The following is a 57671-nucleotide window of genomic DNA, read 5'->3' as shown; positions in this document are numbered from 1 at the left end:
TGGGAAGAATTTTAAAACAAAAAAGCGGAAAAGTATATTTGCAAGGGCAAGATTTACATACAATTTCAACGAAAGAAATTGCGAAGCAGTTAGCTTTACTCCCGCAAACTCCAATTGCACCAGGTGAACTTAAAGTGGAAGAATTAATTTCTTATGGACGCTATCCACATCGAAATAACGTAAATAAGTTAACGACAAAAGATAAAGAAATGATTGATTGGGCATTAAATATAACGAAAACTTCTGAATTTCGAACGAGACAAATTGCAAATTTATCAGGTGGTCAAAGACAAAAGGTATGGCTAGCGATGGCATTAGCACAAGAGACAGAAGTGTTGCTATTAGATGAGCCAACTACATACCTTGATATGTCTCATCAATTAGATGTATTACAAATTGTGGAGAAGTTAAATAAAGAACATAATTGTACGGTTGTTATGGTATTACATGATATCAACCATGCAGCAAGATTTTCAGATGAAATTATTGCAATGAAGGAAGGAGAAATTGTTACAACTGGTAGCCCAGAAGAAATCATTACAAATGAAGTATTAAAAGAAGTATTTCATATTGATGCACGTGTCATGATTGATCCGTATAACGGGGCTCCTGTTTGTTTCGGTTATGATAGCGTTGTATCTCAAGAAGAAAAAATCGAAATATATGTAACAAGTTAAAAAGGGGGGATAGGGTGAATACTACAGTTGAAAAACAGCAGATTATAATATCTAATACAGAACAATGGAAAATGTATTCAAAATTAGAAGGTAAGGAATATCAAATTCATATTTCAAAGCCGAGGCAACCAGCACCGGATTCAGGATATCCTGTCATTTACGTATTAGATGGCAATGCCTTTTTTCAAACATTTCATGAAGCAGTTAAAATACAATCAGTAAGAGCGGAAAAAACTGGTGTTTCACCAGCTGTTATAGTAGGAGTGGGTTATCCAATTGAAGGCGCATTTTCAGGGGAAGAAAGATGTTATGATTTTACGCCTAGCGTAATTTCAAAAGATGCCCCTTTAAAACCAGACGGTAAACCGTGGCCTAAAACAGGAGGAGCACATAATTTCTTTACTTTTATTGAAGAAGAACTGAAACCACAAATTGAAAAGAATTTTGAGATTGATAAAGGTAAGCAAACGTTATTTGGGCATTCTTTAGGTGGATTATTTGCTCTCCATATACTATTTACAAACTTAAATGCTTTTCAAAATTATTTTATTAGTAGTCCATCTATATGGTGGAATAATAAATCCGTACTTGAAAAAGAAGAGAACCTTATAAATGAATTAAACAATGCTAAGTTTGAAACAGGAGTGTTCCTTACAGTTGGGTCACTAGAACGAGAGCATATGGTTGTAGGTGCAAATGAATTATCAGAGCGCCTTCTCCAAGTAAACCACGATAAACTTAAATTTAAGTTTTATGAAGCTGAAGGGGAGAATCATGCATCTGTTGTGCCGACGTCTTTAAGTAAAGGGTTGAGATTTATTAGTTACATATAGGAAAAAAGGTTATGGATGAAACATTCCATAACCTTTTTTGATATGTAGAATTGTCCTTTTTGAAAGTTTTGTTTCAACTTTTCGTCTAAAGAGACAAAAAGTTGTCACAAAACGGTCACAATTAGCATAAACATAAAATAGACGAAATGAACTTATTTCCAAAAAGGCTCGGTTTATTCCGATCATGATTTGTAGAGCTGAAAAAGTATGGATTAAAAGTTCACTATATTCCCAAGGAGGTAGATCGTATGAAAACTATTCTTGCTATCGCTGGACTTATTTGGGTTCTATCGCATGGCATCCCAATTTATGAAGGAGAACAAATTCGCAGTGCTCTGAATAAAAATTTTAATGAATATCATATCATTGACCGGCAAGATAATGTTGTAACAGTTCGAGTAAATGACTGTTTTCATACGGTAACCGTTGAAGGAACTTCAGTAGTGAATGATACAAAAGTATGTGATCAACAATAATTATATATGGAAAGAAAAAATTCTTGGATTAAATATCTGAAAATTAAGATTTTAATATTATAGATGAAGAATAAGCGGGGGCGGGTAATCCCCGCTTATTCTTGTTTCACTTTATTGAATTTTGATGAGAGATATAATGATTTTTTTGACAAAAAGGAAAGGGTATACTAAAAATTGAGATTAAGAAGCTAATGCATTGTTAAGAATAATCATAAAGCGTAAATATACTCTTATGGGGTATCGTGCGTAGATATTTAATGCTATAATTGGTATACTCATAAAAACAATTGTTTTATTGGGTGAAGAGAAACTTTAAGAAGGTGATAATATGGATCATAAAGAGCATGAAGCAGTAACACATAGATCAGAAAAAGAAAAAGAACAGATTATAAATAGATTAAAGAGAATTGAAGGACAGGTCCGCGGTATTCAAAATATGATTGAAAATGATCGTTATTGCGTGGATATTTTAGTGCAAATTTCAGCGATTAATGCAGCGATGAAAAAAGTAGGAATGGGTGTATTAAAAAACCATACAAGTCATTGTGTTTCAGGTGCTATTAAAGATGGCAATGGTGACGAAGCAATTGAAGAATTAATGACTGTATTTGAACGTTTTTCAAAAGCGTAAAAACAAGCTAGTATGTCACTGGCTTGTTTTTTTTTGTTTACCTTCATAATAAGATCTCGGCGTATTGATGTGAAAAAGTGTGTGTAAAATAAACTTTTAGAAAATAATTGAAAAATCATGATATAAAACCATTGATTACCTTAGGGGGGTATGGTAAGATGTAATTATGATTAACAAACAATGAATAAACAAGAGGAGGATTTTAAATGGAACAGTTAACATTACAGGTTGAAGGTATGTCTTGTGGACATTGTGTAAATGCTATCGAAAGCAGTGTGAAAGAGCTAAACGGTGTTGAACAAGTGAAGGTTCAATTAGCAGAAGGAACTGTTGAAGTTACTATCGACTCGTCTGCCGTAACATTAAAAGATATCGTTGCTGTAATCGAAGACCAAGGATACGATGTTCAATAATTATTTTTAGATATGGAAATAAATCGTACTTTAAATGAAGTACGATTTCTTTTGCTAATAATTATACCTCATAAGGGTATATAGAGGTGAGAGACATGAATGAAAAAAAAGAGGCCAATCTTCAAATATCAGGAATGACATGTGCGGCATGTGCAAATAGAATTGAAAAAGGTCTAAAAAAAGTAGAAGGTGTTCATGAGGCGAATGTAAATTTTGCACTTGAAAAAACAAAAATAATGTACGATCCAACTAAAACAAATCCGCAACAGTTTAAAGAAAAAGTTGAATCGTTAGGATATGGAATTGTAAGTGATAAAGCTGAATTTACTGTTTCAGGAATGACATGTGCAGCATGTGCAAATAGAGTTGAAAAGCGTTTAAATAAGTTAGATGGTGTGAACAAAGCGACAGTAAATTTTGCTTTAGAATCAGCTACAGTAGACTTTAATCCTGATGAAGTTAATGTAAATGAAATGAAGAGTGCGATTACGAAGCTAGGATATAAATTAGAAGTGAAACCAGATGATCAAGATGCATCAACTGATCATCGATTACAAGAAATTGAAAGACAAAAGAAGAAGTTTATTATTTCGTTTATTTTATCTTTCCCATTATTGTGGGCAATGGTTAGTCATTTCTCATTTACGTCGTTTATTTATTTACCGGATATGTTAATGAACCCTTGGGTGCAACTAGCACTTGCAACCCCTGTTCAATTTATCATTGGTGGACAGTTTTATGTTGGAGCTTATAAAGCGTTACGTAATAAAAGTGCGAATATGGATGTTCTCGTGGCGCTTGGAACGTCGGCCGCGTATTTCTATAGTGTATATTTAAGTATTCAATCTATTGGTTCTTCGAAACATATGACAGATTTATATTTTGAAACGAGTGCGGTACTTATTACATTAATTATTTTAGGTAAATTATTTGAAGCGAAAGCAAAAGGGCGCTCATCAGAAGCAATTAAAAAATTGATGGGTTTACAAGCGAAGACAGCTACAGTTGTGCGAGATGGAACAGAAATAAAAATTTTGATTGAAGAAGTAGTAGCTGGTGATATCGTCTATGTAAAGCCTGGTGAAAAAATACCAGTAGATGGTGAGATTGTAGAAGGAAAGTCAGCAATTGATGAATCGATGTTAACGGGTGAAAGTATTCCTGTTGATAAGTCAATTGGGGATGTAGTAATAGGTTCGACAATAAATAAAAATGGATTTTTAAAAGTGAAAGCAACTAAAGTAGGAAGAGATACTGCATTAGCTCAAATTATTAAAGTAGTAGAAGAGGCACAAGGTTCAAAAGCTCCTATTCAAAGGGTAGCAGATCAAATTTCAGGTATTTTCGTACCGGTTGTAGTTGTGATTGCGATTATCACATTTGCAGTATGGATGATATTTGTTACACCTGGTGATTTTGGCGGAGCACTTGAGAAAATGATAGCAGTACTTGTTATCGCTTGTCCATGTGCATTAGGTCTTGCAACGCCTACATCTATTATGGCAGGATCAGGAAGATCAGCAGAGTATGGTATTTTATTTAAAGGTGGAGAGCATTTAGAAGCAACGCACCGATTAGATACGGTTATTTTAGATAAAACGGGTACAGTGACAAATGGGAAGCCGGTGTTAACAGATGTAATTGTAGCAGATGGATTCAATGAAAATGAACTGCTTAGATTAGTAGGGGCAGCAGAAAGAAATTCTGAACATCCACTTGCAGAAGCGATTGTAGAAGGAATTAAAGAAAAGAAAATTGATATCCCAAGTTCAGAAACGTTTGAAGCGATTCCGGGATTTGGTATCGAATCAGTTGTAGAAGGAAAACACTTATTAATTGGTACACGTCGATTAATGAAGAAATTCAATATTGATATTGAAGAAGTTTCTAAATCAATGGAAGCGCTAGAACGAGAAGGAAAAACAGCAATGCTTATTGCAATCGATAAAGAATATGCTGGTATAGTTGCCGTTGCAGATACTGTAAAAGATACTTCAAAAGCAGCTATCGCAAGACTGAAAAAAATGGGTCTAGACGTTGTGATGATTACAGGAGATAATACACAAACTGCTCAGGCAATTGCAAAGCAAGTTGGTATTGATCACGTAATTGCAGAAGTATTGCCAGAAGGAAAAGCAGAAGAAGTGAAAAAACTGCAAGCAAATGGTAAGAAAGTAGCGATGGTTGGAGACGGGATAAATGATGCTCCTGCTCTTGCTACAGCGAACATTGGTATGGCAATTGGAACGGGAACGGATGTAGCGATGGAAGCAGCGGATATAACGTTAATCCGCGGTGACTTAAATAGTATTGCTGATGCGATCTTTATGAGTAAAATGACGATAAGAAATATTAAACAAAATTTATTCTGGGCATTAGCTTATAACGCGTTAGGAATTCCAATTGCGGCATTAGGTTTCTTAGCCCCTTGGGTTGCTGGAGCAGCGATGGCATTTAGTTCTGTATCCGTTGTATTAAATGCATTACGATTACAAAGAGTTAAATTAAAATCTTAAAGAGCTACATTAAGTAATTGAATAGAATTAAAAAACAATACTTTGAATAAGTATTGTTTTTTTGTTCGTATAGAAATTAAAACGATATAATAAAGCAGAAATATAGAATCGTATGTAGTAGAAAAGTTAAGAGGTAGTTTCGTAAGGAGACTTATATATGTTAAAAGATATTATAATTAGAACATTCCAGAAAGAAGATTTAGATCAAGTATTACAATTGTTCTATGAAACAGTTCATACGGTTAATGCAAAAGATTATAATGAGTTACAGCTACAGGCGTGGGCACCGGAGCGACTAGATAGAGAAAATTGGTTACAGTCTTTAGAAAAGAATATTAGCTATGTAGCGGATCATAAAGGTGTGATTGTGGGGTTTGGGGATTATAACGATGATCGTTACGTAGATCGTTTATTTACGCATAAAGATTATCAAGGGAAAAGAGTCGCTTCATACATACTACAGAAGTTAGAAAAAGAAGCAGTGAACCTAGGGCATAGGGAGATATATACAGAGGCGAGCATTACCGCAAAACCTTTTTTTGAAAGTAAAGGTTTTATTTGCATAAAAGAACAAAAGAAACAACATAATGGTCAGATTTTTATTAATTATGTTATGAAAAAAATATCCTTCTCATAAATGAGAAGGATATTTTTCATTATTTTACAGCTTCTTTTAGTTCTTTACCAGCTTTGAAAGCAGGTACTTTAGAAGCTGCGATTTGCATTTCTTCACCAGTTTGTGGGTTACGGCCTGTACGAGCAGCTCTTTCACGAACTTCGAATGTACCGAATCCGATAAGTTGTACTTTTTCACCAGCAGCTAAAGTGTTAGTGATTGATTCTACTACAGTTTGTACAACTACAGTAGCTTCTTTTTGAGAAATCTCAGCATTTTGTGCTACGTTTTTAATTAATTCTGTTTTGTTCATGTTTTTCACCTCATATGTAAATAATGCTATTTAAGTTGTTATTATAACGTATAAAACATTCGAGAACAAGTGTACGTACATATATTCGCAAAAAAAATGAAATTTGTAATATTTTTTAGGGCACTTTATAGACATTCCATTTAAGCGGACAGAGATTTGTTCTTCATTTCAGTCTTCTCTTGATGAGCAGGTAGTTTCTTATTATAAGATATGAAGTAAGGTAGTGCTACAAATAACATACCTCCTACTAAATTTCCAAAGAAAACAAAAATAAAGTTTGGAAAATATTCAGCCCAAGTGAAATGACCGGCAAAAATGGCGGCTGGGATGACAAACATATTGGCTACAACGTGTTGAAATCCAATCGCAACAAAAGTCATAACCGGGAACCAAATACCGATAATCTTTCCGATAAATTCTTTACTTCCCATACTGAGCCAAACAGCTAAACAAACGAGCCAATTACATCCGATTGCAGAAATAAATGCTTGCAATGGTGTATCTTGTAGTTTCGCTTGAGCGATAGAAATAGTTTTTGCTAAAAAAGCTCCTTCAGTTAAGCCAACGATATGACCGAAAAAGTAGGCTACAAATACAGCCCCTATGAAATTGCTAAATGTAACAATAACTAAATTTCGTATGAAATAAAATAAAGTAATTTTCTTTTGAAGCCAGGCCATAGAAACTGTCATCATGTTACCAGTTACTAGTTCACCGCCTGCAAGAATAACGAGAATAAGGCCAATAGGGAATACAGCAGCGCCTAGAAAACTAGTAAATGATCCCCAAGCCTTTGGCATTGTTCCAATAACATGAATATCGAGTAAATACCCTAATGCTATAAAAGCACCGCCAAAAAAACCGAGAATTAACATAGGGAGTAATGATAAATGAGCTTTTTTTCTTCCGGAATTAGCAGCAAGTTCCGTAATTTCTTCTGGTGTAAATACAGACATGAATAACCCCTCCGTAATAAAATGATGGAATGAATAGAAAAAATTTCGAAAATCTATGTATTATAAAAATATGTTATGACTTCTGTATAAAATTGTCAAAGTGAATAGAGAGGGAATTACATATTGATAACATTGTTCATGTTGTCACATGAATGTAACAATAAGGATTTAAAGTGTTTCTAGAGGTGAAAACATGAATACGAATCATGTAAAAAAAGAACGAAAAAAATCAATCGTAAAGATATTTATTATTAGTTTTATAAGTATATTAATGATACCAGTAAGTTTGTATTATTATGCGACAGAAATAGAACGAAAACTAGTAACAGTTACGTGGAATGAAATAGAAGCTTCTACAATTCCTAAAGAGTTTAATAATAAAAAAATATTGCAGTTTTCAGATGTACATTTAGGACCAGAGTTTACACTGAAACAACTTGAACATTTAGTGGAGAAGATGAATGAATTACATCCAGATATAGTAGTTTTTACCGGAGATTTAATAGATAAATTTGGGTCTTATAGTGCGGAAAGAGAAGAAGCGAAGGTTATTTTGCAGAAAATTTACGCTCCCTTAGGGAAATATGCTGTGTTTGGGAATCATGATAGGGGCGGGGGCGGTAGTTTATTTTACAAAAAATATATGGAAGAAGCTGGTTTTTCTGTATTAGTAAATGAAGTGCAGAAAATTAAAGTGGAAAACGGCAAATATATTATAATATCAGGTTTGGATGATTTTCTATTAGGGAAGCCGCAAATAGATTCAACTTTAAAAAACTTGAAACAAAATGATTTCAACATGTTATTAGTACATGAGCCGGATGTTGTAACCAAAATAAATCGTTACCCAGTTGATCTTCAACTGTCAGGACATAGTCACGGAGGACAAGTCCAAATTCCTTTTGTAGGTCCGTTAATTACTACCAAACTAGCTGAGCACTACGTTGAAGGTATGTATGAAGTAGAGGGGAAGAGTAAGCCGTTATATTTATATGTAAATCGTGGCATTGGGACTACTAGGATGCCTGTTAGATTTTGTAGTGTACCTGAACTTTCAATTTTTGTGTTGAAGCAAAATAGTAACTAGAATATTTAACAATATGATTCCAAGGAACGTGCGATGTTGGTCGATGGAAAAGAGTTTCTTAAAACTTTAGATGTGACAAAGTAATTTTCATAAGTAAAAAACAACAATAGGACCTATAAAGGGACCTATTGTTGTTTTTATCCTGCATTGATTGCCCATAAATGTCCGATTGATGAGGGCTAATTATAGTTTTACTTTGTTATTTTTGCAAGGAAAGACCATCAAAATATGTTCTATAGTTACTAGAGAATTCAAAGTTGTTTTTTGCATCCCAATTAATAGACCAAGACATTAGGCCGCGGAATGCAGGATGGCCACTCTGGTTAGAAAGTTTATACTTTCCTCCGAATGGAACTCCTTTAATGATATAATTTAAAGCTTTTTTCATTTCAGTTGGCGAAATGTATCCACCACTTGGAGCTGCCGCTGGTGCTGCTGGAAGCCCAATCATGACTTGATCTGAACGAAGAGCTGGGAAAATGTTATTTGCATTACCACCTACAGGAAAACCATGTAAGAGCATATCTGCCATAGCGACCTCGTAGTCTGCAGTACCTTGATTGTAGTTATTACCGTCCATTCCAATCCCGCTACCAGCGTTGTAGTGTTGAACGTGAATGTATGTTAGTTTATCTTTCACTCCGTAAATAATTGGTAAATATGCACCCCATATGCTTCCATATGCGCTATATCCGCCTTGAACATAAGCTGTTTCAGGGGCCATGCTTAATAGAAAATCTGGACCATAATGATCTGAGATTGTTCGAATAGCTGAAATAAGATTTACGATTTGAGGGGTAGTTGGGTTTTTGAAGTTAGTGTCATTTCCGTTTAAGTAAATACCTGATTCAAGGTCAATATCTATTCCGTCAAAACCGTATTTATCGATCAGAGATTGTATGGAATTAATAAAACGATCCTTAGCGGCATTGTCAGGAAGTAAAACGACCCCATTTTGTCCACCTATTGAAAGAACTACTTTCTTTCCTTTACTTTTTAAATAAGAAATATCTGATTTGAATTCTGCATCTGTACCATACACAGGAGAAAATTCAACAGTGGAACGATCACCACCAGTTTCACCAAAAGATACATTGATTACATCCCATTTTGGTGAAACGTCTTTTAATTTAATAATGCCAGTACCGTTATCAAAATTATGCCAGTATCCAACGAGTAATTTTGAACCTAAATTGTTTGCTGCTTGTGCTTGGAAAGGGGATAACGGTAGAAGTAAGAACATTACTAAAATACAACAAAAAAATTTGAACTTGTTTAACATATCAACACTCCTATACAAAAAGTTGTCTAGATGTATAATCTTGTTTATTTAATAATATCTGAAAATTCTTTCTTTTGTAAAGGGACTATAATTTTCTCAACAATTGTGTATGGGAAAGTATTAAACCTAATGTAATAATTTTTGAAGGAGGTTGAATTTTAATTGTTGAATTCAGAATATTTTGATATATTTTAAAGTATAGGACAAAATCTTTCGCACAGTACTCTTACATAAATTTCAAAATTTAGTTTGGAAGGGGATGTACAAGATTTGGATAAAAATCTAAAGAAAGACCTCAAAATACGCCACATTACAATGATTTCAATTGGCGGTGTAATAGGGGCTGGTTTGTTTGTTGGAAGTGGTGCAGTTGTACATTCGGCAGGACCAGGTTCTATCGTTTCATATGCATTAGCAGGACTTCTAGTCATTTTCGTCATGAGAATGCTAGGAGAAATGGCAGCTGTTAATCCGACAAGTGGTTCATTTGCAACGTATGCAAGAGAAGCGATTGGTCCTTGGGCGGGTTATACAATAGGCTGGTTATACTGGTTTTTTTGGGTAATTGTTATTGCAATAGAAGCCACAGCAGGTGCTGGTATTATCCAATATTGGATTCCACAAATACCGCTTTGGTTATTAAGTTTAATATTAACAATTTTATTAACGCTGACGAACGTTTTTTCGGTGAAATCATTTGGAGAGTTTGAATATTGGTTTTCTTTTATTAAAGTAATAAGTATTGTTTTGTTCCTTTGTCTAGGTCTTGCTGTTATTTTAGGATTTGTTCCAGGAACAGAAGCACCCGGCACTTCGAATTTAATTGGACAAGGTGGATTTATGCCAAACGGTATAAGTTCGGTACTGCTTGGAATTACTGTCGTTATATTTTCATTTATGGGATCAGAAATTGTAGCGGTAGCCGCAGGTGAATCTGCAGAACCTGTAAAAGCAGTAAAAACAGCAACAAACAGTGTGATTTGGCGTATTCTTGTATTTTTTATTGGGTCTATAGCGGTAGTTGTTACGCTACTGCCATGGAATTCAGCAAACATATTAAAAAGTCCATTTGTAGCTGTATTGGAACATATAGGAATACCAGCTGCGGCACAAATTATGAATTTTATCGTTTTAACAGCTGTACTCTCTTGTTTAAATTCGGGTTTATATACAAACTCAAGAATGCTTTTTTCGATGGCAGAAAGAGGAGATGCTCCAAAGGCGTTTTTGAAATTGAACAGTAGTGGTGTTCCAGTTCGGGCCGTTTTATTTGGAACTTTCTTCGCTTATATTGGCGTTGTGTTTAGTTACATTTCTCCAGATAAAGTCTTTTTGTTTTTAGTGAATGCATCTGGCGGGATTGCGTTACTAGTTTATCTCGTTATTGCAGTTTCGCATTTAAAGATGCGTAAAAAAATGGGGAAAGTGGAACAACAAAATTTGAAAGTGAAAATGTGGCTTTTTCCGTATGTAACGTATGTTACAATTGTTGCTATTATAGCAGTTTTAGTTGCGATGTTCGCAATTGATACTTTACGTTCACAAGCACTTTTAACAATGTTTGTTACTGTTCTTATCATACTTTCTTATTTTATTTTTAATAGAAATAAAAATAGCACAGTTTTGAATCCTAAAAGTAAGAATGAGGAATCTGTTCGATTCTAATTTTCTAATTTTCGAAGAGAGTTACACCCAGTCATTGCTATAAAAGAATCATATATAATCATAGAAACAAGTAATTACTATTGTCATAGTGGATATAAACTTTTTTCTTGACTTTTTATACGAAGGCGAGCAAAATGGTAAAAAAGGAAGGGGGGGATGATAATGGAAGAGTACGTATTAGAGCTGTATAACCTGTTATATACGACAGAATGGCAAGATATTGTTTCGTTTCTAGGAATCGTATTTTGCATGAAAATTGTAATTGTATATATGGAAGAGCAAGGTATGTTCTATTCCTTCTCATCCCCGTTCGATATGCAGCGCGAGCCGTTGCTAAACTATGCCAATGTGAATTACGAACAAATTCCTTTTGTTATTTTCTTTATGATTCGATTTATTACAGCAATTGTAAGGAAAAAGGAAAGTGACGATGAAGAGTGCCACTCAACTTGTAATATAGCGAATGTTTTTTAAGCTAAATACAAGGAGGAGATTTATATGTGGTTTCGATTTCTTATGATTGGTTTCTTTTCATTAACAGCAATTTCTTTAATGGGATATCAAGTGTCTGAAATTTTTCAAGCATATAGCGATACATTTTTTAACAAAAACTAATCGCGTTGCTATTTGAATAATAAAGCGATAAAATCCTTCTTAAGAAGTTTTATTAAGAAGGATTTTTTCTTTGTCTTATCTTGCTGTGTCAAACTATTGTCACATTTACACTGTGAATAGTATGTTAAAATAGTGAGGTTACGTATACATATTTGAAGGAAGAGGGAGTGACCATTTTGGTGGATCAATCAACAAATCAGAAAAGCTATGCTCCTATTGTGATAACGCTTTCTGTAATTGTAAATGCGATTATTTTATTTTTGTTCTTTGGACCTGTTGGCTATGAAGGAGAATTACATTTTGATGTAACAATTTTACCAATGTTAAATGCAATTTTTAATAGCTTTACGTTCGTATTCTTATTAGCAGCTCTATACTCTATTATTAAGAAGAATGTGAAAATGCACCGTGGTTTCATCCTGGCAGCATTTACAACGACGTTGCTATTTTGTGTTTCTTATTTATCTTATCATTACTTAGCGCCAGCAACACATTTTGGCGGAGAAGGATTCATTAAATATGTGTATTTCATCATTTTAATTACACATATTATCCTGGCGGCAATTATTGTACCGCTTGCATTGTTTGCACTTGTATTTGGTTTTACAAATCAATTAACACGTCATCGTAAAATTGTACGTTGGACGATGCCGATTTGGTTATATGTAAGTTTATCTGGTGTTATTGTTTACTTAATGATCTCACCTTATTACCAATAAAAAATCTCAGCCTGTAGGCTGGGGTTTTTTTATTAAGCAAATATTTTTGTGAAATGAAAAAAATATGGTATACAAAAGTATAGTTGCTTTTCATATAGAAGGGATGGTAAAGGAATATGCAAAATTTTGTATTTCGTAATCCAACGAAACTTATTTTCGGTAAAGGTCAATTAGAGCAGTTAAAAACTGAAATTCCACAGTTCGGTAAAAAAGTTCTTCTCGTATACGGGGGAGGCAGCATTAAAAGAAACGGTATTTATGATAATGTAATTTCTATTTTAAAGGATATAAATGCAGAAGTATTTGAATTGACAGGTGTTGAACCGAATCCACGTGTATCAACTGTAAAGAAAGGGATTCAAATTTGTAAAGAAAATGGTGTTGAATTTATTTTAGCAGTTGGTGGAGGAAGTGTGATCGACTGTACGAAGGCAATTGCAGCTGGTAGTAAGTACGATGGAGATGTATGGGATATTGTAACGAAAAAAACATTTGCTAATGAGGCATTACCATTTGGTACTGTACTTACTCTTGCAGCAACAGGATCTGAAATGAATGCAGGCTCGGTAATTACAAACTGGGAAACGAATGAAAAGTATGGATGGGGTAGCCCAGTTACTTTCCCGCAGTTTTCAATTTTAGATCCAGTTCATACTACTTCTGTACCGAAAGATCAAACCATTTACGGTATGGTAGATATTATGTCGCACGTATTAGAACAATATTTCCATCATGGAACGAATACAGAACTACAAAATCGTTATTGTGAAGCTGTTTTAAAAACAGTAATTGAGACAGCACCTAAGCTTTTAAGTGATTTAGAAAATTATGAGCATAGAGAAACTATTTTATATTGTGGTACTATGGCGTTAAACGGCATTTTAGCGATGGGAGTAAAAGGAGATTGGGCGACTCATAATATTGAGCATGCAGTTTCTGCTGTTCATGATATACCACACGGGGGTGGCCTTGCGATTTTATTCCCGAACTGGATGAAACATGTTGTAGAGGAAAATGTAAGTCGTTTTAAACAGTTCGCTATTCGTGTATTTGATATAGAAACAGATGGCAAAACAGATAAAGAAGTGGCTTTAGAAGGAATTAAGGCACTGCGTCAATTTTGGACTTCAATTGAAGCGCCAGCAACATTAGCTGATTACGGTATTGGAGAAAATGAAATTGATATAATGGCTAATAAAGCGATGGCGTATGGTGAATTTGGTAACTTTAAAAAATTAAATAAAGATGATGTTTTAAGTATATATAAAGCTTCTTTATAAGTGAATTTAGAAAAGAAACCTATTTGATTGTTTAATCGAATAGGTTTCTTTTTGCTGTTTATAAATGTTTATGGGTGTTTTTGATTATTTTTGATTGTTTGTGGTTGATTTTTGTGACCGTTTTCATTATACTGTAATCAAAGAAGAGGTGAATAAAATGTTAACTCCTGAACGTCATCAAATGATATTGCAACTTGTAAAAGAACAGAAAGTTGTAAAATTACAGCAATTAGTTGAAAGAACAGAAAGCTCTGAGTCGACAATTCGCCGTGATTTAGCACAATTGGAAAAGCAAAGGTTATTAAAAAGAGTTCATGGTGGTGCCGCTGTTTTAACAGGAAAAGGGCAAGAACCAACGATGGTTGAAAAATCATCCAAAAACATTCAAATAAAACAACAAATTGCTAATTATGCGGCTAGCGTTATTGAACAAGGTGATTGTATTTATTTAGATGCAGGAAGTACAACATTTGAAATGATTCCATTTTTAATAAATAAAGATGTGACTGTCGTTACGAATGGACTTATGCATATTGAAGCTTTAGTTGAAAATAATATTCGTGCGTATTTACTAGGTGGAATGATGAAGAGTAGGACGAAAGCTTTAATCGGTGCTATGGCACAGGAAAGTATGCAGAAGTATCGTTTTGATAAATGTTTTTTAGGTGCAAATGGTGTACATGAACAGCTTGGCTTTACAACGCCAGATCCAGAAGAAGCGCTCTTAAAACAAATGGCATTAACATTAGCAAACGAAGGATATTTCTTAATTGATGAAAGTAAGTTTTCAGAAGTTGCATTTGCGAAAATTGCAAATGTTGAAGAAGCAAATATTATTACAAACCATTTAGAAATTGATTTAGAAAAATATAAAAGACAAACCAATGTAATTGAGGCTGATAAACAATGATCTATACAGTTACTTTAAACCCATCTATTGATTATGTAGTACAAGTTAATTCCTTTGATTTAGGCGCAGTCAATCGAGCAGAGAAAGATATGAAGTTTCCTGGAGGAAAAGGGATTAATGTTTCTCGCGTTCTCCATCGTTTAGGTGTGGAAAATATAGCACTTGGATTTACTGGTGGATTCACCGGTCAATTTATTAAAGGTGTATTACAGGCGGAAGGCGTAATGACAAACTTCATCCAAGTAGACGGAGATTCCCGAATTAATGTGAAAATAAAAGGGCAAGAAGAGACAGAATTAAATGGGCAAGGTCCTAATGTGACAAATGAGCAATTTGAACAATTAATGAAACAAATCGAAAGTATGAAGCAGGGAGATTGCGTTGTGCTAGCTGGAAGTGTACCTGCATCTATCCCAACTACCTTTTATGAATCAATCGCAGCGCTCGGAGCTGAAAAAGGTATTCGAGTAGTAGTCGATGCGAGTGGAAGTGCACTGCAGCATGTAATTAAAAATAAGCCATTTTTAATTAAGCCAAACCATCATGAACTTGGTGAGTTGTTTGGAGTGGAGCTTTCAACAGTAGAGGACGTTTTACCTTATGGAAGAAAATTAATTGAACAAGGTATAAAACACGTTATCGTATCGATGGCTGGAGAGGGAGCTTTATTATTTACGGCAGAAGGTATATATGAAGCGACTGTTCCAAAAGGTGTTGTAATTAATTCAGTTGGGGCCGGAGATTCTCTTGTTGCAGGGTTTGTAGGCAAATATGAACAGACAAAAGATATTGAAAAGGCATTTCAATACGGCGTTGCAACAGGGAGTGCAACAGCATTTTCAGCTGATTTATGTAAGAAGGAAAAAGTAGAAGAATTATTGTCGCAAGTAATTGTAGCTAAGCGATAGGGGGAAGCAACATATGAAAATTACAGAACTATTAAAAAGAGATACAGTCATTATGGATTTGACAGCTTCAAATAAAGAAGCTGTCATAGATGAATTAGTTGAGAAATTAAATGGGGCAAATCGTTTAAATAGTAAAATGGAATTTAAAGAAGCTATTTTAAAGCGGGAGTCCCAAAGTACGACTGGAATAGGGGAAGGTATTGCAATACCTCATGCGAAGACAAAGGCTGTTAAACAACCATCGATTTGTTTTGGTAGAAGTGTAAGCGGTATCAATTATGAGTCGCTTGACGGACAGCCAGCACACTTATTCTTTATGATTGCTGCAAGTGAAGGAGCGAATAATACTCATTTAGAAACGTTGTCTCGTTTATCGACATTATTAATGGATGAAGGGTTTCGCAAGCAACTATTAGAAGCAAAGGATGAAAGTGAGCTTCTTCAACTATTTGATGAAAAAGAGAATGAAAAAGAAGAAGAGATTGAAGTCGCAAAACCAGAAGTAAATGAACCGTACGTACTTGCTGTTACAGCTTGTCCAACTGGAATCGCTCACACATATATGGCAGCGGATAGCTTAAAAGCAAAAGCGACAGAGTTAGGAATAGCGATTAAAGTTGAAACAAACGGATCGACAGGTATTAAAAACGGTTTAACGAAAGAGGATATTGAACGTGCAACAGCTATTATTGTTGCGGCGGATAAACAAGTAGAAATGAATCGTTTTGCTGGTAAACATGTCATTCAAGTACCAGTCGCTGATGGGATTAGAAAAACGGAAACACTTCTTAATCGAGCTGTAAAGCAAGATGCACCAATCTTTAAAGGTGTAAAAGAAGATGGAAAGGCAGAAAGTACGGAAAAAGAAAAAGGATTAGGAATTTATAAGCATTTAATGAATGGCGTAAGTAATATGCTTCCGTTCGTTGTTGGCGGCGGGATTTTAATAGCGCTAGCGTTTTCGTTTGGTGGTATAAAGGCGGAAGGTCCTTTAGCTGAATTGTTCATGTCAATTGGTGGAGGAAAAACAGGTGCGTTTTTATTCCTTGTACCAATTTTAGCTGGATTTATTGCAAGTTCTATTGCTGATCGTCCTGGTTTTATGCCTGGTGTTGTAGGTGGATTTTTAGCGGCGAATGCGAATGCTGGCTTTTTAGGTGGATTAATTGCTGGTTTCTTAGCTGGATATGTTGTTTTAGGGTTGAAAAGATTATTTTCAGGACTACCAGTACAATTAGAAGGAATTAAACCTGTTTTGTTATATCCAGTCTTTGGATTATTGATTACAGGAGTTGTAATGCAAAAAGCAGTGATTCCGCCTGTAGTAGCATTAAATGAAATGTTGACAGGGTGGTTAAATGGTTTAAACGGTACGAATGCTATATTACTAGGTCTTATTTTAGGTGGTATGATGGCAATTGATATGGGTGGTCCAATTAATAAAGCGGCGTTTACGTTTGGTATTGCTGCAATAGAAGCACAGAATTTTGGAGTGCACTCAGCAGTTATGGCTGGTGGTATGGTACCGCCACTTGCGATTGCATTTGCAACTACATTCTTTAAATCAAAGTTTACAGAAGCGGAACGTAAATCTGGTTTAACAAATTATATTATGGGAGCATCGTTCATTACAGAAGGTGCGATTCCGTTTGCAGCTGCAGATCCGGTTCGAGTAATCGTAAGTTGTGTTGTTGGTTCAAGTATTGCAGGTGCGTTATCTATGTTATTCCAAATTACATTACCAGCACCGCATGGTGGATTATTTGTAATAGCGTTAGTAAATAAACCGTTACTATATATTTTCTCTATATTAATTGGAACGATTGTCTCGGCTATTATGCTAGGTGTTTGGAAAAAGAAAGTTCAATAACAAATGAAAAGAGAGCAGCTTTTAGTAGCTGCTCTCTTTTTATTACAAAAAAATAGGTTAACAATTAAATATTGATGTTTTTTGGTAAAAGATGTAACGAAGTGTTACTTTTTTGTAACAAAAAAGTAACACTGTAATTTTTTCTGGAAAAAAGTTCTTGTGCTCGTATATGAAAAATATATGAAAACCACTGGAGATTGTATGAGAAATACATTTTATTAATATGGAAATTTATGTTACAACTCGTTAATCGTATATTACGAATGCTTTGTAATTGTGTGATTTCTAAAAATTCTAAAAATCTGTTGCTATAATGAAAATACGAAAACAAAGCAAATGGAGGCTATTCATGAAAAAATTATTAGGTATAGCAACAGCAGCAGTTTTTGGTCTTGGGATTTTTGCGGGTTCTGCTAAAGCGGAAACAATTGTAACAACAGACGTATTAAATGTTAGAGAAAACCCAAATGTAGAGTCAAAGCTTGTAGGTAAAGTGTTAAGTGGGAATACACTAGATGTTATAAATACAGAAAATGGATGGACAAAAATTAAGTTGAACGGTAAGGAAGCGTTTGTAAGTGCCGATTTTACAAAGAGCACATATTATGTAACGGCGGGCGTATTAAATGTTCGTGCTGGAGCGAATACTGATTCTGAAATTTTAGGTAAACTTAATAAAAATGATGTGATTGAAACGACGAATCAAGTTCAAAATGAATGGTTACAATTCGACTACAATGGAAAAGTTGGATATGTTCACGTGCCATTTTTAACAGGAACAGCCCCTGTAATCGAAAAGAAAGAGGTTGTAGCTCAAGAAGAAGCGCCAGCTAGAACAAATACGCCGGTTAAAAATAATACAGTAGTTAAGAATAAAGAGTCTGTTAAGAGTAACGATTCTATTAAGAATGTAGAATCAAGTAAACCTGTGGTAAAAGAAAAACCGGCTGCAAAACCAGTTGCAAAATCTACTGAAACAAGTGCGCCTACTGGTGGTCGTGAAATTACAGTAGAAGCGACGGCATATACAGCAGATCCGAGTGAGAATGGTTCGTATGGTGGTCGTGTATTAACTGCAATGGGGCATGATTTAACAGCAAATCCAAATATGAAAGTAATTGCTGTTGATCCGAAAGTAATTCCGCTTGGATCAAAAGTATGGGTAGAAGGATATGGAGAAGCGATTGCTGGAGACACTGGTGGTGCGATTAAAGGAAATCGTATTGATGTATTAGTCGGTTCAGATGGTAGTGCTAATAGCTGGGGGCGCAAATCTGTAAAAGTGAAAGTTATACAATAGGTTATCGATATTAATATAAAAAGCGGTTGCTTGAAATTATGTAAGCAGCCGCTTTTTATGGATTATTGAAATGGATAAATAGTTTTACCTGTAATAATTTTATATGCACTGCAAAATTGCGTTTGTATATATTCTGTATTTTTATTTTCTGGATGTAATGTTGTTTCATGGAGGGTAGAATGAAAAGCCCGTAGTAAACAATTTAGGGCGAAGTATAATTCCTCTTGTGAACAATTTTGTTCTTTTATAGAAGTAGCTAAAATGAGGTCTTTTGTCAAAGATGAAAAATTGATGGTGGATTGTTTCATAGTTAACTCATCCTCTCGAAACTATTTTTATCATGTATATGCAGAATTGGACAAACTATGTTCTTTTTTCTGTATAATTTCATGTACCGAAATGAAAGAACTTGCAATCATGCCGTTAAAATTGGTAAGATTGGGTATAATCAATAGATGGAGTATATTACATAAAGAGAGTTGAATGATATGGGAGAAGTGCAACGTGAAAAAGTTGCTGTCATCATTGGACCAACTGCTGTTGGAAAGACGAAGTTAAGTATCAATCTTGCCAAAGCGTTGAACGGTGAAATTATTAGTGGTGATTCCATGCAGATCTATCGAACGATGGATATTGGAACTGCAAAGGTAACAAAAGCAGAGATGGACGGAATTCCACATTATATGATCGATATAAAAAATCCGGAAGATTCATTTTCTGTCGCGGAATTTCAAGAACGTGTTCGCAAGCATATTCGAGAAATTACAGAACGTGGTAAATTACCAATTATAGTTGGTGGGACCGGTCTTTATATACAATCTGTTTTATTCGATTATCAGTTTACAGATGATGCTGGTGATGTGATATACCGAGAGCAAATGGAAAAGTTAGCTTTAGAACGCGGTGTGGAATATGTACATAAAAAATTGCAAGAAGTAGATCCAGAAAGTGCGGAGCGTATTCACGCAAATAATGTACGACGTGTCATTCGGGCGTTAGAAATTTTCCACACGTCGGGTGAAAAAATGAGTGAACAAATTGAGAAACAAGAAAAAGAGTTACTCTATGATGTTTCATTAATTGGCTTGACAATGGATCGAGAAATGCTATACGATCGCATTAACTTACGAGTGGATTTGATGATGGAACAAGGCCTATTAGAGGAAGTAGAAGGGCTGTATAATAGAGGGATACGAGATTGTCAATCTATTCAAGCGATTGGATATAAAGAAATCTATGATTATTTTGAGAATCGAGTTTCTTTAGAAGATGCGGTATCACAATTAAAGACGAATTCGCGTCGTTATGCAAAGCGTCAATTAACGTGGTTCCGTAATAAAATGGATGTCACGTGGTTTGATGTTACAAACGGTGAAAAAACGTCAGAAATTTTACGATACATAGAAGGAAAGTTACAAGTAAAGTCGAATAATAGTAAGTAGAGAAAAAGAGGAGGATTCGACATGAAGCAATCAATCAATATTCAAGATCAGTTTTTAAATCAACTCCGTAAAGAAAATACGTTTGTTACGCTGTACTTATTAAATGGTTTCCAGCTTCGTGGACTAATTAAAGGATTTGATAATTTTACAGTCCTGCTGGAAACAGAAGGTAAGCAACAGCTTATTTATAAACATGCAATTTCTACATTTGTACCACAAAAAAATGTTTCAATTGAATTAGAATAGTAATGAATTATTGTACATAACAAAAAAGAGCGAGTTTCCTCGCTCTTTTTTTATTTGTCATAAACAATATATAGTGAAATTTAAGCGATTCTAAATACAGTAAGGCGGATGTTAGTATTTCCTGTTGCAGGGATCGTAATCTCATTAAGTGTAGATTGGACAGAGATTCTTGCACCAGCTGCTAATGTTTCTATTGTAGTAAATGAAAGTGAGTCGCCTATTAAATTTGAAGAGAAATTATCAGTTGCGACTGCTCCATTAATTGAAATTCCTACTCCGAGTGGAGCGCATCCTGGCGCAGTTGTAGAAATGGATACGCTAATTACATAAATACCACCGTTAATAACAGTAACTGTATCTGTGCCGTTGAAGATAATATTGTTTACGTTAATTGCAGTACTAAAAATAAAATTATTAAATTGCAGTACTGTTTGCTGAATATTGTTTGTTACAACAATTGTTGCTATAGGGAAGCTAGGTCCAGTAGGCCCAGTAGGTCCGGTAGGTCCACCAGAAGGTCCAGTAGGTCCAGTAACTCCTATGCCAGTAGCGCCGGTAGCACCCGTTGGTCCTTGAATGCCTTGAGGCCCGGTAGCGCCTGTGTTACCTTGAACACCTTGAGGTCCAGTGGCACCGGTAGCGCCAGTAGCACCCGTGTTACCTTGAACACCCTGAGGTCCAGTAGCGCCTGTGTTACCTTGAGCACCTTGAGGTCCAGTAGCGCCAGTAGCACCTGTGTTACCTTGAACACCTTGAGGTCCAGTGGCACCAGTAGCACCCGTGTTACCTTGAGCACCTTGAGGTCCAGTGGCACCAGTAGCACCCGTGTTACCTTGAACACCTTGAGGTCCAGTGGCACCAGTAGCGCCCGTGTTACCTTGAGCACCTTGAGGTCCAGTGGCACCAGTAGCGCCTGTGTTACCTTGAACGCCTTGAGGTCCAGTAGCACCAGTAGCACCCGTGTTACCTTGAGGTCCCTGAGGTCCAGTAGCGCCAGTAGCACCAGTAGCACCTGTGTTACCTTGAGCACCTTGAGGTCCAGTGGCACCAGTAGCACCTGTGTTACCTTGAGCGCCTTGAGGTCCAGTAGCGCCAGTAGCGCCAGTAGCACCTGTGTTACCTTGAACACCTTGAGGTCCAGTAGCACCAGTAGCGCCGGTAGCACCTGTGTTACCTTGAACACCTTGAGGTCCAGTGGCACCAGTAGCACCCGTGTTACCTTGAGGCCCAGTGGCACCGGTAGCGCCAGTAGCGCCCGTGTTACCTTGAGGCCCAGTGGCACCGGTAGCGCCAGTAGCGCCCGTGTTACCTCGAGGCCCAGTGGCACCGGTAGCGCCCGTGTTACCTCGAGGCCCAGTGGCACCGGTAGCGCCCGTGTTACCTTGAGGTCCAGTGGCACCAGTAGCGCCCGTGTTACCTTGAGGCCCAGTAGCGCCCGTAGCGCCCGTATTACCTCGAGGCCCAGTGGCACCGGTAGCGCCTGTGTTACCTCGAGGCCCAGTGGCACCGGTAGCGCCAGTAGCGCCCGTGTTACCTTGAGGTCCAGTGGCACCGGTAGCGCCCGTGTTACCTCGAGGCCCAGTGGCACCGGTAGCGCCAGTAGCGCCCGTGTTACCTTGAGGTCCAGTGGCACCGGTAGCGCCAGTAGCGCCCGTGTTACCTTGAGGTCCAGTAGCGCCGGTAGCGCCCGTGTTACCTCGAGGTCCAGTGGCACCGGTAGCGCCAGTAGCGCCCGTGTTACCTCGAGGCCCAGTAGCGCCGGTAGCGCCCGTGTTACCTCGAGGCCCAGTGGCACCAGTAGCGCCTGCTGGTCCAGTAGGTCCGGTAGGTCCTTGAATGAACGAAGCAGAATTAACTAGAGCAGTTTGTAATGCTGCTATTAATTTAAGGAGCTCTTGAAGTGTGCAAGGGTCAATTCGGAATAATTTTGTAATGTATAGTAAATAGTTAATGAGATTTTGAAGCTCAATAAATACAGCGCTTGCTACAAAGGTTGGATTTCTTAATATAGTTATTAAGTTTTTAATAATAGCTAACCCTTGTGCTTTCAGGGAGGAAGTAGCGTCTAGTGAACAAATAAATTTACTCAGTAGGTTCAATGTATCGATTAGGTCTTCAATATTTTGGGGAGATGGATTTGCGAAAAGTTTTGGGATTATTTTTGTTAAATCAATAATAATCGCACGAAATGTTCTAAGTTGAGCTTTAGTAATTGGGATTGATGGAGTATTCGGGATTCGTCCGGCGCTACTTGGAAAGCATGGTTTGGAGAATTTGTTTTGATTGTCGTTATAACGAGACATTAAATCTCTCCTTTCTCACGAAAATGTGAACGAAACTCATCATAGTAGATGCAGAAATTAGTTAAATGGTCATAGTAAAATCGTTTGTTTAAAGAAAAAATAGAAAAAACGCCTTACAATAAGGCGTTTTTTCTATTTTCTGCGTATTGATAATATCGCTTTAAGGAAATTTTTGATTTGAATCCAGCGAGTTTTATAATTTCTGATTCAGGAGTTTCTTTTTTTATTAAGTTTAAAATATAGGTGTTACGAAAATGTTGTCCTGAAATTCCTTTACGTAAATTGGCTCTAGCCACTTCGAGGCGAATCATTTTTTGTATAGCAATTTCCGTTAATGCCTTTGGTGCATCATTTTCATATACCCACCTGTATGTTCCACGGTTAAAATCGAATGCGACAAATAATGGATCATCACTATGGTATTTAGGACGAACTGGTTCTGGGATGCTTTTGTAATAATTATATAGTTGTTTTTTGTCTTCTTTTGCTAATGTAATTGTTCTTTCTACACCTGCGGTTGCTGGGATTGATAATGTATTAGTTTCAAAGTGAACGTGATGCATTGTTAATGCTGTAAGTTCCTGTAAGGATAAACCGTAGTCAATCAATAGATTTAAAATAGCAATATTGCGATCCATTAATAAGGGGCGCACAGGAAGTTGTTTTTCTGAAAGTCCTTCTAATGAAGTGACTATATACTTTAACCTTTTTTCTTCATCAGGTGAAATGAAATCTTCGTTACGAAGTGTACGGTCTGGTTGAATAGATATTTCCATATTCTTCAATGGATTAGGAATGTTTAGAAAATGATGCATTCTATTTAGTACAATAAATACACGATGCATCGTTTTTTCTGAGTAATGTCGATTCGTTTTTAAATCGGAAAAGTAATCTTCGTAGTCTTTTGTACAAAGTGTAGCCCATATATTACTGGAAGGGAGCTTTTTGTTTTTTTCTAACCAATGTCCGAAGTCTTCAATGTCATAAACATAACGTTTAATAGTTGAGGGTTTTCGGCCTTTATTCAATAAAAAAATAGAAAAGGCTTGTATTGTATCATGGAATTCCGTTGTCTCCATAGTCCCACCACCTTAATTATTTCTTATATTATAGCAAACTTTTCTGAAAATAGGCATTTACAAGGGGGACAGGAATAATAATATTTGGTGAGTGGATAAAATGAGGTGATTGTATGGAACAATCGATGCGAAAGAAAAACAACAATCAAATTAATATTGTGTTAAACCATCGAAAGAAAATTTCTTTGCCAGCCGCAGAAAATAAAACGGTAATTTCAAATGAAACTGCAATTAAACATGAAATGCTGCAGAGAATTGAAGAAGAGATGGGGAAGCTTGTTGGGATGGAGGATATAAAAAAGATAATAAAAGAAATATATGCTTGGATTTATGTGAATAAAAAAAGACAAGAAAAGGGATTGAAGTCAGAGAAGCAAGTACTTCATATGCTGTTTAAAGGGAATCCAGGTACAGGGAAGACAACTGTTGCTAGAATGATAGGAAAATTGCTGTTTGAGATGAATATTCTATCGAAAGGCCACTTGGTTGAAGCTGAACGTGCTGATCTTGTAGGAGAGTACATCGGCCATACAGCCCAAAAAACAAGAGATTTAATAAAAAAAGCAATGGGAGGTATTTTGTTTATTGATGAGGCGTATTCTTTAGCTCGAGGAGGAGAGAAGGACTTTGGAAAAGAAGCAATTGATACGCTTGTAAAACATATGGAAGATAAACAACATGGTTTTGTATTGATTTTAGCTGGATATTCAAGAGAGATGAATCACTTTCTTTCATTAAATCCAGGGCTTCAATCTCGTTTTCCATTTATTATTGAGTTTGCGGATTACTCGGTAAATCAGCTATTGGAAATTGGGAAGAGAATGTATGAAGATCGTGAATATCAGTTATCAAAAGAAGCTGAATGGAAATTTAGGGATCATTTACATGCGGTGAAGTATTCGTCGCAAATTACATCGTTTAGTAATGGGCGATATGTACGGAATATTGTTGAAAAATCAATTCGTACACAGGCGATGCGGTTGTTGCAAGAAGATGCGTATGATAAAAATGATTTAATTGGAATATCGAGTATGGATTTGATGCTCGAAGAGGAGACGCACAGTACATAAACTGTGCGTCAATTTTTGTGTATAAGTTCGTTTACTCTTTTTTTGCTTTTTCTTGGTGTGTTTTATGGAAGTGTTCCATTTTAGCGCTCTTTTCGTGTGCTGAATTAGGATCGTGTCCAAATTGATTTACTGAGCTTTTTTGAGCTCCTTTATTAACGTGGTTTGTCATTTGTATTCACCTCACTTTAAAAATTAGTATAAACATTATATAAAGAAAAAATCGTTAGAAAAGAAAAACCTCTTTACGATATGTAAAGAGGTTAGATTGCTATTTATGCATTGAACGTTCTTTCGTTTCGATACGTCTGTGCGGTAAATGCCATTTGTAATGAATAGAAACCATGCGGAAGCAAACAATTAAAATGAATAGAATGTAAAGAGCCCAATCGCTAACAATAATTTGAGCTCCAATTAAGAAACCTGCTAAAATTGTCCAAAAGGCATATACTTCAGCTCGAAGAACGAGAGGTTTTCTGCGGGCTAAAAGATCGCGAATGATACCGCCGCCGATACCAGTTAAAACAGCTGCTACAATTGTGGCGCTAATTGGTAAATTTAATTTTTGGGCATATAATGCTCCTTGTACAGCAAATGCCGATAAGCCGATAGCGTCAGTGATATTTTCCCACTTTTTCCAATGTCTAATTAACTTATTTGGAAAAAGAAAAATAATAGTCATTGATAAAAGTGCGATTTGGAATAACATGTCTTGTTGCCAAAACGCGACAATCGGATAACCGATTAATAAATTACGAAGGGCACCTCCCCCAAATGCGGTTGCCATTCCTAAAATATACACCCCGAAAATATCATAATCCTCTTCCATTGCAACAATGGCTCCGCTTAGTGCGAAAGCGATTGTGCCTATGATGCTAAAAATCTCCCATGCCATGAATTTTCTCCCCCGCTAACTAGATGAAATGTGCTTCCTCTGCTATTATATTAGAAGGTTTAAATTTCGAAAAGGATGAGTGAACATATTTGATGGAAGAAAAAGAAAAAGTCATATTAGTAGGCTGTCAATTGCCACAAGATGATGATGAAAAATTTATGCATTCCATGAAAGAGCTTGCATCACTAGCGAAGACTGCACGAGCAGAATTGTTAGTGTCAACAACGCAAAAACGACCAAAGTTTCATCCGGCAACTTACATAGGTAAAGGGAAATTAGAAGAGCTTACAATGTTAACTGAAGAGTTAGAGCCGGATGTTATTGTATTTAATAATGAATTAACGCCGAGTCAAATTCGGAATTTATCCTCAGTATTAGATGCGAGAGTAATTGATCGAACGCAACTAATACTGGATATTTTTGCGCAACGTGCGAAGTCGAGGGAAGGTAAGCTTCAAGTAGAATTAGCTCAGTTGCAATATACAATGCCGCGTCTTATGGGGCAAGGATTGTCCTTATCGCGTCTTGGTGGTGGTATTGGAACAAGAGGACCGGGTGAGACGAAATTAGAGACGGATCGTCGTCATATTCGATCGCGTATTGATGAAATAAAGAAACAACTTGCAGTTGTTGTGGAACATCGAAAAAGATATCGTGAGAGAAGAAAAGATAATAAAGTATTTCAAGTGTCATTAATAGGGTATACAAATGCAGGGAAATCGACACTGTTTAATAGATTAACGGAAGCTGATACGTTTGAAGAAAACCTTCTGTTTGCAACATTAGACCCAACGACAAGGAAGATGCCGTTACCTTCTGGTTATACAGTATTACTAACTGATACTGTTGGTTTTATACAAGATTTACCTACTTCATTAATCGCTTCTTTTCGTTCAACACTGGAAGAAGCGGGGGAAGCAGATGTCATTTTACATGTAGTTGATTCCGCGGATCCTAACTACATAGGGCATGAAAAAACAGTAAAAAGATTATTATCAGAACTTGAAATTAACCATATTCCTGTTATTACGTTATATAATAAAAAAGATGAATTACATCAAAACTTTATTCCGTTTCCGAAAAGTGATTTCTTAATGACTAGTGCTTTTGAAGAAAGTGATTTATTGCGTATAAAAGAAGCGATAGAAACGAAGATGAAGAAAGAAATGGATCGTTATCGAGTGGAAATCCCTCCGAGTGAAGGTAAGTTGTTAACGCTTTTAAAGACGGAAACTCTATTAGCAAAGATGGAGTTTCTAGAAGATAAATTTGTATATGATTGTGCAGGGTATATTTTTACTCATTCATCGCTTAATGTGCAATTAAAGAGATTTTTAGTGGAAGAAGGAGAAAATAAAAATGTTTGATCGTTTGAAAAATGGAGAAAAAATTGCTCCAATCGTAAAAGAAGTAGAGAGTCAGATTACAGAAGTACATAAACGTGCGGATGAAGTAATTGAAAGCAATCAGTTTCGTGTATTAGAAAGTTTTCGTAAACATAAAATTAGTGACTCGCATTTTATCCCGACAACAGGTTATGGTTATGATGATATTGGCCGTGATACGTTAGAAAAAGTGTATGCTGATGTATTTGGGGCGGAAGCTGGACTTGTTCGTCCGCAAATTATTTCAGGTACTCACGCTATCTCTACAGCGTTATTTGGTATTTTACGCCCGGGAGATGAGTTATTGTATATCACTGGGAAACCGTATGATACGTTAGAGGAAATTGTTGGTGTACGTGGGAAAGGTGTAGGTTCATTTAAAGAATATAATATCGGTTACAATGCAGTTCCGCTAACTGAAGCTGGGCTTGTTGATTTTGAGGCTGTTGCAGCAGCGATTCATAATAATACGAAAATGATCGGTATTCAGCGCTCGAAAGGTTATGCTACTCGTCCATCGTTTACTATTTCTCAAATTAAAGAGATGATCGCGTTTGTTAAAGAAATTAAACCTGATGTTGTTGTGTTTGTAGATAACTGTTATGGCGAGTTTATTGAAGAGCAAGAGCCATGTCATGTTGGTGCAGATTTAATGGCGGGTTCGCTTATTAAAAACCCGGGCGGCGGAATTGTTAAAACTGGTGGTTATATTGTCGGGAAAGAACAGTATGTTGAAGCGTGTGCATATCGTTTAACATCTCCGGGAATTGGCGCGGAAGCTGGAGCGTCTTTATACAGTCTGCAAGAAATGTATCAAGGGTTCTTCTTAGCGCCACATGTTGCAGGACAAGCGCTGAAAGGTGCAATTTTTACAGCTGCGTTTTTAGAAAAGTTAGGAATGAACACGTCACCAGCGTGGAATGCACCAAGAACAGATTTAATTCAATCTGTTCAATTTGATGATAAAGACCGTATGATTGCCTTCTGCCAAGCGATTCAATATGCATCTCCAATTAATTCGCATTTTACTCCGTATGCAAACTATATGCCAGGCTATGAAGATGATGTAATTATGGCTGCGGGAACATTTATTCAAGGTGCAAGTATTGAATTGTCTGCTGATGGTCCAATTCGTCCGCCTTATGTTGCTTACGTCCAAGGTGGGTTAACTTATTCACATGTGAAGATTGCGATTTGTTCTGCAATTGATGCATTAATTGAAAAAGAATTATTAACAATTTCTTAAGGGGAAGCTGTCGATTTCGGCAGCTTTTTTCGTATAAAAGTAATGATTTATGCGATTAGAAAAAAGAATGAAAAAATTCATAAAAAAAATTATAAAAAATCATGTAAGAAAAGCTAACATCTATTGACACTAAACATAACATAGTATAAAATGAGAAGCAGTTAAGGCGAAGGAGGAACTGAAAAATGAAAGAAGATAGACGTTCTGCCCCGCTGTTTCCTATTGGTATTGTTATGGATTTAACACAATTGTCTGCACGTCAAATTCGCTACTATGAAGAGCATAATCTTGTTTCTCCAACCCGTACAAAGGGGAATCGTAGATTATTTTCATTTAACGATGTAGATAAGTTGTTAGAAATTAAAGATTTGTTAGATCAAGGCTTGAATATGGCTGGTATTAAACAAGTGTTACTAATGAAAGAAAATCAAACAGAAGCAGTGAAAGTAAAAGAAGAAACGAAAGAAATTTCAAAAACTGAGCTTCGCAAAATACTTCGAGATGAACTACAACATACAGGTAGATTCAATCGAACTTCATTGCGACAAGGTGACATTTCAAGATTTTTTCACTAAAGATAACTGATTCTGAAGGCGATTAGAGGGACTAAGGAGGAATTTATAATGTCTAGATACACAAAAGAAGATATTTTCCGTTTGGCGAAAGAAGAGAATGTAAAGTATATCCGTTTACAATTTACGGACCTTTTAGGGGTAATTAAAAACGTAGAGATTCCAGTGAGACAATTAACGAAAGCTCTTGATAACAAAATGATGTTTGATGGATCTTCGATTGAAGGTTTCGTACGTATTGAAGAATCTGATATGTATTTATATCCTGATTTAGACACTTGGGTAATTTTCCCTTGGACAGCTGAAAAAGGTAAAGTAGCTCGACTAATCTGTGATATTTACAATGCAGATGGCACTCCATTTGATGGAGACCCACGTAACAACTTAAAACGTGTGTTAAAAGAAATGGAAGCTTTAGGATTTTCAGACTTCAATCTTGGACCAGAGCCAGAATTCTTCCTATTTAAGGTTGATGAAAAAGGAAATCCAACATTAGAACTAAACGATAACGGTGGATACTTCGACCTTGCGCCGATGGATCTAGGGGAAAACTGTCGTCGTGATATCGTTCTTGAACTTGAAGAAATGGGATTTGAAATTGAAGCATCTCACCATGAGGTTGCTCCAGGGCAGCACGAAATTGACTTTAAATATGCAAATGCAATTCGCTCATGTGATGACATTCAAACATTCAAACTTGTTGTAAAAACAATTGCTCGTAAACATGGTTTACACGCAACGTTTATGCCAAAACCACTATACGGTGTGAACGGTTCAGGTATGCACTGTAACTTATCATTATTTAAAAATGGTGAGAACGTATTCTTTGATGCAAACGGTGACTTACAATTAAGTGATGATGCTCGTCACTTCATCGCAGGTATTTTAAAACATGCACCAGCATTTACAGCGATAGCAAACCCAACTGTAAACTCATACAAACGTCTAGTGCCTGGATATGAAGCGCCTTGTTACGTAGCATGGTCTGCACAAAACCGTAGTCCGTTAGTACGTATCCCTGCATCTCGTGGTATTAGTACACGCGTAGAAGTACGTAGTGTTGACCCAGCTGCAAACCCATATTTAGTAATGGCTACATTATTAGCTGCAGGTCTTGATGGAATTAAAAACAAATTAACTCCACCAGCAGCAGTAGATCGTAACATCTATGTAATGACAAAAGAAGAGCGCGAAGAAGCAGGTATCGTTGACTTACCAGCAACATTAGCGCAAGCATTAGTTACATTACAATCTAATGAAGTAGTATGCGGTGCACTAGGAGAACACTTACTTGAGCACTTCATCGAAGCGAAAGAGATTGAGTGGGATATATTTAGAACACAAGTTCACCAATGGGAACGCGATCAATATATGTCTCTATACTAAGAGAGAGAAGCCTTGATACTACGGTATCAGGGCTTTTTTTAGCTTTTTTAAGTGAAGTTATTGGATTGTTTTTGATTTCCTTGAATCATTTTACTAAGAAAATTTTTTCGATAGAATCGATCTTCTCTTTTTTTTAATTACTTGTGCTATAACTTAATAATTTTTTACTGCCTGTACGACGCGACCAATGATTTTTACGTCCTCATCTGCAAGGTTGTAAGTTTGTGGCTTGTGAATCGAATCATTACTCAATGGTATTAACGTAATGATACTTAGTTATAAAACAGTCTTATTCAGGGATTCGTCAGTTTATTTTCTAAATTTAGGAAATAAATATAGCTTAGTACCTTGCAATAAACAATACCAAATGGTATATTATGGATAAGATAGGTACTGTGCATTGAACAGTACTAAGATAGGAAAGGAGGATGGCACTTGAACGTTCAGTTTAAAAAAGGTGTGCTTGAACTTTGTGTATTAGCACTTGTAAAACGTAAAGATAGTTACGGTTATGAACTTGTTCAGCAAATTTCTAATAAATTTTTAATATCGGAAGGGTCGGTATACCCTTTATTACGTCGTTTGACGAAAGAAGGGTATTTTCAAACGTATTTAAAGGAATCTACGGAAGGGCCACCTCGTAAATATTATCAATTAACAGAGCAAGGGGAGACGCAATTTCATTTGTTAGTAACAGAATGGTGTGATTTTGCGAAAGGGGTACAAGAAATTATTGAAGGGGTGGAATGGGATGAGTAAAGAAGGGTTTCTTAAAGAATTATCAAGTTATCTTAGAAAGTTACCAGAGGAAGAGAGGCAAGATATTTTATTGGATTATGAAGAGCACTTTCAGTTTGGACTAGAAGAGGGGAAAACTGAATCAGAAATAATACAAGGCCTTGGTTCTCCGAAAGTAATCGCGAAAGAATTACTTGCGATGTATCGCTTCGATGAAATGAAAAAAAATCCATCGACTTCAAATGTGACAAGAGCTGTTATGGCAGCGATTGGACTTAGTTTGTTTAATTTTATTATTGTGTTAGGCCCATTAGTCGCAATTATTGCTTTTATATTTTCTTTTTGGATCGGTGGTATTGCTAGTGTAGTAACACCATTTTTCGTTATTGGAAAAGTATTTATGGGTACTTTTATATGGTTGGATCTTTTCGTTAGTATAACGTTTGTTGGAGTAGGTTTATTGTTATGTATTATCGCTTTTTATAGTACAAAGTGGTTTAAGAGATTGTGTGTACGATATGTAATATGGAACTTCAAAATGATAAAAGGAGAGTAAATGATGAAAAAACTATTTTTAATCGCTATTGCTTGTATCATTATTGGAGTAATAGGAATTTCCCAAACATATGAAAAAGCAGTACAAACTGCTAAAAAAGGCGATAAAGAAAATGTAATTAAAAACGAAACATTAAAAAATATAGAAGTTAAGTTAGATGCCGGGGATATTATTGTCCAAAAATCTCCTGACTCTTCTTTTTATATCAAGCAATCAGGAGATGTACGTAAACAAGAGATTCGCATTGCAGAAGATGGTGACACATTAAAAGTTATTGGGGAAAGAGAAAAAGGTGCTTCATTTGATTTTTCTTTTTACGATTTTAGGTTTCAAACGTCTAAATTGACTCTCCTTGTGCCCGAACGCTCTTACCAAGATGTAAAAGTAAATTCATCTGCTGGACAAATCGAAATGAGTGATGTGAAAAGTGATAGCGTAAGTGTTAGAACACTTGCTGGAGAAGTAGAGTTGAAACAAATAACGGCTAAGAATGTGGAGGGATCGACAAAAGCTGGTGAGGTGAATTTTAAGAAGGTATTAGGGAAAGTGACCGCAAAAACAACAAGTGGGGAAATAAATATTCAAGATCATGATTCTAAGTATAATCTAGAAGCAAGTTCAACTGCGGGAGATATAGATATTACTTTATCGGAAAAACCACAAGATGCGGTAATTACTGGGCAAAGTGCTGCCGGAGATGTAACAATTTTTAATGAAGAAAATAAAAACGTAACAATTGGAAATGGTAGTAAAAAGATTAGTGGTAAAACGGCTGCTGGAGATGTGACGATTAAAACTCGTTAATAAGAAATAGAATGCATGGAAATCTATCAAAATACAAAAAAAGAAGATAATTACCGTTATATAAATAAGGTAATTATCTTCTTTTTTTTATTTTTAATGTAAATCACGATATACGCCAATTACTTTCCCGATAACTGACACTTGTTTTAAAATGATAGGTTCTAATGAAGAATTTTCTGGTTGTAGACGGAAATGGTCTTTTTCTTTATAGAAACGTTTAACAGTTGCTTCATTATCTTCTGTTAAAGCGACTACAATTTCACCATTATATGCAGACTGTTGTTGGCGAACAACAACTAAATCTCCATCGAAAATACCAGCTTCAATCATACTATCTCCAGAAATACGTAACATGAACACTTGGTCTGCTCCAGCAACAATACTAGCTGGAAGTGGGAAATGTTCCTCTACGCTTTCGACCGCTGTAATTGGTAAACCAGCAGTAACTTTTCCGACAATTGGAACTTGAATAACAGATTGTGTTTCCGTATCCATTCGGTCTTCACCTAAAATTTCAATGGCACGTGGTTTTGTTGGATCGCGTCGAATGTATCCTTTTTCTTCTAATCGTGATAAATGTCCGTGCACTGTAGAACTAGAAGCGAGGCCGACTGCTTGACCAATTTCACGTACGGAAGGTGGATATCCTTTTTCTTGTACTTTTAGCTTAATAAAGTCGAGAATGTCTTGCTGGCGTTTCGTTAACTTTTCCATGTTTTCTAACACCTCGTTTTCTTTCATTTTTCTTATTAATAAGTATAACATGTGAAAAAACATTCTACAAACATAAGTTCGAACAAATGGCAGATTTATGTTACACTATAGGGAAATAATAGGGAGAAAGAGGGGTTCAAAATGAATGCAATTATTTATGCACGTGTGAGTACAACGAAAGAAGCGCAAGAAACATCATTATTACGTCAAAAAGATGAATTATTGCATTTAGCTGAGCGCTATCAAATGAATGTTACTAAGGTGATTGAAGAGCAGGCTAGTGGATATACAATTGAACGTGACGGTATATTAGAGGTGTTGGATACAATTCGAGACGAACAAATTGATGTGTTACTTATACAAGATGAAACGCGTCTTGGTAGAGGAAATGCGAAGATCGCGTTAATGCATTGTTTACATAAAGAAGGCATAAAAGTATATACGCATACACATAATGGTGAATTACAATTGTCGGATTCTGATTCGATGGTATTAGATATTATTGGTATTGTTGAAGAATATCAAAGAAAGATTCATAATATGAAAATTAAACGAGGTATGCAACGTGCAGTAGAAAAAGGTTATCGTCCAGAAAAAAATTTAAAAAATCGTCATTTAAGTGTAGGAAGAGAGAAAAAAGAAGTGCCAATTGAGGAAATTGTACGTTTGCGAAAAAGTGAACTCACGTTTGAAGAAATTGCAGCAACATTACGTGGATTTGGTCATAATGTTTCAAAGGCGACTGTACATCGTAGATATGTAGAGTATACGAAGCAATTGCTTGATAAAGAAGAGTAACTATTGTATGATAATAATCAGTTTTGATTAGAAGGGGGATTCGAGATGATTAATCACGAACTCGTTGAACGCATTAACTTCTTAGCGAAAAAAGCAAAAGCTGAAGGTTTAACTGAAGAAGAGCAACGTGAGCGTCAATCGCTACGTGAACAATATTTAAAAGGATTTCGTCAAAATATGTTAAACGAACTTAAAGGTATTAAAGTTGTTAACGAAGAAGGTACAGATGTTACACCGACGAAATTAAAAGCTTTAAAAAAGCAAGATAATGCAAAATTAAATTAAAAGATGGGCGAAGCCCATCTTTTTTATTTGTAAAAATCGTTATTTAATAACTTTCCAGTTGTTATTAACTGTTGCTTCTATCGTTTTATGTTCCAATATATAATTAGCGATAAGTTCAGACATATCTGTGGGTATATCTTTTACTACTGGTTTGTTTTGAAACATAAAGAAATTTCCCCCGCCACTTGCACGATAATTATTCATTACAACGTCATATTCTTCATTCATATTAAGAGGAGCACTGTTATGCTGTAAAGATTCTACTCTTTCACCAATTGGTTTTGAAATGTTTAATACGTATGAAATCCCTTCCCACATATCATAATTATAATGTTGTGGCTTTGGTTCTATGTAGGTAGGACTTACGGTGATTGATCCATCTGTTTTTAATGTGAAATAAGAAGCAGAGAGTTCAAGAGCATTTTTTATATCTGCTCCAGTTATTTTAATTACTTTTAATGTGTTTGGATAAATATAATTAGAAACGATATCACGCATTGTTACATGTTCCGGGAAACCTGGAGATGTATTATGGAACAAACTTGTACAAGAAATTGATACATTAGCTATATTCATCTGTATTTTATTTATGAATTCTATAAAAGGATGATCATGCAAACGAGTTTGCATAGCATCTGAAATTTGCATGTCCCCTTGAATGATTCCAATAGGTTGATCAAGCCACTTTTGTGTTTTCTTTTCGTAATCGGCTACCAATGAAAGTACATCTTGGTCCGCCTCAAATCCTTGTACAGATAATAATTCAGAAGAACTCTCTTTTTTCACCCATTTATGTTTCGTTTTTTCGAATGTTACTTTTACTTTTCCAACTGAGTGTCCATTGCATCCGGTCTGTAAAATTGTTACACCGTTAGCCATTGTGTGAGAAATTTCCCGGTGTTGGTGGCCTGTTAATAAGATATCTATGCCTTCAATTTCATGGCACATTGCATATCCTTGGTTTTCTCCTGTTAACACTTCAGTCGGTACCCCGGTTTGTAAATCTCGTTCAACTCCCCCGTGATACGCTACGACTAGTAAATCTGGTTTCTCATGTTTGCGAATATAAGAAACCCATTCTTTTGTAGTCTTTAATGCATCTTCAAATAGTAAATCTTTAATGTGATGGGACTGTTCCCAATTTGGTATGTAATGTGTTGTTACCCCTAAAATAGCAATTTTTATATTTGATTCAATATGTTTTATTACATATGGTTTCCCGAAATAAGGTTTTTTACTGTTTTTATCTAAAATGTTTGCTGATAGGTACGGGAAGTTCGCAGTAGTCACAGCATTATTTAATATATCCATCCCGTAATTAAATTCATGATTGCCGATAATTGCAGCGTCATACTGTAAGTAATTCGCTAATAAGGACATTGGGTTTTTTTTGTTTTTTTCGTATGTAACATAGTGATAAGTAAATGGTGTTCCTTGAATAAAGTCGCCATTATCAATTAAAAGAACGTTTGTATTTTGGGAACGTTCTTTTTTTATAAGAGTAGAAATTTTAGCTAAACCAAGTTCTGCTGGGGAGTTATCTTGGTAGTGAATAGGATAAACAGTGCCATGTATATCGCTTGTTAATAAGATGTTTAAAGTTACAGTTTGATTTTGTTCCAATATGACTCACCTTTTCTATTGTTATCTTCCAATTCATCATATCAAATATGTGAAGAGAATTTTAATGTGAGTGTATAGAATGTGTAAAGATTCTGTAAATAATCAATTATTTGTAAAAATATGTGATATATTTCTTCATGTTTATGAAAGGTTATTTTATAACAATGAAAAATGGAGGCATTAATATGTTGAAAAAAGTTTTTGCAATGAGCACAACAGTTGTACTAGCAGCGGGATTATTAAGTGGCTGTGGAACGAAGGAATCAAGTAAAAATGAAGATACGAAAAAAGGGTATGTACCGAAGACTTTAAATGTTCAATTTGTTCCTTCTCAAAATGCAGATACGTTAGAGGCGAAGGCAAAACCGCTTGAGAAGCTATTAAGTGATAAGTTAAATATTCCAGTAAAAGTTAGTATTTCAACGAACTACAATACAATTGTAGAAGCGATGGCATCTAAACAAGTAGATGTAGGATTTTTACCGCCAACAGCGTACGTATTAGCACATGAAAAGAAGGCTGCAAATGTAATTTTACAAGCACAACGTTTTGGAGTAGATGATGAAACGGGAGCCCCTACAAAGGATTTAGTAGACTTTTATAAATCTGAGTTTGTTGTTAAGAAAGATTCAAATATTAATAGTGTAAAAGATTTAAAAGGTAAAAAAATTGGCTATCAAGATGTAACGTCATCAGCGGGATATGTGTGGCCTGCAGCTGTTCTATTAAAAGAGGGAATTGATCCGTTAAAAGATGTGAAACCTGTTACATTAAAAGGTCACGATCAGTCGCTTATTGCTCTTTTAAATGGTGACGTAGATGCGGCTGTTGTATTCCAAGATGCTCGTAATATTGTAAAAAAAGATTATCCGAATATATTTGATCAAACGAAAATAGTGAAATTTACTGAGAAAATTCCGAACGATACAATTTCTGTACGATCTGATTTAGATGCAGAGTGGAGCAAGAAATTACAAGATGCTTTCATTGAAATTGGAAAGAATGAGGAAGGTCACAAAATCATTAAAGAAGTATATTCACATGAAGGATATGTTAAATCTGATGATAGTAAATTTGACATCGTTCGTGAATATGGGAAGAAAGTAAAAACGCAATAATACATATGGAAATGGCAGCTAGCTGAAAGGGGATGTTTTCAGTTAGTTTGCCGTTTTGAATACATAGAAGGTAGGTAAGATGTGTGATAGAGTTTCGAAATGTTTCCAAAATGTATCCGAATGGCACAAAGGGATTGAATAATATAAATTTAAAGATTCAAAAAGGTGAGTTTATTGTAATGGTCGGATTATCCGGAGCTGGAAAATCTACACTTCTCAGATCCGTAAATCGTCTTCATGAGATTACCGAAGGAGAAATCATTATTGAAGGTGAGTCTATTACTTCTGCGAAAGGAAAAGGATTAAGGCGTATGCGCCGGGATATCGGTATGATCTTCCAAAGTTTTAACCTTGTAAAGCGATCAACAGTATTAAAAAATGTATTAGCTGGTCGTGTTGGATATCATTCCACATTACGTACAACGTTAGGTTTGTTTCCGAAAGAAGATGTGGAGCTCGCATTTCAAGCGTTAAAAAGAGTGAATATTTTAGAAAAAGCATATGCACGTGCTGATGAATTATCAGGAGGACAACAGCAACGTGTATCGATAGCTAGAGCATTGGCGCAAGAAGCAAAAATCATATTGGCAGATGAGCCTGTTGCATCGTTAGATCCACTTACGACAAAGCAAGTGCTAGATGATTTGAAAAAAATTAATGAAGATTTTGGAATCACGACAATTGTAAATTTACATTCTATTGATTTGGCTAGACAATATGCGACACGCATTATCGGATTACATGCAGGAGAAATTGTTTTTGACGGTTTAGTAGAAGAAGCAACGGATGAAAAATTTGCTGAAATTTATGGGGACGTTGCTCAGAAAAGCGAATTATTAGAGGTGGCAGTAAAATGAATGAGGTGACGATATATTCAAATGAAATACCGAAGCCGCCGAGTAAATTGAAACATATGTTAACGTTTATTTTAGTTATTTTAATGCTGTGGAGTAGTAGTGTACAAGTAGATGCATCATTTTCAAAACTGGTAGGCGGTTTTCCAAATATGGTAGATCTATTGAAAGAAATGGTGCCACCTGATTGGAGTTATTTTCAAGTTATTACAACAGCGATGTTAGATACAATACGTATGGCGATTATTGGGACGACCTTAGGAGCGATTTTAGCTATTCCACTTGCATTGTTTGCAGCAAGTAATGTGTTTACTAACACATTTTTATACAGTCTAGCTCGAATGATTTTAAATTTTATACGAACAATACCAGATTTATTATTAGCGGCTATTTTCGTAGCGATTTTTGGAATTGGGCCACTTCCAGGTATTTTGGCTCTTACTTTTTTTTCAATTGGACTTGTAGCGAAATTGTTGTATGAATCAATTGAATCAATTGACCCTGGCCCACTAGAAGCGATGACAGCTGTAGGGGCTACTAAGGTACAATGGATTGTTTATGGAGTCATTCCACAAGTAAAAGCACACTTTGTTTCCTATGTACTATATACATTTGAGGTGAATGTACGTGCAGCGGCTGTCCTAGGTTTAGTAGGAGCAGGTGGTATTGGACTATATTATGATCGTACACTTGGATTTTTACAATATCAACAAACTGCTTCTATAATTATCTATACCCTTATTGTTGTTTTGTTAATTGACTACATTAGTACATTGTTGCGGGAGAAACTATAATGAATAGAACGACGATGATTGTGCAAAAAACGAAGAAACCGAGTATATATCGCTGGATTATTTTAATAGCACTTACAGTTGTATATGTATGGGCCTTTTCAGGAGTACCATTAGAAGGGATAAAGGACACAGCAGGTGAAATTACGAAAGCGATTATGACAGGGATATTAAATCCAGACTGGTCGTATGTATCTTTGCCAGATGGTGAAGATTTATTACATGGATTAATTGATACGTTGGCAATTGCGATATTAGGTACATTTATTTCTGCATTTTTATCTGTTCCGTTTGCCTTTTGGGCGGCAACGAATATGAGTAGTGGAAAATTAACTTCAGGATCTGGGAAATTTGTACTTAGTTTTGTTCGTACGTTTCCTGAATTAGTTATGGCTCTTTTATTTATAAAAGCTGTTGGTCCAGGCTCTTTTGCAGGAGTATTAGCTTTAGGATTACATTCTATTGGAATGTTAGGGAAACTATATTCAGAAGGAATTGAAAACATAGATAAAGGACCGACGGAAGCGTTGCTAGCAACAGGAGCAAACCGTTTTCAAATACTTTGGTATGCAGTGTTACCACAAGTGTTACCAGATTTTCTATCGTATACGTTATACAGATTTGAAATTAATGTACGATCCGCTGCGATTTTAGGGGTTATTGGAGCAGGAGGGATTGGTACACCTTTAATTTTTGCGCTGAGTTCACGGAATTGGTCTCGTGTTGGGATTATTTTATTAGGTATTATTTTAATGGTAATTATAATTGATTTGATTTCAAGTTCGATTCGGAAACGGATTGTTTAACTTATTTGAAAAGCATCGAAGTTAGATGCTTTTTTATGTTTTTAAAAACGTATTTAAAAAAGTAAGTATAGAAGAAATTTGTATAAATATACAGATAATTCTCTTTCTTTTTAAAATAAAAATAATGAAAAAGTATGTCATATTGAATGCCCATACATTCCCGGAAACATTGATTTTTTTATAAAAAATTAAAAAAATATCAACATATTTGTCGATACATGTTGTATAATCTTGCGTGGGAAGCTATCATATAAATGTATAAAACGTTTACTAATATAAGCGAAGGGAAGAATAGCATGTCACATTCAATCGAACAACTTTCTATCAACACGATTCGCACATTATCCATCGATGCGATTGAAAAAGCAAACTCTGGTCACCCAGGAATGCCAATGGGTGCAGCACCAATGGCTTATACATTATGGACTCAATTTATGAAACACAATCCAAATAACCCAACGTGGTTTAACCGTGATCGTTTCGTATTATCTGCAGGTCATGGTTCAATGTTATTATACAGCCTACTTCACCTATCTGGTTATGATGTAACAATGGATGACTTAAAGAACTTCCGTCAATGGGGAAGCAAAACTCCAGGACATCCTGAGTACGGTCATACAGCTGGTGTAGATGCAACAACTGGTCCACTTGGACAAGGTATTGCAACTGCTGTAGGTATGGCAATGGCTGAAAGACATTTAGCTGCTAAATATAACCGTGATGCGTATAGTGTAGTAGATCATTATACATACGCTATTTGTGGTGATGGAGATTTAATGGAGGGCGTTTCTGCTGAAGCATCTTCATTAGCTGCTCATTTACAATTAGGTCGTCTTGTTGTGCTTTATGATTCAAACGATATTTCATTAGATGGCGATTTAAATCGTTCATTCTCTGAAAGTGTAGAAGATCGTTACAAAGCATACGGATGGCAAGTAATCCGTGTTGAGGATGGAAACGATATTGAAGCAATCGCGAAAGCAATTGAAGAAGCGAAAGCTGACGAAAAACGCCCAACGCTAATTGAAGTAAGAACGACAATTGGTTTCGGTTCTCCAAACAAATCAGGAAAATCAGCTTCACATGGTTCTCCACTTGGTGTAGAAGAAACGAAATTAACGAAAGAAGCATATGCTTGGACTGCTGAGCAAGACTTCCACGTAGCAGAAGAAGTATATGACAACTTCCGTAAAACAGTACAAGATGTTGGTGAAACTGCGCAAGCTGAGTGGAACACGATGCTAGGTGAATATGCACAAGCATACCCAGAATTAGCAAACGAATTCCAAGCAGCAATGAACGGTCAACTTCCAGAAGGTTGGGAGCAAAACCTACCAACTTATGAATTAGGATCAAAAGCAGCAACTCGTAATTCTTCTGGTGCTGTAATTAATGCAATTGCAGAGTCTGTACCATCATTCTTCGGTGGATCTGCTGACCTTGCTGGTTCTAACAAAACATACATGAATAACGAAAAAGACTTTACAAGAGATGATTACAGCGGTAAAAACATTTGGTACGGTGTACGTGAGTTCGCAATGGGTGCAGCAATGAACGGTATTGCACTACATGGTGGTTTAAAAACTTACGGTGGTACGTTCTTCGTATTCTCTGATTACTTACGTCCAGCAATTCGCCTTGCAGCATTAATGCAATTGCCAGTAACGTATGTATTCACACATGACAGTATCGCTGTTGGTGAAGATGGTCCAACACATGAACCAATCGAGCAATTAGCAGCGCTTCGTGCAATGCCAAACGTTTCTGTTATCCGTCCTGCTGATGGTAACGAATCTGTTGCAGCTTGGAGACTTGCTTTAGAATCTACAAACAAACCAACTGCTTTAGTATTAACTCGTCAAGACCTTCCAACATTAGAAGGTGCAAAAGATGATACGTATGAAAAAGTAGCAAAAGGTGCATATGTAGTTTCTGCAAGCAAGAAAGAAACGGCTGATGTAATCTTACTTGCAACTGGATCTGAAGTAAGCCTAGCTGTTGAAGCTCAAAAAGCATTAGCAGTAGACGGCGTTGACGCAGCGGTTGTCAGCATGCCATCTATGGATCGCTTCGAAGCTCAAACTGCAGAGTACAAAGAATCTGTATTACCAAAAGCAGTAACAAAACGTTTCGCAATCGAAATGGGTGCTACATTCGGATGGCACCGTTACGTAGGTCTTGAAGGAGATGTGTTAGGTATCGATACATTCGGTGCTTCTGCTCCTGGTGAGAAAATTATGGAAGAGTATGGATTTACTGTAGAGAACGTTGTTCGTAAAGTAAAAGAAATGCTTTAATGATTTCAGAAAAATCTCTCCGGCATGGAGAGGTTTTTTTATGTAAATGAGTTTTTTCGACAGAAAAAGTTTTTTATCTCTCCGCAGTCAGACAATCATTGCAAATTTTCTTATATATAATGAAGAGAAAAGGTTGTCCAGATTGGGAGTGGAAAAATGAAAACGTATGAATTGTATTTAATTCAAGAGGATATTGCGAAAGCTTATTTTGGTCGTGAATATTTGTTTTTTGATTTATTTGCTCGATTTTCAGAATCTGGGTCCCTTTCGGAGAAAAAAGTGTTATATAAGCAAATGATGTATATAACGATGCCATTGCAAGTAATGAAAATTCATCATAAATTAGAACAAGCTTTGCGCGTTCTTGGTAAATATGATAGAACACATCATACACATACACTTTATACGGGAGCGGAGTACGGCGAAATAATGGTGAAACCGCACTATATTCGTATGAATACCTCTGGAAATGTCTCTATGGAAACAACATTCTTTGAGGTGTTAAGAAAGTGTGAATTAACATTTTTAGCTATGGATTATGAAAATACAAAGTACGGATGGCTGAATCCTCTAAAACAAGTACGAACATATGTGTAAAAAATGTCGAATTGTATCTTGTCTTATTGAAAAGGTTTTAGTACACTGTAAGGTAGACAACATGAAGGAGGAAAATATATGCCAATTTGGTTAGGTATTCTAGTGGGCGTAGTAGCACTAGTAGCAGGCGTGGCGTTAGGATTTTTCATTGCCCGCAAATATATGATGAATTACTTACAAAAAAATCCACCAATTAACGAACAAATGTTAAAAATGATGATGATGCAAATGGGACAAAAACCTTCCCAAAAGAAAATCAATCAAATGATGAGCGCAATGAACAAGCAGCAAATGAAATAAGCGCTAAAAGACACTCGCTAAGAGTGTCTTTCTTTTTGTTAGTTATAGTTTTTAAAACTTTTAAAAATTCTGTATTTTTGGTAAACTGAAAACATCGCTCATTTTAAGGGAGGAGGAAAAAAATGAAAGTGTTTATGAATTTAGCGTGGTTTTTTAAACAAGAAAAACGAGCGTACATAACTGGAATTATTTTATTGTTTGGCGTTGCACTTTTAGAACTTGTAGCACCAAAAGTAATTGGAATCGTTGTAGATGAAATTAATGATGGAACATTGACGACCGATAAGTTACTAAAATGGGTTGTACTATTAGTAATTGTAGGCATTACGATGTACATATTACGTTACATATGGCGTATTATGATTTTCGGGTCTTCATTAAAATTAGCTCGCCAATTACGAAAAAATTTATATGAACATTTTACAAAGATGAGTCCATCTTTCTATCAGTCAAATCGAACAGGTGATTTAATGGCACATGCGACCAATGATATTCAAGCGATCCAGCAAACTGCTGGAGCAGGTGTTTTGACGCTTGTTGACTCATTAGCTGTCGGAGGATGTGTACTCGTAGCGATGGGTTTTACAATTAGCTGGAAGTTAACATTATTAAGTTTAATTCCAATGCCGATTGTAGCTATTTCGACAAATTATTATGGAACTTTATTACATAAAAGGTTTCATAAAGCACAGCAATCGTTTTCGGAAATCAATGATAAAGTGCAAGAGAGTATGAGTGGAATGAAAGTGATTCGCTCGCTTGGACAAGAGAAAGAAGATTTGCAGGCGTTTCGAAGAAAATCAGAAGATGTTGTACATAAAAATGTGTTAGTTGCACGTATTGATTCGTTATTTGATCCGACAATCTCTCTTATCGTTGGATTTTCTTTTTTAATCGCAGTATGTTATGGATCGGTATTAGTTGTAAGAGGTGAATTAACAGTAGGTGATCTCGTTACATTTACGACATATTTAGGTACCCTCGTTTGGCCAATGTTAGCGTTTGGATGGTTATTCAATATTATGGAGCGTGGGCGTGCTTCATATGACCGTGTAGAAAAAATTCTTTCACAAAAATCAGATGTAGTAAATAGCGAAAATGCTGTACAGACAATAGCGAGCGGTAATGTTTCGTTTGCCGTTGATTCATTTTCGTATAAGAAAAATGAATTGTTACATTTAAACGATATTCACTTTGATTTGAAGAAGGGCGAAACGCTAGGAGTTGTAGGACGTACAGGCGCAGGGAAAACAACTTTATTAAAATGTTTAATCCGTGAGTATGATCATTTTAATGGTGAATTAAAAATTGGGGAGCGAGATATTCGAGATATAACACTTCATGGTGTCCGTTCTGCCATTTCATACGTGCCGCAAGATCATTTTTTATTCTCAGCAAGTATTGGTGAGAATATTGCCTTTGGAAAGGCGGATGCTACAAATAATGAAATTACCCAAGCTGCAGAGATTGCTTGTATTCATAATGACATCCTCCAATTTTCAGAAGGATATGAAACAGTAGTAGGGGAAAGAGGTGTTTCGTTATCTGGTGGTCAAAAACAGCGAATCTCTATTGCTCGTGCTTTATTAACAAATGCTGAAATTTTAATTTTGGATGATTGTTTATCAGCAGTAGATGCAAAAACAGAAGAGACGATTTTAAGTGCCTTAAAGAGGGAAAGAGCAGGGAAAACGACGATTATTACTGCACACCGATTAAGTGCAATTCAGCATGCCAATCTTATTCTTGTTGTTGATGAAGGTAGAATTGTACAAAGAGGTACACATGAGGAATTAATGAAGGAAAACGGCTGGTATAAGGAAATGTATGAAAGCCAGCAATTAGAAGCTTTAGTCGAGAAAGGAGGCGTATGATGGTAGAGAAGAAGCGAAGTGATTTAAGTAGATTGCTTTCCTATATGAAGCCATATAAAGGGTTGCTATCTTTAGCATTTATCTTTTTAGTTGGTGCGACAGTAACGGAAATGATGGGTCCTTTTTTAATTAAACAATTCCTCGATGAACACCTAGTACCGCGGGATTTTGAACGATCAGCGCTCGTTACTTTATTTGTAATTTACATAGTTGCTCATTTATTAAAAGTATTATTTACGTATTTAAATCTATTGTACTTTCAGAACATTGCTTTTAAGATTGTTCAAGATATGCGAGTTGAGGTATATGAACATGTTCAAAAGCTGTCATTAAGTTTCTTTGATCGTACGCCGATTGGTACACTTGTATCGCGTATAACAAATGATACGGAAGCGATTAAAGATTTTTATGTTAGTGTATTATCAACATTTGTGAAAAATGTAGTCTTTTTAGTAGGTATTTTAGTAGCGATGTTTTTATTAGATGTAAAATTAGCGCTATTTTCTCTCGTATTAATTCCGATAATGTTTGCGATTATGGTATTATATCGCCGGAAAAGTGCAGCTTTTTATTTAGAAGTACGTAATCAACTAAGCGTGTTAAATGCAAAGTTGAACGAGTCCATACAAGGAATGAATATTGTTCAAGTGTTCAGACAAGAAAAACGTATGAGAAAAGAGTTTGAAGAAGTGAATAATAAACATTATAGTGCAGGGCGACGTACTTTGAAGTTAGACGCATTACTTTTACGACCAGCTACGGATTTAGTGCATATTGTAGCTATTGCGTTAGTACTAGGTTTATTTGGGATTGATGCTTTAAAGAGCCCTGTTGAAGTAGGAGTTTTATATGCTTTTGTTAACTATATACATCGTTTCTTCCAACCTGTAAATGAGATGATGATGAAATTGTCCTTTTTCCAACAGGCACTTGTTTCGTCATCACGTGTATTTCATTTAATGGACGAGAAAGATTTAGCACCGGTTCAAAAAGGCAATGAGAATCCTCAAGTTGTGGATGGGGATATTGAATTTAAAAATGTTACTTTTTCATATGATGGAAAGCGTGACGTTTTAAAAAATGTATCATTTCACGTGAAACAAGGGCAAACGGTTGCTTTTGTTGGGCATACTGGTAGCGGAAAAAGTACGATTATGAATTTGTTAATGCGATTTTATAATATTAAGTCAGGAAATATTGTAATAGACGGTGTAGATTTAGAAAAATTTGAAGAACGAGAAATTAGAAAGAAAATAGGACTCGTATTGCAAGATGCATTTTTATTTGCTGGAAATGTAAAGCAAAATATTCGTATGTATAATGAAGAAATTACGGATGAAGAAGTAAAAGAAGCTGCTCGATTTGTGCAAGCAAATACGTTTATTGAAAAGTTACCAAAACAGTATGAAACAGAAGTAGTAGAAAGAGGTGCAGCATTTTCAAGCGGTCAACGACAATTAATTGCTTTTGCTAGAACGATAGCAACGAATCCGAAAGTATTAGTATTAGATGAAGCAACAGCTAATATCGATACAGAAACAGAAGAGGCTATTCAAACAGCGTTGCAACAAATGCGAAAAGGTAGAACGACGATAGCCATTGCGCATAGGTTATCTACAATTCAAGATGCAGATCAAATTTTTGTGATGCATGATGGAGAGATAGTAGAAAGAGGAACACATCAAGAATTACTAAGTGAGCAAGGTTTGTATTATAATATGTACTTGCTACAAAATAAAGTGAGTTTGCAAAAGGCCTTGTAATACAAGGTCTTTTTTATTTTGTATACAACATACGTTTACTCTTTGTTTCTATAGCATAAATGTTGTGTCCTCTTATGAAACTTGTACATATTGTATGTATACGAAGTAAAAAAATTGATAGGAGATTTTATATGCAAAACAGATCAAGTTCAAATGTTACGTTTATTGATGTGTCTCATTGGGAAGGGAATATTGATTGGAATGCAGTGAAGGCATCTGGAATTCCAGCAGCGTATGCAAAAGCGACAGAAGGTGTAAACTACATTGATCCTACTTTTACTAAGAATGTACAAGCAGCACGAAATGCGAATGTATTAATTGGTGCATACCATTTTGCACGCCCAGAACAAAATGATGCAATTTCAGAGGCGAAATATTTTGTGGGTATATTACAAAATAACCAGACAGACTTAATGCCAGTTCTGGATTTAGAATCACCAACAGATCCGAGCAACAGTAATTTAACTGGTAACGCTATATCGAATTGGGCAAGAAGCTTCATAAATTATGTGAAACAGGCTACTGGAAAAGATGTAATGTTATATACAGGAGTTTGGTATATTAATGAGTTCGGAATTAGCGGATTAAGTGATATACCGCTTTGGATTGCTAAATACTCGAGTACACCGCCTGCTGATGCTGGTGGATGGACAGCGTGGACAGCGTGGCAGTACACAGATTCTGGACAAATTTCAGGCGTAGGAAATTGTGATGTATCAGCTGCAGTTTCATTAGAAGCTTTAAAAGGGAATGGAGCAAGTGGTGGAGGTAATGTTTCCACGCCTAATAATGCAACTCCAGTGTACGGGGTTGCTATAATTAATGGAGATAATGTGAATTTGAGAAGTGGACCATCTTTACAGTCTAGTGTAATTCGCCAATTGAATCGTGGCGAAACATATGAAGTTTGGGGAGAACAAGATGGATGGCTTTGTTTAGGGACAAATCAGTGGGTATATAATGATCCGAGTTATATTCAGTATAAACATTATGTGGCGACTATTACTGGTGATAATGTAAATTTGCGTGATGCTCCATCATTAAATGGAAATGTTATAAGACAGTTACATCAGGGTGAATCGTATCGAGTGTGGAGTAAGCAAGATGGATGGCTTTGCTTAGGGACAAATCAATGGATATACTACGATCCGAGTTATATTCAGTATGGTGTACAATAGAGTGAAAATAAAAGGTGCCCCGTCAGAGGTGCCTTTTATTAAAAATATACAACTTTTACAAAGTCTATATCGAAACCATAGTATACTATAGTAGATATATTTATAAAAAATAATTGAAAATGAAATAAAGGAGTAAAAATATGAATTATGTGCTAATAGGTGCGATTTTAATATTATTAGCTGTAGCATTTGTGCTGTTTTATAAAAATAAACAGTTAGAATCAGAGAGTCAGCAAGTAGAATTTGAAAAGAAACAAGCGATTGAAACGTATAAAAATGAAATTGCAGCTACAGTGATAGAGCATAAAGAACAACAAAATAATTTAAAAAATATGGAACAGAAAAAATACAATGATTTACAAGTAAGTGCAAATAGAGAAATTGAAAATATGCGTATGATGAAAAATCAATTAGCTATGCAGCATAGTAAAGAACGTAGTGAAATACAAAATAAACATAATAACGAAATACATATGTTTCAAAAATTAATTGCAAATTTACGAGAATATACTAAAAACGGTGCTGAAATGAATACGTACGAAACATTACATTATATGAAGCGAGGATTCATAGAGCAAGGCATCATATTAGATGCTGAAATTCAAATCATGCCGAATGTTTTTATTAAAAATAATAGTGAAATAAACGATAATCGAATCCATCATCTCATCTTGTGCAAAACTGGTATTTATCTACTTGAGACGAAAGAATGGGAAGAGAAATTAATTCATGGTTTAACGAAAGAAAATGCTGGTATATATTCATTTATGATTGATGAAATGGGTAAGTATCAACAAGAAGTTGAAAAAGAAGAGACATTTGAATATATAGTAGGTAAAGATTCGTCAACTATACAAGTGAAAAATGAAGGAAATCCAGTATATAAGGCGAAGAAACTATCTCAAATTTTATACAATTGTTTGAAAGAAATGCAGGCTAATAGTATAAAAGAAAAGGTAAAACCAGTTGTATATTTTTATAATGAAAATGGAAAAGAAATAATAGATCTTTCTAGTGAGGAAACACCTAGATTAAAAAATCGGGAGCAAATTGTAACGTTCTTCAGAAATGAAATCTTAGCAGGGAAAGTAGTATATACAGTGCAAGAATTAGAACAGATTCGAGAAATGATTAGCCGGATGAATTATATAGTGAGTTAAAAGGGGAGATCTTTCTGAACGCTATGCTACGTGGCATTTTGTATGTCTATTTTTGTTTGTATATAGTAATGTACATTCTATTTATATTCGTCATTGATATGGTCCATATACCCTTAAGTGTAAGGAGCATTTTTGTAGTATTCATACCATTTGTTTTATTAGTCATGATTCAAAGGGCTATTTTATATGTTTCTAAAAATCGTAATGAAGAAAAGAAGCAAATGTTGGGGGTTTTAATAGTAGCACTCATACCATTAATAGTGTGCACTGTACAACTAAGGGTAAATGAATATACATCAAAGTTTAATCAAAATAGATGGTTAAATCATGCAGATAAGCGGGTATATATGGTAGATGATCTATTACAAAAATATAAATTAATAGGGAAATCAAATGAAGAAATTATACAATTGTTAGGAGCTCCAACGGAAACGAGAAGTGGGGAAGAAGGAGTTACCACTTTGTATTATCTTGGGACTGAACGTGGCTTTATTCCAATAGATAGCGAACAGCTTGTTTTCCAATTTGATAGAGATGGAAAAGTCATGGAATATACGGTGCATAAAGATTAAAGAAACGTAGAGGGAAGCTATATGTTATAGCTTCTTTTTTATTTTTCAATATGTCACGGAAGGGGGAGAAGGTTTTTGAGTGGAATAAGGAATGAAAGCGGAGGTGATGCATATATATAGATGCATTGGGTGATTATTAGTCCGATTGGTGAGGGGTAATAATTAATAAGTACGGACAAAAACCCCACTCATTAAAGTTTTACTTTATCATATTGTATAAATGAAAAGGAGGTAAGACGGTGAAAGCAATCCCGACTGATGTCCTGAGTAAAGAATTGATGGAAAGAGAAGGAGTTATATCTATTACAGTAAAGGAATTTGAAAAAATAGAAGTAGCTGGAGTAGTGGTCGCTGGTCCAGCGGTTATTTTGATTAATCAAGATTAAGTACATATTTTTGAAATAAAAAGCATCCGTCTAGGATGCTTTTTATTTGTATGTAAGGATAAATATGATGGATAATTGTGTTACTGGAGGGAAAGTCTGTGGCAATTATTATAACAATGTTAGTAATGGGTATTTTATTAGGATTTGTTGGAGCTGGAGGAGCTGGGTTTATTATCGCGATACTCACTTTAGTATTTCATATTCCTATTCATGTTGCTCTTGCAACATCTTTAACTGCAATGGCATTTACGACATTATCAGGTGTTGTCAGTCATTACCGTGAAGGCAATGTTGCATTTATTATAGGCGGGATTGTTGGAGGATTTGGCGCAATTGGCTCTTATATTGGTTCTAAATTTGGTTCACTTATACCAGCACATCTTCTTCATTGGTTTACAGCTGGGATGTTATTTTTATCGGCAATTTTTATGTTTATTAAATTAATTATGTTCCAAAACAAAGAACAGTCATCTTTATATAAGCATAAAGAGTTTTCCATGAACTACTTGTTGAAATGTATATGCCTTGGATTAGTTACTGGAATGATGGCTGGTTCATTTGGGATTGGTTCTGCACCGTTTATTCAGCTTGGATTAATGGTTCTATTGAGACTAACGATTCAGCAATCTGTAGGGACAACGATGCTTGTTATATTACCGATTGCAATTGGAGGTGGGCTAGGATATAGTTCGGAAGGATATTTAGATTATATATTGTTATTGCAAGTATTAATTGGGACCATGTTAGGGGCATATATTGGCGCGAAGTTTACAAATTATGCACCGCGAATGCTTTTGAGGTTTTCGATGATTATGACACCGGTTTTAGCTGGATGTATGCTATTGATGGAATAAGGTGAAATTATAATAAGTAGGGGGTTACTGCTTACAAATAGCGGGATAAAATTAATATAGCAAACTATTAATATATTTTACGAATGAATTATGTAGGTAATTCATATTTCCCATATAAAAGGATTTGTTTTAATATTATGAGTGTAAAGTTCGAGTATTCGAAGTACTACTTGAATTATATCCCTATCCCTTTTCTAAAAATGCGAACAAGTTTTGCCCTATTCTATTCAATAGTTAATTGTATAGAAATATATTGTTCGATGACCATTATGGAACGTACATAATGGGAAAATCCCGATCCTTAAAGAGGATGCCCCTAATCTTCATGTGAAAATATGATCGGATAAGAAAGCTGACCAATTGATGGTCAGCTTTCTTTTTGTTCGAAAATTATTTCTTCTTTAATTTCTGTTTGCAATAATACAGTTTTTCCGAAGCGACGTTTGCATTCCGCGCGCACTTTTTCAAGGGCTAGTAGCTGAGTAGTGGCGGGAACTGTGACAATAGCTTGGCGAGGTTTTCGATTTTCTTCACAAAAGACACATTCCACAACATAATTAGAAATCATATTTTCATCCTTCCAGTTTTAATTTCTAAGAAGGGATTGTCTATGAAGTTGATGTAACTTTTCGTCATTGTTTTATTATTTTCCTCTTTTTTTCAAGGGGAAAATAATAAAGAAGGCGAATTTTAGTAGGGGAGGGATGTTTATGGAGAGATGGATAGGTAGTGCAGCGGTATGTGTAAATGAAAAAAATGAAGTTTTAATGGTATTGCAGGGCAAAGAGGGAGAAGAAAAAAGGTGGTCTGTCCCAAGTGGAGGACTTGAAAAGGGAGAGACACTAGAAGAATGTTGTATTAGGGAAGTTTGGGAAGAAACAGGTTACAATGTGGAAGTTGTAAATAAAATATATGAAAAAGAGGGTATTACATACGGTGTTCCAGTGTATGTCCATTATTATTTTGTTAAACAAATAGGCGGTAATATGAAAATCCAAGATCCTGATGAGTTAATACATGAAATTGCTTGGAAAGGGATACATGAAGTTGAACAATTGTGTTTAGCTTTTCCAGAGGATTATGAATTGCTGTGCCAATATATAGATAAAGAAGCAAGTATGTAAATACTTGCTTCTTTAATGTATCCAAGACAAGAAAAGCGGAACGATAACTAAACTAGCGCCTGCTGTTAAAAGCATGGATAAACTTGCGATTGTTCCTTCCACAGGACCGATTTCGAATGCTTTTGATGTACCGGTTCCATTTGCGCTCGTTCCTAACATAATACCTTTTGCGATTGCTGTTTTAATACGGCAAATACGTATGAGAGAAGGACCGAGCAATGCTCCTGTTAAGGCAGTTAAAACGACAAATACAGCAGTTAATTGTGACATGCCACCAATCATTTCTGAAATAGCCATTGCGATTGGTGTTGTAACGATATGTGGCGCTAAACTATGTTCTAGTGATGAATCAATTTGAAAATAATTTGCTAGTAGTGCTGAAGTAATGACTGATAAAAACGAACCGACAATGACATTAAGTAAGATAGCCATTCCATGTTTCTTTAATAAATCAAAGTATTTATAGATTGGCCATGCAAAAGCAACTGTTGCGGGTTTTAATAATTCAGTTAACCAATGACCACCAGATTCATATGTTTCATAAGGTGTATCTAATCCGAGCAATAAAGCAATTAAAATAATGGGACAGATGAGAAGAGGAGAAAGTAGACTCCAATTCCAGCGTTGATACATTTTTTTTGATAGCCAATATGTGAATAGTGTTAATAGTAAACAAAGAAATCCGATCATTGCGTTGATCCTTTCCGCTTTAGTAGCAATTCTGTTAAAAGTCCTGTAACTAAGGTAACGCAAAGAGTGCTAATCATAATAATTAAAATGAGATCGATTCCATATTGTGTTAGTGTATCTCTGTAACGTATGACAGCGACTGCAGAAGGGATGAAAAATAAAATAAGTTCTTTTAATAAAAAATCTGCTCCGTCCTGTATCCATTCTTTTTTAACTAGGTTAAATTTTAATGAAATTAATAATAAGAAAATACCGATTATACTTCCTGGAACTGGGAGGTGTGCCTGTTTTGCAATCCATTCACCTGTCCAAGCGAAACAAAATAGTAATAAAATTTGTCCGCTTAACTTCCACCATTTCATACAGTAACCACCTCTTTCTTTTGTTACATAAAAATTGTAAAAAAGAATTAACAATTTCTACTATACGTTCATTCAAAATATTTGTCTAATATATAAATTATATGTTATTAATATATAAGACATATTAATCGAAAGTGAAAAGGGTGTCCAAAAATGGAATTACGGCATTTGCAATATTTTGTTGTTGTGGCAGAAGAGTTACACTTTGGACGGGCGGCTGCTCGTTTACAAATGACACAACCACCACTTAGTCAACAAATACAGCAATTAGAAAAAGAAATGGGAGTTACATTATTTTCAAGAACGAAAAGAAAGGTTGAACTAACAGAAGCAGGAGAAATGTTTTTAAAAGAAGTAAAAAAGGCGTTTGAACAAATTGAAAAAGCAGTAGAAGTTGCACAAAGTGCACAAAGGGGAGAAGTAGGATCACTTTCAATTGGTTTTGTAGGTGCGGCGATATATGATATTTTACCATCAATTGTTAGGGAATATAGAAAGAAATTTCCGAGAGTGTCTGTTGCATTACATGAATTGTCAACACCAGATCAAGTTCATGCACTTCATGATAACCGTATCGATATTGGCTTTTTACGTCCACCAATTCCAACGCAATTATTAGAATTAGAGCCAATTCAAAGGTTATCTTGCACTTTGTGTTTACCAAAGGCACATCCACTTGCAGAGAAAGATGAAATACATATAGAAGATTTACGAGATGAGCCGTTTGTATTTATTACGAGACCAGTATGGCCAGCTTTGTATGATACAATTTTATCTCTTTGTAGAGAAGTTGGATTTAGTCCACGTATTGTACAAGAAGCAACAGAGTATCAAACAGTTATGGGGCTTGTAGCAGCAGGGATTGGAATTACAGTAATACCCGTGTCGGCAAATAAGTTATATAAAACAGAAGTTGTATATAAAGAGTTATATGATTCTAATTTCGTTGCAGAAATGTCAGTGGCTTACAAAAAAATGAATAGTAATCCAGAGCTGCTAGAGTTTTTAAAAATTGCAAGAGAGAAGAAAAGAATAGAAGTAGAAGATGAGTAATAGTAGTAACAGAAAATGGATTTGATTCAAATCCATAAAAGTACACCTTATTAAACAATAAAGCGGAAATGCAACTTAAGTTGCATTTCCGCTTTATTGTTCTTTTTTTAGCTCGATACTAAATAGATAAACGTGTTCATTTTCTTTTAAGAGTAAATCAATACCCTTTTCTTCGTCAATTGTAGGGACGCTTACAGTTTCTTGACTGGTTTGGATTACAGCAGCTAAAGTTGTTTTTTGATTGTATTTTAAATTTTTTATAGATTGGATTGTAGTAGTTGCAGAGCTATTTACGCTTGGTGGCGCTTCTTCAGGAACAAGTGTTGAACCACCTTCAATATTCAGATACCACTGCCTTTTTTTCTTGTATATCTTTATCAAATTGGAAATGTGGTGGTAAAAAAGAAAGCTTTACTTTCTTTTTTGAAAAATGTGAGGTAGCTATATTAGCAATTTCTTTTGTTTTCTTACCATTGTTATAATAATCAATTGTAGCATTTATTTCATCTTTATCATTTTTAAGCGTAACGTTATAAAATATGCTATTTCCTTCTTGAAAAGGAGTCATTTGTAAAATAGAAGCTTGCTCTTTTGTTAATTTGTATGGCTCAACAATGGCAACTTCATTGTTTTTTATTTGGCTACAACTTGTGAGTAATAATAAACACAAGATTGATAGTAATTTTATACGCATGCAACCTCCTCCTTTTTACAATTATATTCTAAATGTGATTTTTTATCATTTCGTTTTCTAGGACTAAAGACTTAGAAGAAATTCCGATTGTAGTGCGATGTTTAAAATGTCATATTTTTATACACTAGTAGTATAGAATGCGTATGTAATAAGGTAGGGGAAGAATTTTATGTCTTTATGTCGGTTAGCGAGAAAAAATATTATAACATTTGCTACCAAAAGGATAAAGCAATTTATGTGGATTGCTATGAGTACTATGATTTTGTTTTTTATGATATCGTTACAATTTAATGAAGGAGCTATTTTGAAAGTAGGGGATGCATTTGTATTTCAAATGTACTTTTACACACTTTTTATTGTACTAATTTTCATATGTATTTTTACTACATATAAAATGATGTACTCCCTTTTGCATGTGAGGAGGGAGGAGTTTATATCTTATGTAGCAGAAAATATGAAAAGAAAAGAGGTACTATGTGTATTATGTCAGGAGCAATTATTCATTTATGGAGCAGCATTTGTTTTTGGATTAATTAATGGGATGCTATTTTTGAAATTATTCACGGTTATCTTTATGAAAATCGCAGGGATACAAGGAATAAATAGTGCGCCAATTACAATATATGCAGTTGTAATTATTAGTGTAATTATGATGACTGTCGTTTTAATATCGATGATGCAATGTTATCGATTTGTTCGAAATTTAAAAGATGAAAATTCGTTGCGGTTTAAAGAAAGGGCATGAGAAATCATGCTTTTTTCTATTTTACACATAAAAATAATCATGTTACAGTGAAAAGACCTGACAAAGAATGGGAAGGAAAGGTTGTATAGAATGACAAATGAACAATCAATTGTAAAAGTCGATCGGTTAACGAAGCGAATCGGATCAAAGACACTTGTACAAAATATTAGTTTTGAAGTGAAAAAAGGCGAGGTTGTCGGTTTACTCGGACCAAACGGTGCTGGAAAAACGACTTTAATGAGAATGATGGTTGGTATGATCCGTATGACAGAAGGTGAAGTATGGATTGATGGTCAATCTGTGAAACAGCAATTCGAAAAAACAGCTGCGAAAATTGGAGCGGTAATTGAGACACCTGAATTTTATCCTTTTTTGAGCGGCTATGAAAATTTAACATATTTCGGACGAATGAATGGTAATGTGACCGAAGAACGTATCGATGAAGTAGTGAAATTGTTAGGGATGGGACAAGTAATTGATCGCAAAGTAAAAGCGTATTCACTCGGCATGAGACAACGTTTAGGAATCGCTCAGGCACTTATTCACGATCCAGACGTGTTGATACTAGATGAACCGACAAATGGATTAGACCCTAGTGGAATACATGAAATGAGAATGTACATAAAAAAAATTGCACATGAACAAGGAAAAGCTGTACTTGTATCAAGTCACTTACTTTCAGAAGTTGAATTAATGTGTGACAGAGTTATCATTATTCAGCACGGGGAATATGTGGCTACGCAAAATATTCAGCATAGCCAAAGCGAAGAGATGGAGACGATCCGTATACGTGTAGATGATGCGAATAAAGCAGCAGAAATATTAGGGCATGATGTTTTAGTAAAAGATAATGAATTACTTATTAATGTAAAAGATGAAGAAATCCCAAATGTTATTCGTACATTGCTTGAGAAAAATATTCAAGTGTATCGTGTATATGAAGAAAGAAAAACGTTAGAAGAGCAATTTTTAGAATTAACAGGGGGAAAAGATATTGTTTAATTTAGTATATAACGAACTGTATAAAATATTTAAGCGGAAGCGAACGATTATTCCATTTGCAGTTATTGCAGCATTAATAATCGGATTAGGATGGGTTACGGTAAAGTATTTTGAACCGGAAACAAAAGGATGGAAAGTAGATTATACAGAACGAACTGTAGAAATTGAGAAAAAGCTTGGCATGAAAAAAGAAGCTATTTTAGCAGAAAAATCAGGGGATGAGCTTGTAAAAGAATACCAGCTTAAGATGAAGCATTTAGATACGGATACAGCACCGGCAAGCAGTTCTCCACTTTCTTTCATGAGAGATACAGGTTTTATCGTATTTCCAATTTTGCTCCCATTTATCCTCGTGTATGCAAGTACAATTTTTGCGAATGAATATAGCTGGGGAACATATAAATTTTTAACGATACGACCAGCGAGTCGCTTTAAAATTTTAACAGCAAAATTTTTAGCAATTGTTATATTTGCAGCTTTATTATTTATATTTAATATGATCTTCTCCGCTTTATGTGGACTTGTTATTTATAAATTCCAACAGCCTGCATGGAGTGAGTTTATTTTCCAAGATGGAAATATAATAAAACAAAACATTTTTGTAGAAGCAAGTAAATATTATGTTTTATCGTGGTTACCAACGGTTGTGTACGCATCGTTTGCATTTATGATTTCTGTGTTAACAAGATCTAGTGGAGGTGCAATTGGTATTTCACTATTCCTTGCTTTATCAGGCAATATTGCGCTATTAGCAGCCACTAGATATAACTGGGCGAAATATTTATTGCCAGCAAACACAGATTTATATAGTATTTCAAAGAATGGAAGTTTTATTGATGGAGTAACATTCCCGTTTGCATCATGTATGTTGTTACTTTATTTGTTCGTATTTTTATGTATTTCATATACTGTGTTTTTAAAACGTGATTTAACTTAATAAGAAAAGCCGTTCAGGGTGTGAAGTGACCCCCGAAAGTTAGACAGGTCGTTTCATTAGGCAGCCTCTAGGGTATGAGCCCGGTATTGTACTGGGCTCATACCCTTTAATTTTGCCTTAATTCTTTTATGATTATAGTATTCTATATACTTTGCTAATTCTTGTTTGAAATGTGTTATACTTTCAAATTCTTTTCGATACAGAAATTCCGATTTCATGATACCGAAGAAATTTTCAATAACGGCATTGTCATAACAGTTTCCTTTGCGAGACATACTTTGAGTTATGCCACAATTCTTAAGAGAATG

Annotated in this window: 61 protein-coding genes and 2 pseudogenes (1 of these 63 running past the window's edge); 47 read left to right on the top strand and 16 right to left on the bottom strand. The window is 35.4% G+C overall.

The window, feature by feature from the left end; translation table 11 throughout:
- The 7 genes from D1166_RS17610 to D1166_RS17580 all read left to right on the top strand — a co-directional run.
- A protein-coding gene (locus D1166_RS17610) for an ABC transporter ATP-binding protein (RefSeq protein WP_000025773.1) crosses the window boundary here: on the top strand, window positions 1-677 show its 3' portion. The gene continues 145 nt to the left of window position 1, outside the view; only the last 677 of its 822 coding nucleotides appear in the window; its start codon lies beyond the left edge, outside the window; the stop codon is at window positions 675-677.
- Between the two features lie 14 nt (window positions 678-691).
- Window positions 692-1510: an alpha/beta hydrolase gene (locus D1166_RS17605; RefSeq protein WP_001098697.1), complete on the top strand. Its 819-nt coding sequence runs from the start codon at window positions 692-694 to the stop codon at window positions 1508-1510.
- A gap of 248 nt (window positions 1511-1758) precedes the next feature.
- Entirely contained in the window at window positions 1759-1986 is a 228-nt protein-coding gene (locus D1166_RS17600) for a hypothetical protein (protein ID WP_000849103.1), read from the top strand.
- Between the two features lie 328 nt (window positions 1987-2314).
- The gene (locus D1166_RS17595; RefSeq protein WP_000349636.1) at window positions 2315-2617 is read left to right on the top strand and encodes a metal-sensing transcriptional repressor; all 303 of its coding nucleotides are present in this window, start codon (window positions 2315-2317) and stop codon (window positions 2615-2617) included.
- A gap of 206 nt (window positions 2618-2823) precedes the next feature.
- The gene (copZ, locus tag D1166_RS17590) at window positions 2824-3030 is read left to right on the top strand and encodes a copper chaperone CopZ (protein WP_000436973.1); all 207 of its coding nucleotides are present in this window, start codon (window positions 2824-2826) and stop codon (window positions 3028-3030) included.
- A 95-nt stretch (window positions 3031-3125) separates the two neighbouring features.
- The gene (locus D1166_RS17585) at window positions 3126-5546 is read left to right on the top strand and encodes a heavy metal translocating P-type ATPase (RefSeq protein ID WP_001003182.1); all 2421 of its coding nucleotides are present in this window, start codon (window positions 3126-3128) and stop codon (window positions 5544-5546) included.
- A 157-nt stretch (window positions 5547-5703) separates the two neighbouring features.
- Complete coding sequence (locus D1166_RS17580; RefSeq protein ID WP_000910158.1) at window positions 5704-6183, top strand: GNAT family N-acetyltransferase; 480 nt, start codon at window positions 5704-5706, stop codon at window positions 6181-6183.
- A gap of 19 nt (window positions 6184-6202) precedes the next feature.
- Here the strand turns inward: D1166_RS17580 and D1166_RS17575 are convergent, their stop codons facing one another.
- Together D1166_RS17575 and D1166_RS17570 are read right to left on the bottom strand one after the other, a co-directional pair.
- Complete coding sequence (locus D1166_RS17575) at window positions 6203-6475, bottom strand: HU family DNA-binding protein (RefSeq protein WP_001043904.1); 273 nt, start codon at window positions 6473-6475, stop codon at window positions 6203-6205.
- Between the two features lie 140 nt (window positions 6476-6615).
- On the bottom strand, window positions 6616-7431 hold the full coding sequence (locus D1166_RS17570) for a formate/nitrite transporter family protein (RefSeq protein WP_000110530.1): 816 nt from the start codon (window positions 7429-7431) through the stop codon (window positions 6616-6618).
- Window positions 7432-7624: 193 nt separating this feature from the next.
- Here D1166_RS17570 and D1166_RS17565 point away from each other — a divergent pair, with 193 nt between their 5' ends.
- Window positions 7625-8518 carry a metallophosphoesterase gene (locus D1166_RS17565; protein ID WP_001095345.1) on the top strand — a complete coding sequence of 298 codons (894 nt, stop codon included), beginning with the start codon at window positions 7625-7627 and terminating at the stop codon, window positions 8516-8518.
- A 199-nt stretch (window positions 8519-8717) separates the two neighbouring features.
- Here D1166_RS17565 and D1166_RS17560 read toward each other — a convergent pair whose 3' ends face one another.
- Complete coding sequence (locus D1166_RS17560) at window positions 8718-9800, bottom strand: chitinase (protein WP_097856403.1); 1083 nt, start codon at window positions 9798-9800, stop codon at window positions 8718-8720.
- A 270-nt stretch (window positions 9801-10070) separates the two neighbouring features.
- On the opposite strand from D1166_RS17560, the gene gabP reads away from it, so the two are divergent.
- From gabP to entD, 8 genes are all read left to right on the top strand, one after another.
- A complete protein-coding gene (gene gabP / locus D1166_RS17550; RefSeq protein ID WP_000360110.1) occupies window positions 10071-11465 on the top strand; it encodes a GABA permease in 1395 nt (464 codons plus the stop codon).
- 156 nt (window positions 11466-11621) lie between these two features.
- Complete coding sequence (locus D1166_RS17545) at window positions 11622-11939, top strand: hypothetical protein (RefSeq protein ID WP_103595474.1); 318 nt, start codon at window positions 11622-11624, stop codon at window positions 11937-11939.
- 317 nt (window positions 11940-12256) lie between these two features.
- On the top strand, window positions 12257-12799 hold the full coding sequence (locus D1166_RS17540) for a DUF420 domain-containing protein (RefSeq protein ID WP_000228314.1): 543 nt from the start codon (window positions 12257-12259) through the stop codon (window positions 12797-12799).
- Window positions 12800-12915: 116 nt separating this feature from the next.
- Window positions 12916-14079, top strand: a complete 1164-nt coding sequence (locus tag D1166_RS17535; RefSeq protein WP_088066574.1) for an iron-containing alcohol dehydrogenase — start codon at window positions 12916-12918, stop codon at window positions 14077-14079.
- A 157-nt stretch (window positions 14080-14236) separates the two neighbouring features.
- The gene (locus D1166_RS17530; RefSeq protein ID WP_000957286.1) at window positions 14237-14989 is read left to right on the top strand and encodes a DeoR/GlpR family DNA-binding transcription regulator; all 753 of its coding nucleotides are present in this window, start codon (window positions 14237-14239) and stop codon (window positions 14987-14989) included.
- On the top strand, window positions 14986-15897 hold the full coding sequence (gene pfkB / locus D1166_RS17525) for a 1-phosphofructokinase (protein ID WP_000640830.1): 912 nt from the start codon (window positions 14986-14988) through the stop codon (window positions 15895-15897). The genes D1166_RS17530 and pfkB overlap by 4 nt, the downstream gene beginning before the upstream one ends.
- A 13-nt stretch (window positions 15898-15910) precedes the next feature.
- On the top strand, window positions 15911-17767 hold the full coding sequence (locus tag D1166_RS17520) for a PTS fructose transporter subunit IIABC (protein WP_000704599.1): 1857 nt from the start codon (window positions 15911-15913) through the stop codon (window positions 17765-17767).
- A gap of 349 nt (window positions 17768-18116) precedes the next feature.
- Window positions 18117-19067 carry a cell wall-binding protein EntD gene (gene entD, locus D1166_RS17515; RefSeq protein WP_000734613.1) on the top strand — a complete coding sequence of 317 codons (951 nt, stop codon included), beginning with the start codon at window positions 18117-18119 and terminating at the stop codon, window positions 19065-19067.
- Between the two features lie 62 nt (window positions 19068-19129).
- Here entD and D1166_RS17510 read toward each other — a convergent pair whose 3' ends face one another.
- Entirely contained in the window at window positions 19130-19375 is a 246-nt protein-coding gene (locus D1166_RS17510) for a hypothetical protein (protein WP_000814426.1), read from the bottom strand.
- 180 nt (window positions 19376-19555) lie between these two features.
- On the opposite strand from D1166_RS17510, the gene miaA reads away from it, so the two are divergent.
- Complete coding sequence (miaA, locus tag D1166_RS17505; protein WP_000504957.1) at window positions 19556-20509, top strand: tRNA (adenosine(37)-N6)-dimethylallyltransferase MiaA; 954 nt, start codon at window positions 19556-19558, stop codon at window positions 20507-20509.
- 21 nt (window positions 20510-20530) lie between these two features.
- The gene (gene hfq / locus D1166_RS17500; RefSeq protein WP_000813896.1) at window positions 20531-20755 is read left to right on the top strand and encodes an RNA chaperone Hfq; all 225 of its coding nucleotides are present in this window, start codon (window positions 20531-20533) and stop codon (window positions 20753-20755) included.
- Between the two features lie 80 nt (window positions 20756-20835).
- Here hfq and D1166_RS17495 read toward each other — a convergent pair whose 3' ends face one another.
- Both D1166_RS17495 and D1166_RS17490 read right to left on the bottom strand, forming a co-directional pair.
- The gene (locus tag D1166_RS17495; protein WP_118043365.1) at window positions 20836-23058 is read right to left on the bottom strand and encodes a Gly-Xaa-Xaa repeat protein; all 2223 of its coding nucleotides are present in this window, start codon (window positions 23056-23058) and stop codon (window positions 20836-20838) included.
- A gap of 113 nt (window positions 23059-23171) precedes the next feature.
- Window positions 23172-24137 carry a tyrosine-type recombinase/integrase gene (locus D1166_RS17490; RefSeq protein WP_000450319.1) on the bottom strand — a complete coding sequence of 322 codons (966 nt, stop codon included), beginning with the start codon at window positions 24135-24137 and terminating at the stop codon, window positions 23172-23174.
- A gap of 113 nt (window positions 24138-24250) precedes the next feature.
- Between D1166_RS17490 and spoVK the strand changes: the two genes are divergently transcribed.
- Window positions 24251-25207 carry a stage V sporulation protein K gene (gene spoVK, locus D1166_RS17485; RefSeq protein ID WP_000438175.1) on the top strand — a complete coding sequence of 319 codons (957 nt, stop codon included), beginning with the start codon at window positions 24251-24253 and terminating at the stop codon, window positions 25205-25207.
- 31 nt (window positions 25208-25238) lie between these two features.
- Here the strand turns inward: spoVK and D1166_RS31315 are convergent, their stop codons facing one another.
- Both D1166_RS31315 and D1166_RS17480 read right to left on the bottom strand, forming a co-directional pair.
- The gene (locus D1166_RS31315; protein WP_000181501.1) at window positions 25239-25376 is read right to left on the bottom strand and encodes a hypothetical protein; all 138 of its coding nucleotides are present in this window, start codon (window positions 25374-25376) and stop codon (window positions 25239-25241) included.
- 99 nt (window positions 25377-25475) lie between these two features.
- The gene (locus D1166_RS17480; RefSeq protein ID WP_000312267.1) at window positions 25476-26099 is read right to left on the bottom strand and encodes a trimeric intracellular cation channel family protein; all 624 of its coding nucleotides are present in this window, start codon (window positions 26097-26099) and stop codon (window positions 25476-25478) included.
- Window positions 26100-26191: 92 nt separating this feature from the next.
- Here D1166_RS17480 and hflX point away from each other — a divergent pair, with 92 nt between their 5' ends.
- From hflX to glnA, 4 genes are all read left to right on the top strand, one after another.
- Window positions 26192-27466: a GTPase HflX gene (hflX, locus tag D1166_RS17475; RefSeq protein ID WP_118043364.1), complete on the top strand. Its 1275-nt coding sequence runs from the start codon at window positions 26192-26194 to the stop codon at window positions 27464-27466.
- Window positions 27459-28730 carry a methionine gamma-lyase family protein gene (locus tag D1166_RS17470; RefSeq protein WP_000460289.1) on the top strand — a complete coding sequence of 424 codons (1272 nt, stop codon included), beginning with the start codon at window positions 27459-27461 and terminating at the stop codon, window positions 28728-28730. The genes hflX and D1166_RS17470 overlap by 8 nt, the downstream gene beginning before the upstream one ends.
- A gap of 185 nt (window positions 28731-28915) precedes the next feature.
- Entirely contained in the window at window positions 28916-29305 is a 390-nt protein-coding gene (gene glnR, locus D1166_RS17465; RefSeq protein WP_000656783.1) for a transcriptional repressor GlnR, read from the top strand.
- 48 nt (window positions 29306-29353) lie between these two features.
- The gene (gene glnA / locus D1166_RS17460) at window positions 29354-30688 is read left to right on the top strand and encodes a type I glutamate--ammonia ligase (protein ID WP_000092763.1); all 1335 of its coding nucleotides are present in this window, start codon (window positions 29354-29356) and stop codon (window positions 30686-30688) included.
- A gap of 153 nt (window positions 30689-30841) precedes the next feature.
- Here glnA and D1166_RS32380 read toward each other — a convergent pair.
- Window positions 30842-30961, bottom strand: a pseudogene (locus tag D1166_RS32380) (LexA family protein); the annotation flags it as partial.
- Between the two features lie 162 nt (window positions 30962-31123).
- Between D1166_RS32380 and D1166_RS17450 the strand changes: the two are divergent.
- Genes D1166_RS17450 through D1166_RS17440 form a run of 3 tightly spaced genes read left to right on the top strand, consistent with a single transcriptional unit; the run spans window position 31124 to window position 32786 of the window.
- Window positions 31124-31447 (top strand): PadR family transcriptional regulator, encoded by a 324-nt coding sequence (locus D1166_RS17450; RefSeq protein WP_001102627.1) that lies wholly within the window; start codon window positions 31124-31126, stop codon window positions 31445-31447.
- Window positions 31440-31982, top strand: coding sequence for a DUF1700 domain-containing protein (locus D1166_RS17445; protein ID WP_000031383.1), 543 nt, complete (start codon window positions 31440-31442; stop codon window positions 31980-31982). The genes D1166_RS17450 and D1166_RS17445 overlap by 8 nt, the downstream gene beginning before the upstream one ends.
- Entirely contained in the window at window positions 31983-32786 is an 804-nt protein-coding gene (locus D1166_RS17440; RefSeq protein WP_000976240.1) for a DUF4097 family beta strand repeat-containing protein, read from the top strand.
- Window positions 32787-32879: 93 nt separating this feature from the next.
- Here the strand turns inward: D1166_RS17440 and lexA are convergent, their stop codons facing one another.
- Window positions 32880-33500, bottom strand: a complete 621-nt coding sequence (gene lexA / locus D1166_RS17435) for a transcriptional repressor LexA (RefSeq protein WP_000413738.1) — start codon at window positions 33498-33500, stop codon at window positions 32880-32882.
- A gap of 141 nt (window positions 33501-33641) precedes the next feature.
- On the opposite strand from lexA, the gene D1166_RS17430 reads away from it, so the two are divergent.
- Window positions 33642-34298, top strand: a complete 657-nt coding sequence (locus tag D1166_RS17430; RefSeq protein ID WP_000991472.1) for a YneB family resolvase-like protein — start codon at window positions 33642-33644, stop codon at window positions 34296-34298.
- Between the two features lie 45 nt (window positions 34299-34343).
- Window positions 34344-34583, top strand: a complete 240-nt coding sequence (locus tag D1166_RS17425) for a DUF896 domain-containing protein (protein ID WP_000607015.1) — start codon at window positions 34344-34346, stop codon at window positions 34581-34583.
- 39 nt (window positions 34584-34622) lie between these two features.
- Here D1166_RS17425 and D1166_RS17420 read toward each other — a convergent pair whose 3' ends face one another.
- Window positions 34623-36206, bottom strand: coding sequence for a bifunctional metallophosphatase/5'-nucleotidase (locus D1166_RS17420; RefSeq protein ID WP_087967684.1), 1584 nt, complete (start codon window positions 36204-36206; stop codon window positions 34623-34625).
- Window positions 36207-36391: 185 nt separating this feature from the next.
- On the opposite strand from D1166_RS17420, the gene D1166_RS17415 reads away from it, so the two are divergent.
- The 14 genes from D1166_RS17415 to D1166_RS17350 all read left to right on the top strand — a co-directional run bounded on the left by D1166_RS17415 (window position 36392) and on the right by D1166_RS17350 (window position 50756).
- The gene (locus tag D1166_RS17415) at window positions 36392-37324 is read left to right on the top strand and encodes a phosphate/phosphite/phosphonate ABC transporter substrate-binding protein (RefSeq protein ID WP_000915077.1); all 933 of its coding nucleotides are present in this window, start codon (window positions 36392-36394) and stop codon (window positions 37322-37324) included.
- Between the two features lie 83 nt (window positions 37325-37407).
- Window positions 37408-38181, top strand: a complete 774-nt coding sequence (phnC, locus tag D1166_RS17410; RefSeq protein WP_000569232.1) for a phosphonate ABC transporter ATP-binding protein — start codon at window positions 37408-37410, stop codon at window positions 38179-38181.
- The gene (gene phnE, locus D1166_RS17405; RefSeq protein WP_097856682.1) at window positions 38178-38972 is read left to right on the top strand and encodes a phosphonate ABC transporter, permease protein PhnE; all 795 of its coding nucleotides are present in this window, start codon (window positions 38178-38180) and stop codon (window positions 38970-38972) included. The genes phnC and phnE (D1166_RS17405) overlap by 4 nt, the downstream gene beginning before the upstream one ends.
- Window positions 38972-39775, top strand: a complete 804-nt coding sequence (phnE, locus tag D1166_RS17400) for a phosphonate ABC transporter, permease protein PhnE (RefSeq protein ID WP_097856683.1) — start codon at window positions 38972-38974, stop codon at window positions 39773-39775. Before phnE (D1166_RS17405) ends, phnE (D1166_RS17400) begins: the two co-directional genes overlap by 1 nt.
- 296 nt (window positions 39776-40071) lie before the next feature.
- Complete coding sequence (gene tkt / locus D1166_RS17395; protein ID WP_000019782.1) at window positions 40072-42072, top strand: transketolase; 2001 nt, start codon at window positions 40072-40074, stop codon at window positions 42070-42072.
- 156 nt (window positions 42073-42228) lie between these two features.
- Window positions 42229-42669, top strand: coding sequence for a sporulation inhibitor of replication protein SirA (gene sirA / locus D1166_RS17390; RefSeq protein WP_000860645.1), 441 nt, complete (start codon window positions 42229-42231; stop codon window positions 42667-42669).
- A 78-nt stretch (window positions 42670-42747) separates the two neighbouring features.
- Window positions 42748-42969, top strand: a complete 222-nt coding sequence (locus tag D1166_RS17385) for a YneF family protein (protein WP_001123317.1) — start codon at window positions 42748-42750, stop codon at window positions 42967-42969.
- A 122-nt stretch (window positions 42970-43091) separates the two neighbouring features.
- Entirely contained in the window at window positions 43092-44843 is a 1752-nt protein-coding gene (locus D1166_RS17380) for an ABC transporter ATP-binding protein (RefSeq protein WP_118043363.1), read from the top strand.
- Window positions 44843-46606, top strand: a complete 1764-nt coding sequence (locus D1166_RS17375) for an ABC transporter ATP-binding protein (RefSeq protein ID WP_000229522.1) — start codon at window positions 44843-44845, stop codon at window positions 46604-46606. Before D1166_RS17380 ends, D1166_RS17375 begins: the two co-directional genes overlap by 1 nt.
- Before the next feature lie 131 nt (window positions 46607-46737).
- Complete coding sequence (locus tag D1166_RS17370; RefSeq protein WP_097856684.1) at window positions 46738-47784, top strand: GH25 family lysozyme; 1047 nt, start codon at window positions 46738-46740, stop codon at window positions 47782-47784.
- Between the two features lie 140 nt (window positions 47785-47924).
- The gene (locus tag D1166_RS17365; protein WP_001110268.1) at window positions 47925-48944 is read left to right on the top strand and encodes an NERD domain-containing protein; all 1020 of its coding nucleotides are present in this window, start codon (window positions 47925-47927) and stop codon (window positions 48942-48944) included.
- 23 nt (window positions 48945-48967) lie between these two features.
- Window positions 48968-49516, top strand: coding sequence for a hypothetical protein (locus tag D1166_RS17360; protein ID WP_097856685.1), 549 nt, complete (start codon window positions 48968-48970; stop codon window positions 49514-49516).
- Between the two features lie 239 nt (window positions 49517-49755).
- On the top strand, window positions 49756-49902 hold the full coding sequence (locus D1166_RS17355) for a BC1881 family protein (protein ID WP_000644411.1): 147 nt from the start codon (window positions 49756-49758) through the stop codon (window positions 49900-49902).
- A 98-nt stretch (window positions 49903-50000) separates the two neighbouring features.
- A complete protein-coding gene (locus D1166_RS17350; protein ID WP_000974654.1) occupies window positions 50001-50756 on the top strand; it encodes a sulfite exporter TauE/SafE family protein in 756 nt (251 codons plus the stop codon).
- A 367-nt stretch (window positions 50757-51123) separates the two neighbouring features.
- On the opposite strand, the gene D1166_RS17345 is transcribed toward D1166_RS17350, so the two are convergent.
- A complete protein-coding gene (locus tag D1166_RS17345) occupies window positions 51124-51324 on the bottom strand; it encodes a DUF3903 domain-containing protein (RefSeq protein ID WP_000625226.1) in 201 nt (66 codons plus the stop codon).
- A 142-nt stretch (window positions 51325-51466) separates the two neighbouring features.
- On the opposite strand from D1166_RS17345, the gene D1166_RS17340 reads away from it, so the two are divergent.
- Entirely contained in the window at window positions 51467-51880 is a 414-nt protein-coding gene (locus D1166_RS17340; protein ID WP_000442975.1) for an NUDIX hydrolase, read from the top strand.
- A 12-nt stretch (window positions 51881-51892) separates the two neighbouring features.
- On the opposite strand, the gene D1166_RS17335 is transcribed toward D1166_RS17340, so the two are convergent.
- Together D1166_RS17335 and D1166_RS17330 are read right to left on the bottom strand one after the other, a co-directional pair.
- Window positions 51893-52570, bottom strand: a complete 678-nt coding sequence (locus D1166_RS17335; protein WP_097856686.1) for an LrgB family protein — start codon at window positions 52568-52570, stop codon at window positions 51893-51895.
- Window positions 52567-52932 carry a CidA/LrgA family holin-like protein gene (locus D1166_RS17330; RefSeq protein ID WP_000872365.1) on the bottom strand — a complete coding sequence of 122 codons (366 nt, stop codon included), beginning with the start codon at window positions 52930-52932 and terminating at the stop codon, window positions 52567-52569. The genes D1166_RS17335 and D1166_RS17330 overlap by 4 nt, the downstream gene beginning before the upstream one ends.
- 153 nt (window positions 52933-53085) lie before the next feature.
- Between D1166_RS17330 and alsR the strand changes: the two genes are divergently transcribed.
- Complete coding sequence (gene alsR / locus D1166_RS17325; protein WP_000423234.1) at window positions 53086-53985, top strand: acetoin biosynthesis transcriptional regulator AlsR; 900 nt, start codon at window positions 53086-53088, stop codon at window positions 53983-53985.
- Between the two features lie 93 nt (window positions 53986-54078).
- Here alsR and D1166_RS17320 read toward each other — a convergent pair.
- A pseudogene (locus D1166_RS17320) lies at window positions 54079-54679 on the bottom strand (histidine kinase).
- Between the two features lie 169 nt (window positions 54680-54848).
- Here D1166_RS17320 and D1166_RS17315 point away from each other — a divergent pair.
- The 3 genes from D1166_RS17315 (at window position 54849) to D1166_RS17305 (ending at window position 57363) form a co-directional block, all read left to right on the top strand.
- Window positions 54849-55424: an FtsX-like permease family protein gene (locus D1166_RS17315; RefSeq protein WP_097856687.1), complete on the top strand. Its 576-nt coding sequence runs from the start codon at window positions 54849-54851 to the stop codon at window positions 55422-55424.
- 90 nt (window positions 55425-55514) lie between these two features.
- Window positions 55515-56426, top strand: a complete 912-nt coding sequence (locus tag D1166_RS17310; RefSeq protein ID WP_000180622.1) for an ABC transporter ATP-binding protein — start codon at window positions 55515-55517, stop codon at window positions 56424-56426.
- The gene (locus tag D1166_RS17305) at window positions 56419-57363 is read left to right on the top strand and encodes an ABC transporter permease (RefSeq protein WP_097856688.1); all 945 of its coding nucleotides are present in this window, start codon (window positions 56419-56421) and stop codon (window positions 57361-57363) included. Before D1166_RS17310 ends, D1166_RS17305 begins: the two co-directional genes overlap by 8 nt.
- Window positions 57364-57419: 56 nt before the next feature.
- Here the strand turns inward: D1166_RS17305 and D1166_RS17300 are convergent.
- Window positions 57420-57671, bottom strand: a 252-nt coding sequence (locus tag D1166_RS17300) for an IS3 family transposase (RefSeq protein ID WP_141530432.1), incomplete at its 5' end; no start/stop codon positions are given.

This window comes from Bacillus sp. ISO11, from assembly GCF_003458115.1.
Lineage (GTDB): Bacteria > Bacillota > Bacilli > Bacillales > Bacillaceae_G > Bacillus_A > Bacillus_A cereus.
This window is presented reverse-complemented; position numbering and strand designations above follow the sequence as displayed.

What these genes read in the sequence shown, in the direction of transcription:
- D1166_RS17600 (WP_000849103.1), top strand. Translation starts at nt 1,759, where the DNA reads ATGAAAACTATTCTTGCTATCGCTGGACTTATTTGGGTTCTATCGCAT.
- D1166_RS17595 (WP_000349636.1), top strand. Translation starts at nt 2,315, where the DNA reads ATGGATCATAAAGAGCATGAAGCAGTAACACATAGATCAGAAAAAGAA.
- copZ (WP_000436973.1), top strand. Translation starts at nt 2,824, where the DNA reads ATGGAACAGTTAACATTACAGGTTGAAGGTATGTCTTGTGGACATTGT.
- D1166_RS17585 (WP_001003182.1), top strand. Translation starts at nt 3,126, where the DNA reads ATGAATGAAAAAAAAGAGGCCAATCTTCAAATATCAGGAATGACATGT.
- D1166_RS17580 (WP_000910158.1), top strand. Translation starts at nt 5,704, where the DNA reads ATGTTAAAAGATATTATAATTAGAACATTCCAGAAAGAAGATTTAGAT.
- D1166_RS17575 (WP_001043904.1), bottom strand. Translation starts at nt 6,475, where the DNA reads ATGAACAAAACAGAATTAATTAAAAACGTAGCACAAAATGCTGAGATT.
- D1166_RS17570 (WP_000110530.1), bottom strand. Translation starts at nt 7,431, where the DNA reads ATGTCTGTATTTACACCAGAAGAAATTACGGAACTTGCTGCTAATTCC.
- D1166_RS17565 (WP_001095345.1), top strand. Translation starts at nt 7,625, where the DNA reads ATGAATACGAATCATGTAAAAAAAGAACGAAAAAAATCAATCGTAAAG.
- D1166_RS17560 (WP_097856403.1), bottom strand. Translation starts at nt 9,800, where the DNA reads ATGTTAAACAAGTTCAAATTTTTTTGTTGTATTTTAGTAATGTTCTTA.
- D1166_RS17545 (WP_103595474.1), top strand. Translation starts at nt 11,622, where the DNA reads ATGATAATGGAAGAGTACGTATTAGAGCTGTATAACCTGTTATATACG.
- D1166_RS17535 (WP_088066574.1), top strand. Translation starts at nt 12,916, where the DNA reads ATGCAAAATTTTGTATTTCGTAATCCAACGAAACTTATTTTCGGTAAA.
- D1166_RS17530 (WP_000957286.1), top strand. Translation starts at nt 14,237, where the DNA reads ATGTTAACTCCTGAACGTCATCAAATGATATTGCAACTTGTAAAAGAA.
- pfkB (WP_000640830.1), top strand. Translation starts at nt 14,986, where the DNA reads ATGATCTATACAGTTACTTTAAACCCATCTATTGATTATGTAGTACAA.
- D1166_RS17520 (WP_000704599.1), top strand. Translation starts at nt 15,911, where the DNA reads ATGAAAATTACAGAACTATTAAAAAGAGATACAGTCATTATGGATTTG.
- entD (WP_000734613.1), top strand. Translation starts at nt 18,117, where the DNA reads ATGAAAAAATTATTAGGTATAGCAACAGCAGCAGTTTTTGGTCTTGGG.
- D1166_RS17510 (WP_000814426.1), bottom strand. Translation starts at nt 19,375, where the DNA reads ATGAAACAATCCACCATCAATTTTTCATCTTTGACAAAAGACCTCATT.
- miaA (WP_000504957.1), top strand. Translation starts at nt 19,556, where the DNA reads ATGGGAGAAGTGCAACGTGAAAAAGTTGCTGTCATCATTGGACCAACT.
- hfq (WP_000813896.1), top strand. Translation starts at nt 20,531, where the DNA reads ATGAAGCAATCAATCAATATTCAAGATCAGTTTTTAAATCAACTCCGT.
- D1166_RS17495 (WP_118043365.1), bottom strand. Translation starts at nt 23,058, where the DNA reads ATGTCTCGTTATAACGACAATCAAAACAAATTCTCCAAACCATGCTTT.
- D1166_RS17490 (WP_000450319.1), bottom strand. Translation starts at nt 24,137, where the DNA reads ATGGAGACAACGGAATTCCATGATACAATACAAGCCTTTTCTATTTTT.
- spoVK (WP_000438175.1), top strand. Translation starts at nt 24,251, where the DNA reads ATGGAACAATCGATGCGAAAGAAAAACAACAATCAAATTAATATTGTG.
- D1166_RS31315 (WP_000181501.1), bottom strand. Translation starts at nt 25,376, where the DNA reads ATGACAAACCACGTTAATAAAGGAGCTCAAAAAAGCTCAGTAAATCAA.
- D1166_RS17480 (WP_000312267.1), bottom strand. Translation starts at nt 26,099, where the DNA reads ATGGCATGGGAGATTTTTAGCATCATAGGCACAATCGCTTTCGCACTA.
- hflX (WP_118043364.1), top strand. Translation starts at nt 26,192, where the DNA reads ATGGAAGAAAAAGAAAAAGTCATATTAGTAGGCTGTCAATTGCCACAA.
- D1166_RS17470 (WP_000460289.1), top strand. Translation starts at nt 27,459, where the DNA reads ATGTTTGATCGTTTGAAAAATGGAGAAAAAATTGCTCCAATCGTAAAA.
- glnR (WP_000656783.1), top strand. Translation starts at nt 28,916, where the DNA reads ATGAAAGAAGATAGACGTTCTGCCCCGCTGTTTCCTATTGGTATTGTT.
- glnA (WP_000092763.1), top strand. Translation starts at nt 29,354, where the DNA reads ATGTCTAGATACACAAAAGAAGATATTTTCCGTTTGGCGAAAGAAGAG.
- D1166_RS17445 (WP_000031383.1), top strand. Translation starts at nt 31,440, where the DNA reads ATGAGTAAAGAAGGGTTTCTTAAAGAATTATCAAGTTATCTTAGAAAG.
- D1166_RS17440 (WP_000976240.1), top strand. Translation starts at nt 31,983, where the DNA reads ATGATGAAAAAACTATTTTTAATCGCTATTGCTTGTATCATTATTGGA.
- lexA (WP_000413738.1), bottom strand. Translation starts at nt 33,500, where the DNA reads ATGGAAAAGTTAACGAAACGCCAGCAAGACATTCTCGACTTTATTAAG.
- D1166_RS17430 (WP_000991472.1), top strand. Translation starts at nt 33,642, where the DNA reads ATGAATGCAATTATTTATGCACGTGTGAGTACAACGAAAGAAGCGCAA.
- D1166_RS17425 (WP_000607015.1), top strand. Translation starts at nt 34,344, where the DNA reads ATGATTAATCACGAACTCGTTGAACGCATTAACTTCTTAGCGAAAAAA.
- D1166_RS17415 (WP_000915077.1), top strand. Translation starts at nt 36,392, where the DNA reads ATGTTGAAAAAAGTTTTTGCAATGAGCACAACAGTTGTACTAGCAGCG.
- phnE (WP_097856682.1), top strand. Translation starts at nt 38,178, where the DNA reads ATGAATGAGGTGACGATATATTCAAATGAAATACCGAAGCCGCCGAGT.
- phnE (WP_097856683.1), top strand. Translation starts at nt 38,972, where the DNA reads ATGAATAGAACGACGATGATTGTGCAAAAAACGAAGAAACCGAGTATA.
- tkt (WP_000019782.1), top strand. Translation starts at nt 40,072, where the DNA reads ATGTCACATTCAATCGAACAACTTTCTATCAACACGATTCGCACATTA.
- sirA (WP_000860645.1), top strand. Translation starts at nt 42,229, where the DNA reads ATGAAAACGTATGAATTGTATTTAATTCAAGAGGATATTGCGAAAGCT.
- D1166_RS17385 (WP_001123317.1), top strand. Translation starts at nt 42,748, where the DNA reads ATGCCAATTTGGTTAGGTATTCTAGTGGGCGTAGTAGCACTAGTAGCA.
- D1166_RS17380 (WP_118043363.1), top strand. Translation starts at nt 43,092, where the DNA reads ATGAAAGTGTTTATGAATTTAGCGTGGTTTTTTAAACAAGAAAAACGA.
- D1166_RS17375 (WP_000229522.1), top strand. Translation starts at nt 44,843, where the DNA reads ATGGTAGAGAAGAAGCGAAGTGATTTAAGTAGATTGCTTTCCTATATG.
- D1166_RS17370 (WP_097856684.1), top strand. Translation starts at nt 46,738, where the DNA reads ATGCAAAACAGATCAAGTTCAAATGTTACGTTTATTGATGTGTCTCAT.
- D1166_RS17365 (WP_001110268.1), top strand. Translation starts at nt 47,925, where the DNA reads ATGAATTATGTGCTAATAGGTGCGATTTTAATATTATTAGCTGTAGCA.
- D1166_RS17360 (WP_097856685.1), top strand. Translation starts at nt 48,968, where the DNA reads ATGCTACGTGGCATTTTGTATGTCTATTTTTGTTTGTATATAGTAATG.
- D1166_RS17345 (WP_000625226.1), bottom strand. Translation starts at nt 51,324, where the DNA reads ATGATTTCTAATTATGTTGTGGAATGTGTCTTTTGTGAAGAAAATCGA.
- D1166_RS17340 (WP_000442975.1), top strand. Translation starts at nt 51,467, where the DNA reads ATGGAGAGATGGATAGGTAGTGCAGCGGTATGTGTAAATGAAAAAAAT.
- D1166_RS17335 (WP_097856686.1), bottom strand. Translation starts at nt 52,570, where the DNA reads ATGATCGGATTTCTTTGTTTACTATTAACACTATTCACATATTGGCTA.
- D1166_RS17330 (WP_000872365.1), bottom strand. Translation starts at nt 52,932, where the DNA reads ATGAAATGGTGGAAGTTAAGCGGACAAATTTTATTACTATTTTGTTTC.
- alsR (WP_000423234.1), top strand. Translation starts at nt 53,086, where the DNA reads ATGGAATTACGGCATTTGCAATATTTTGTTGTTGTGGCAGAAGAGTTA.
- D1166_RS17315 (WP_097856687.1), top strand. Translation starts at nt 54,849, where the DNA reads ATGTCTTTATGTCGGTTAGCGAGAAAAAATATTATAACATTTGCTACC.
- D1166_RS17310 (WP_000180622.1), top strand. Translation starts at nt 55,515, where the DNA reads ATGACAAATGAACAATCAATTGTAAAAGTCGATCGGTTAACGAAGCGA.